The following is a 44069-nucleotide window of genomic DNA, read 5'->3' on the forward strand; positions in this document are numbered from 1 at the left end:
CCACCACCAATGCGCCGGACTTCTTCGAGGAAGACAGCATGCGCTACTTCAAGCAGTTGGAGGAGCAGTTGGACGGCAAGGCCCACCGGCTGCTGAACAATCCCGAGGTCCCTGCTTTCATCCAGGGCGCGAGCAATTTTGCGTACCGCGAGAACTGCCGCTACAGTGTCGAAGGCGTGGTTTGCAAGGTGCCCGAGGGCCACTATTTCATGATGGGGGACAACCGCGACAATTCGCTGGACTCCCGTTACTGGGGCTTCGTGCCGGACGCCAATATCGTGGGCAAGGCCTTTTTTGTCTGGATGAATTTCGGTAATCTCAAGCGCATCGGGCCTTTTCATTGACCGATAGCCCATTTCCATCAACATTGAGAGGGGAGAGCATGCATATCCATCGTTTCGCCAGCCGCTCGCGCCAGCGTGGCCTGTCCTTCATCGGCGTGATCTTCATCGGCCTGATCTGCGTGGCGGCGTTTGCCATCGGCGGGCAGTCGGTCCCGATTTTTCTGGAGTACCAGGCCATCGACAAGGCAGCGAACAAGGCTGCCAGGGAGGAGACTACTGTCGCCGGGATCCGGGGCGCTTTTGATCGTGCGGGTGCCATTGACGACATCAGTTCCATCAAGGGCAAGGACTTGGAAATTTCGAAGCGGGGCGACAAGAATGTGGTCGCCTTCAAGTACTCGCGCGAAATCCCGCTGGCAGGCCCAGCGTTCCTCGTCTACCGCTTCGAGGGACAGACCAAGTAGTGTCCCCCAGTCTCCAAGCGCTGCAGGACCGCCTGCAGCACCCCTTTTCCGACCCCTCGCTGCTGCAACGTGCGATCACGCACCGCAGCTTTTCGGCCGACCACAATGAGCGGTTGGAGTTTCTCGGGGACTCCGTTTTGAACCTGGCGGTGGCCAGCCTGCTGTACCAGCGCCTGGGTTCATTGCCCGAAGGCGATCTCTCGCGGGTGCGGGCCAACCTCGTCAAGCAGGACACGCTGCACCAGCTGGCACTGCGCCTGCGCGTGTCCGAGGTGCTGCGCCTGGGCGAGGGGGAGTCCAAATCCGGCGGACACCAGCGCCCCTCGATCCTTGCCGATGCGCTGGAGGCGCTGATCGGTGCGGTGTACCTCGATGCCGGGTACCTCCAGGCGGAGGCCCTGGTCCACCGCCTGTTCCAGGCCATGGAGATCAACCCGCAGATGCAGGCCGCGTCCAAGGATGCCAAGACCGCGTTGCAGGAGTGGCTCCAGGGCCGCAAAATGAAGCTCCCCCAGTATGCCGTCGTGGCCACCGTGGGGGCGGCGCACCGCCAGACATTCGATGTCGAGTGCGATATTCCCGAACTGGGCCTGACCGAGCGTGGCATCGGCGGCTCCCGCCGTGCCGGCGAGCAGGCCGCTGCGGCCGCCATGCTGGCCACACTGAAAGCAAAGAACCTATGAACGACGCCACCAACGAGCCGGCCGGCGATTCCAGCCAGCCACCGGGCGCCCAGTCGCCCGCCGACCTGGAGGCGATGCTGGCCGGGGCGCGGGTGCCTGCTGCTGCGGTGGAAGGCCAGCGCTGCGGCGTGATCGCCATCGTCGGCAAGCCCAACGTGGGCAAGTCCACGCTGCTCAACGCCCTGGTGGGCCAGAAGATCAGCATCACCTCGCGCAAGGCGCAGACCACGCGCCACCGCATCACGGGCATCCGCACGCGCGAGCAGACCCAGTTCGTCTTCGTCGACACGCCGGGTTTCCAGACCCGCCACGCCACGGCGCTCAACAAGTCGCTCAACAAGACGGTGATGGGCGCGATCGGTGATGTGGACCTGATCCTCTTCGTCGTCGAGGCCGGCAACTTCACGCTGGCCGATGCCAAGGTGCTGTCGCTGTTCAAGCCCGGCATTCCCACCTTGCTGATCGCCAACAAGCTCGACATGGTCAACCGCCGTGCCGAACTGGCCCCCTGGCTCAAAAGCATGCAGGAGCGCCACCCGTTCGCCGAATTCGTGCCCATGTCGGCCAAGAACAAGGGCGACATCGAGCGCCTTTTCGGCATCTGCGCCAAGTACCTGCCCGAGCAGGCCTGGTGGTATGGTGAGGACGAGCTCACCGACCGCAGCGAGAAGTTCCTGGCCAGCGAAACCGTGCGCGAAAAGCTGTTCCGCTTCACCGGCGATGAACTGCCCTACACCTCCACCGTCGTCATCGACAAATTCGAGGAAGAGGCCAGCAAGCAGCACAAGCGTCTCGTGAAGATCGCCGCCACCATCGTGGTCGAGCGCGACAACCACAAGATGATGGTCATCGGCGACAAGGGCGAGCGCCTGAAACGCATCGGCACCGAGGCCCGACAGGAGCTCGAAAAACTCATGGACGCCAAGGTATTCCTCGAGCTCTGGGTCAAGGTGCGCTCCGGCTGGGCCGACGACGAAGCGCGCGTGCGCTCCTTCGGCTACGAGTGAGGATGGCTCCCGCGCTGCTCCGTGCAGAGGCGCCCGAGCGCCTGCGGCGTGGCTGAAAGCCGCCCATGGCCGTTGCCAAACGCATCTCCGATGAGCCCGCGTTCGTGCTGCACAGCTACGACTGGAGCGAGTCGAGCCTGATTCTGGAGGTGTTCTGCCGCCGCCAGGGCCGGGTCGCCCTGGTCGCCAAGGGCGCCAAGAAGCCCACTTCCAACTTCCGGCCGGTACTGCTGCCGCTGCAGCCGCTGTTGCTCACCTACACCCTGTCGGGCGATGGTTCGGCCGACATCCACACCCTCAAGGGGGCCGAGTGGGTCGGTGGGCATGTCATGCCCACGGGTGACGCGCTGCTGTCGGGCATGTACCTCAACGAGCTGCTGCTGCGCCTGCTCGCGCGGGCCGATGCGCACACCGCGCTGTTCGATGCCTATGCCGGGGTGGTGCGCGTGCTCGCCAGCGAGCATGGCGATGCGCTCGAGCCTGTGCTGCGCAGCTTCGAGCTGCTGCTGCTGCGTGAGATCGGCCTGTTGCCCAGCCTGGATGCGCAGACCATGACCCTGGAGCCCTTGCACCCCGGCACACGCTACACGCTGGTGGCCGAAGGGGGCTTGCGTACGGCCTCATCGGGCGACCGTGTCGCGCTGCCCGGCAGCCAGTGGCAGGCCCTGCAGGCAGCACTCGACACCAGCGCATCCAGCTACACGGCCACCTTGCGTGCCTGTGCGCCGGTGGCCGCCGAGCTCAAGCCCCAGCTGCGGGCGCTCTTGCAATACCATTGCGGCAGTCCCACGCTGCGCACCCGCCAGCTCATGATGGATCTGCAGACCCTCTGATCTACGAACCTTCCATGGCACAACTCCCGTCGCATCGCACCGCTTTGTCGGTCAACGTCAACAAGGTCGCCCTGGTGCGCAACACGCGCCACCTGGGCATTCCCAGCGTCACGCGCGCGGCGCAGGTATGCCTGGAGGCCGGTGCCCGGGGCATCACCGTGCATCCCCGCCCGGACGAACGCCATATCCGCAGCCACGACGTGTTCGAGCTGGCCGAGCTCATGAAGGCCTGGCCCGACCGGGAGTACAACATCGAGGGCAACCCCTCGCAGAACCTGATGGACTTCATCCGCCAGGTGCGTCCGCACCAGGCGACCTTCGTGCCCGACAGCGAAGACCAGTTCACCAGCGACCATGGCTGGAGCTTCCCTCAGGATGCCGAGCGCCTGGCGCCGCTGATTGCCGAATGCAGGGCCCTGGGCGTGCGCGTGAGCCTGTTCATGGACCCGACACCCGAGGCCATGGCCGCCGCCAGGGCCGTGGGGGCCGACCGCATCGAGCTCTATACCGAGCCCTATGCCGCCGCCTGGGGTACGCCCGACCAGGCGGCGCAGCTGGAGCGCTACCGCGCCGCCGCCCAGGCGGCCCTGGATGCCGGGTTGGGAGTCAATGCCGGCCACGACCTCAACCGCGACAACCTGACCGCCTTCGTGCGCGGGGTGCCCGGCGTGCTCGAGGTGTCCATCGGCCACGCGCTGATCGCCGACGCGCTGGAACTGGGCTATGCGGCCACCGTGCGGGCCTACAACGCCTGCATAGCGGCTGCCTGAGCACTGCAGCCATGATCTACGGTATCGGCACCGACATCTGCGACGTGCGCCGCATCAAGGCCAGCCTGGAGCGCCATGGCGACCGTTTTGCCGAGAAGGTGCTGTCCGCGGGCGAGCTCGCTACCTGGCGCGCCCGCACCGCCCGCTGGCCGGACCGGGGCCTGCGCTACCTGGCTACCCGCTTTTCTGCCAAGGAGGCATTCAGCAAGGCCATCGGCCTCGGCATGCGCATGCCCATGACCTGGCGCCACTGCGAAGTGGCCAAGCTGCCATCGGGCCAACCCGTGATCGTGCTGCACGGCGCGCTCAAGGAATGGTTCGAGGAGCGCGGCCTGCAGGCCCACCTGAGCGTGACCGACGAAACCGACTACGCGGCCAGCTTCTGCGTGGTCGAAAAAGCGCCTTGATACCTGTGGGGGCGCTTTCCCTGGCGCACCTGCCCATCCCCATTCCTTCTGATTCTCACAAGTCCATGACCGAACACGCACCCGTCATCCTCGATGTGGCCGGCACGTCCCTCAGCGCCGACGACCGCCGCCGCCTGGCCCACCCGCTCACGGGTGGCGTGATCCTGTTCGCCCGCAACTGGGACAACCGCGCCCAGCTGCTGTCCCTGACCAGCGCCATCAAGGCCGTGCGCGACGATCTCCTGATCTGCGTGGACCACGAAGGCGGTCGCGTGCAGCGCTTTCGCACCGATGGGTTCACCCACCTGCCGCCCATGCGCGCCCTGGGCGCGATGTGGATGGACGATGGCAAGGGCGCCAAGGCGGTGCCCGGCAGCGGCGCCCTGCGCGCGACCAATGCCGCGACGGCCGCTGGCTATGTGCTGGGCACCGAGCTGCGCGCCTGCGGTGTGGATTTCTCCTTCACCCCGGTGCTCGATCTCGACTGGCAGGAAGAGCCTGCCGGCTCGCGCAGTGGCGTGATCGGCGACCGCTCCTTCCACCGCGACCCGCGCGTGGTATCCCTGCTGGCCAAGAGCCTCATGCACGGGCTGCTCCAGGCCGGCATGGCCAATTGCGGCAAGCATTTTCCCGGCCATGGCTTCGTCAAGGCCGATTCGCACACCGAGGTGCCGGTGGACACGCGCAGCCTCAAGGCCATCCTGGCCGATGACGCGGCCCCGTACCCCTGGCTCAGCAGCACGCTCACCAGCGTGATGCCGGCCCACGTGATCTACCCCAAGGTGGACAGCCGCCCGGCCGGTTTTTCCAAGCGCTGGCTGCAAGACATCCTGCGCCGCGAGATGCGCTTTGACGGCGCCATCTTCAGCGACGACCTGAGCATGGAGGGCGCCCGCCGCCTGGACGGCCAGCTGGTCAGCTACACCGATGGTGCGTTGGCCGCGCTGGAAGCCGGTTGCGACCTGGTGCTGCTGTGCAACCAGAGCGTGGGCGATGGCAAGGCGGTGGACGAACTGCTCGACGGCTTGGCCGAGGCCCGGGCGAAAGGCCGCTGGCAACCCAATGTGGATAGCGAATCGCGCCGCATCGCCCTGCTGCCCGAAACCCTTCCCCAGGCCTGGGACGACCTGATGTACCAGCCGGCCTACCTGCAGGCACTCGACCTGCTGCCCTGAACTGCGCCGCCGTCCTGGTTCAGGGCGCGGGCGTGGCGGGAGGGGACTCCTGCACCGGTGCGGACGTCGCGGGCGTTGCGGACTCCGCCGCTGCGGGCGGCGGTCCTCTCCAGCGCCGGATCACGCGCTGGAAGATCAGGGCATTGGGTATCTGCAGCCAGGTACCGTCCGGACCTGCATGGAGGTGGTCTTCGAGCGTGGTGTACAGCAGGTTGATGTCCACCACCCGGCCCTTGGCGCCGGGCTTCTCGGCCGTGTCCAGCACCTCGATGTAGTCGCCCACGCGGAACGGCCGCACGGTGAAGATCAGCAGTGCGCAGAACAGGTTGGAGAGCACGCTCCAGGCCGCGAAGAAGGCCACGGCACCCACGGTGGCGAAGCCCGTGAGGGCTGTCCACAGCACGGTGGCCGACACCCCCATGCGCTCGAGTACCAGCAGGAAGGCGCTGGCCACGATGGTCCAGCGGATCAACCCCTTGATCGGCACCAGCAACTCGTCGGGCAACTGGTAGTGGGCGGCGGCACGCGCCACCAGGCGCCTCAGCAGGCGCTGCAGCAGCCAGGCCACGAAAATGATCAGCAGGATCTGCAGGCCGGGCACGATCACCTCGAGCCAGTCCTGCACCCAGTCGGGCAGACGTGTCTTCAAAACATGCAGACCAGTGCTGGCCATGGGAAAAGAGCGCGAGGCCCGGAAACAACAACAGGAAATATCGCCATCAGCTGCGCAACTGCTCCACGGTATCCATCTGCATCTCGAAACTGAAAAAGCGGTTGCGACCCTGGGCCTTGGCCGCGTACAGGGCCTGGTCGGCACGCATGATCATGCTCTCGGCATTGGTGCTGTCATCGGGCACGCAGGTGGTGATGCCGCCCGACAGCGTGAGCGCATCGCCCAGCGGGGAATCCGGGTGTGCGACGCCGCGCACCTTAAGCAACTGGCCCAGCGCGCGTGCAAAAGTCATGGCGCCGGAGCGCGGGGTGTTGGGCAGGATCAGTGCGAATTCCTCGCCACCATAGCGCGATGCGACATCGCGCGGCCGCACGCACACTTCGCGCAGCAGCCGGCCCACCTCCTTGAGGCAGGCATCTCCCTGCACATGCCCGCTGGCGTCGTTGAAGCGCTTGAAATGGTCCAGGTCGCACAGCATCAGCGTCAGTGGCGTGCCATCGCGCCGGGCCGACAGGATCTCGTTGTGCAGCATGCGGTCGAAGCCACGGCGGTTCACCAGGCCGGTCAGCGCGTCCACCTCCACCATCTCGTTGAGGCGCTGGTTGGCCACGTGCAGCTCGGCCGATACCGACACCAGCCGCCGGCGCATGTCCAGCAGGCGCTGCATGGCGCGCAGCTTGGCCATCAGCACGATGGGCCTGACGGGTTTGACCAGGTAGTCGTCGCCCCCCACCTCGATGCCGCGCCATACGTCGAGCTCGTTGTCCAGGCCCGACAGGAAGATGATGGGCGTCCAGTCACCGGCCTCGCTCTCGCGCATCTGCTGCGCCACCCAATAGCCGTCCTTGCCGGGCAACTTGATGTCCAGCAGCACCAGGTCCGGGCGTTGCGCCTTGAACAGGTGCAGCGCCGCCGTGCCCTCGGGGGCCTCGAAGATCTTCGCCACCCCGGCCTGCCGCAACTCGGCCACCAGGGCTGCCCGCACCGAGTTCTGATCCTCGACCACCAGGACCGAGAAGCTGTTGCGGGACGAGGGCCCGGTGGCCGTGGCGGGGTAGGGCGCGCTGCTGGGAGTGAATGGCACGGTGACTCCTTGGTGCGAAGCTCAGGAGATGGGCAGCAGCCAGCCGCTCAGGATTCCCGTCGCAGTGCCGGGAACAGTATCACGTCGCGGATGCTGGGGCTATCCGTCAATAGCATCATCAGGCGGTCGATGCCGATGCCGCAGCCGCCCGTGGGAGGCATGCCGTATTCCAGCGCGCGCACGAAGTCGTGGTCGTAGAACATGGCCTCGTCGTCGCCACTGTCCTTGGCGGCCACCTGGGCGTGAAAGCGCGCGGCCTGGTCCTCGGCATCGTTGAGCTCGCTGAAGCCGTTGCCGAACTCGCGCCCGGTGATGTACAGCTCGAAGCGCTCGGTCACCTCGGGGCGGGTGTCATTGGCACGCGCCAGCGGCGAGATCTCCGTCGGGTGTTCCATGATGAAGGTGGGCAGCCACAGCTTGTCCTCCACCGTCTCCTCGAAGTACAGCACCTGCAGGCTGGCCAGCGAACGCGTGGACAGCTTGTTCTTTTCTTCATTCAGGCCCAGCTTCTTCAGGGCGCTGGTCAGCCAGGCGGCATCGTCCACGTGGGCACCGGCCTCGGTGTACTGGAAGATGGCTTCGCGGATCGTCAGGCGCGCAAACGGCTGCGACAGGTCCACAGCGCGGCCCTGGTAGGTCAGTTGCAGCGAGCCCGTGGCCTTGAGCGCCACCTCGCGGATCAGCGTCTCGGTGAAGTCCATCAGGTCCAGGTAGTTCCAGTACGCCGCGTAGAACTCCATCATGGTGAACTCGGGGTTGTGGCGCACCGAGATGCCTTCGTTGCGGTAGCTGCGGTTGATCTCGAACACGCGCTCGAAACCGCCCACGATCAGGCGCTTGAGGTAAAGCTCCGGCGCGATGCGCAGGTACATCTCCTGCTCGAGCGCGTTGTGGTGCGTCACGAAAGGCTTGGCATTGGCGCCGCCCGGGATCGGGTGCAGCATGGGCGTCTCGACTTCGAGAAAGCCGTGTTCCACCATGAACTCGCGCAGGCCGCTCACGGCCTTGCTGCGCGCGATGAAGCGCTTGCGCGCCTGTTCGTCGGTGATCAGGTCCACATAGCGCTGGCGGTACTTCTGCTCCTGGTCGGCCATGCCGTGGAACTTGTCGGGCAGCGGGCGCAGGCTCTTGGTCAGGAGGCGCAGGCGCGTAACCTTGATCGACAGCTCGCCGGTCTTGGTCTTGAACGTGGTGCCCTCGGCGCCCACGATGTCGCCCAGGTCCCAGTGCTTGAAGGCCGCATAGGCTTCCTCGCCCAGCGCATCGCGGGTCACGTACAGCTGGATCTGGCCGCCGGTGTCGCCCAGCGAGCCGTCCTGCACCGTGGCGAAGCTGGCCTTGCCCATCACGCGCTTGAGCATCATGCGCCCGGCCACGCTCACCGTGGCCGGGTTGGCCTCCAGGGCCTCGGCATCCAGCGGGCCATAGGTGGCGTGCAGCTTGGCCGCCTTGTTGGCCGGCTTGAAGTTGTTGGGGAAGGCCACGCCACCGCCCTGGGCCTGCACTTCGCGCAGGGCGCGGAGCTTCTCACGACGTTCGGCCATGAGCTTGTTGTCGTCCGGGGGCACTGGGGGGGTGTTCTGTTCAGACATAGGTGCGGTCAATGCGGTGCGCGCGTGGCGCGTCGTTGTAGGAAGGCTGCCGGGACGACAGTCCACGGCGGCGAACCTGCCATTTTATCGGCTTGGCGTGCCCGGCACGGTTTTTTGCCCCTGCGGCCGCGGTTTTCCGCCGGTCAGTGCGGCTGGCCGGGGCCGCCGCCCTCGGCGCGGGCAGGCCGCAGCACGGCATCCGCCGTGCGCACGAGGATCACCAGGTCCTGCCACAGGCTGGGGTTTTGCGCATAGCGCGCGGCGTAGTCCAGCTTCACGGGCAGGATGTCTTCCACATAGGTGCGCTCGGGGTCGGCGCTCTGCGCCAGCAGCGCACTCTCGTTGCGAAAGGCGATGGAGGCCAGGTCGGTGATGCCCGGGCGCACGCTGAGCACGATGGCGCTGATCTCGGCCGGGTACATCGCCACGTAGTGCGGCACCTCGGGCCGGGGGCCCACCAGGCTCATGTCGCCCTTGAGCACATTGAGCAGCTGGGGCAGTTCGTCGAGCTTGCTGTGGCGCAGCCAGTGGCCCGCGCGCGTGATGCGCGCGTCCTCGCCAATGGTGATCGCCGGGCCGGTCCTATCGGCCCCGGTGCGCATGGTGCGGAACTTGTAGATGGTGAAATGGCGCCCATGCCGGCCCACCCGCTCCTGGCGGAACAGCGCACCACCGGCCGAATCGAAACGCACCCAGAGCGCGATGGCCAGCAGCACCGGGCCAAGCACCAGCAAGGCGCTGCCCGCAACCACGATGTCCATCAGGCGCTTGAGCATCCTCACCCCAGCAGGGTCTGCAGGGCCGCTATCACACGGTCCTGGTCGGCATCGCCCATCGCGGTGAACAAGGGAATGCTCACCATGGCCTGGTAGGCCGCGTCGGCCTGCGGGAACATCGCAGGCGTGAGCGCATAGCGGTCGCGCCAGTAGGGGTGGCGGTGCAGCGGCACATAGTGCACGCTGGTGCCGATACCGAGGTCCGACAAACCCTGCACCAGTGCATCGCGCGACAGGCGTGCGCCTTGTGTCAGGCGGATCACGTACAGGTGCCAGGCATGCACGTCGCCCGCAGGGGCTTGTGCCGGCAACACCAGGGGCAGGTTTTTCAGGCCGGCGTGGTAGCGCTGTGCCAGGTATTGGCGCCGCTCCACGAAGGCCGGCAGGCGCGCCAGTTGCTGCACCCCCATGGCCGCGGCCACGTCGGTCATGTTGTACTTGAAGCCCGGTGCCACCACCTCGTAGTACCAGGCGGGTGTCTTGGAGGTGAAGCGGTCGAAGGCATCGCGGTTCATGCCGTGCAGGCGCATCACGCGCATGCGCCTGGCCAGGTCCGGGTCGCGCGTCACGGCCATGCCGCCTTCTCCGGTGGTGATGGTCTTATTGGCGTAGAAGCTGAACACCGTGACATCCGAGGCCAGTTGCCCCACCAGCGTGCCCTTCCAGGTCGTGGGCAGGGCATGTGCCGCGTCTTCCACCACCTTGAGGCCGTGTTCCTTCGCAATCGCCAGGATGGCATCCATGTCGCAGGCCAGGCCACCGTAGTGCACCGGCATGATGGCCTTGGTGCGCGGCGTGATGGCGGCGCGCACCCGGGCCGGGTCCATGTTCAGCGTCACCGGGTCCACATCCACCAGCACCGGGTCGGCACCCAGGTAGCGCACCACCTCGGTCGTGGCCGTGAAGGTCAGCGTGGGCGCGATCACCTCGTCGCCCGGGCCGGTGCCCAAGGCTTCCAGGGCCAGGTGCAGGCCGGCCGTGGCCGAGTTCACGGCCAGGCTGTCCACGCCGCCGCCGAGGTAGTCGGTGAAGGCCTGCTCGAAGGTCCTGGTCTGCGGCCCTGTGGTGACCCAGCCCGAGCGCATGGCCTCGGCAACCGCATTCACCTCGGCATCACCGATGTCGGGGCGGGCGAAAGGGAGGAAGGGCAGGGCGGCAGTGTCAGCGTTCGGCATGGTTGGATGGCAAAGGTTTGGCGGGGACAGTGCCACGGCCGATGGCGTGGTATTCCAGCCCCGCGGCATGCAGCTCGGCGGGCTCGAAAAGGTTGCGGCCATCGAACACCGCGCGTTCGCGCAGCGTGGCGGCCAGGTGGGCAAAATCCGGGCTGCGGAACTCCTTCCATTCGGTGGCGATGACGAGCGCGTCCGCGCCCACCAGCGCCGCGTCGGCCTGCTCCGCAAAGGACAGGCCGGCGCGCGGGCCCAGGGCCTGGCGCGCCTGGTCCATGGCCTGGGGGTCGTAGGCAACGACCTCGGCGCCCAGGGCCAGCAGTCGGTCGATGATGGCCAGGCTCGGCGCCTCGCGCATGTCGTCGGTGCCGGGCTTGAAGGCCAGGCCCCAGAGCGCAAAGCGCCGGCCCGCGAGGTCGGCGCCGAAGCGCGCAACGATCTTGTCGGTCAGCACCTGTTTCTGGCGGTCATTCACGGCTTTCACGGCGGGCAGGATGTGGAACTCCTGCCCCGCATCCTGCGCGGTCCGGATGAGCGCGCGCACATCCTTGGGAAAGCACGATCCGCCATAGCCCGTGCCCGCGTAGAGAAAATGCGTGCCGATGCGCGGGTCCATGCCGATGCCGGTGCGCACGTTCTCGATGTCGGCCCCGAGCTTCTCGGCCAGCAGCGCCAGCTCGTTCATGAAGCTGATGCGCGTGGCCAGCATGGCGTTGGCCGCGTACTTGGTGAATTCGGCGCTGCGCACGTCCATCACCACCAGGCGGTCGCGGTTGCGCATGAAGGGCGCGTACACGGCGCGCATGAGCTCGGTGGCGCGTTCGTCCGCGCTGCCCACGATCACGCGGTCGGGCCGCATGAAATCCTGCACCGCGCTGCCTTCCTTGAGGAACTCAGGGTTGGATACCACGGCAAAGTCGGCAGGCAGGCCGCGGCCCGCCAGCACACCGGCCACGGCCTCGCGCACCCGGTCGGCCGTGCCCACAGGCACCGTGCTCTTGTTGACGATGAGCTTGTAGCCTGCCATGCGCTCGGCGATCGAGCGCGCCGCCGCCAGCACGTGCTGCAGGTCGGCCGAGCCGTCCTCGCTCGGTGGCGTGCCCACGGCAATGAACTGCAGCATGCCGTGTGCCACAGCACGGTCGATGTCGGTGGTGAACTCCAGGCGGCCGCTGCGCGCGTTGCGCAGCACCACGTCGAGCAGGCCGGGTTCGTGGATGGGCAACTGCCCCTGGTTCAGCGCGGCGATCCGGCGCGCATCCAGGTCCAGGCACACCACGTGGTTGCCCATCTCCGAGAGGCAGGCCCCGGTGACAAGGCCCACATAGCCGGTGCCGATGACGGTGATTTTCATGGAACGTGATTCAGTGCGGTGCGAAGCAGAGGGTCAGGCCGGCTTGGCCAGCCAGGTCAACCGGTGGGTGCGCAGCGGGTACAGCAGCGCCGATGCCGGCGCGAGCCAGGCCGCAGGCAGCCGGCGTGCAATGGGCGGGGCCAGCGTGGTCCGCCGCGACTGCACCTGCGCGTGGGGAAACAGGCGGCGCAGCTCGGCCAGGGGCACGCCGCGCACATCGGGATTGCGGGGATTGTCCACGATGAAGTCATAGACCAGTACGCCGCCGCCCGGCGCCACCCAGCGCCACAGGGTCTCTGCCATGTGCTTGCGGAAGGCCGGGTCCAGCAGCGAGCTGAACAGGGTGAAGGCCAGCACGGCATGCTGGCTGTCCTCGGCCACGGGGGCCAGCGTGGCATCGCCCTCGGTGATGCGCACGGCACCCGGCAGAGCGGCCCGCGCCTGCGCGGCACGCTCGGTGATCAGCTCCAGCCCCTGCAGGCGTGCCGGGCTGGCACCCAGGCGCAGCAGGTCCTGCAGGTTGCCGCCCGCGCCGCAGCCGACCTCGGTGATGGCCAGGTCCGAGAGGCTGGTCCAGCCATGGGCGTGCCACAGCCGTACCAGGGCGCGCAGGCGCTCCTGCTGCGCCTGCAGGGCCGAGGCGCTGGCCATCAGTTGGTAGCGCAGGGCATCCTGTGCGGCATCGCGGCGCGCATAGCGCGCCTGCACGGCCTGGGGTTCGGCGGGGTTGCTCATCGCGTGATCCGGGCAAATTGGGCCGAGGGCGGGCGCGCGCGCAGCACATCCCACAGGCCGCGCCAGGTGCCCAGGCCATAGGCCACGTGGTAGGCAGCGATCACCACCGGCAGCTGCGCCAGCAATTGCCAGCGGCCTGCACTGCGTGCAGCCGACACCGAGGCCAGGGCCACATAGGCTGCATACAGCGCCACCAATGCGGCCAGCGGCAGCGCGGTCCAGGGCAGGCACAGCGCGAACAGGCCGAGCGCGGCCACGAAGGCGGCGGGTACCAGCTGCCGCACCGAACCGGCCTGTCCGTGCTTGCGCACCACGAAGGGGCGCCAGTAGCCGTACTGCCGCTGCTGCGCGAACAAATGGTGCAGCGAATTGCGCGGGTGGTAGAGCGAATGGATCAGCGGGCTCTGCCAGATGCGCCCGCCCGCCAGGCGCAGGCGCAGGTTGTGCTCGTCGTCCTGGTTGCGCACCAGGGCCTCGTCGAAGCCGCCGATGCGCTCGAACACGGCGCGCGGCCAGCAGCCCAGGTAGACCGTGTCCACCTCGCCGTCAAACCCGGTGTCGCGCGAGCGTGCGCCACCCACCACCCAGCGGCACTGGAAGGCGGCGGCCACGGCTTGGCCCATGGGCCCCGTGCCCTCGGCCACCCAGGGGCCGCCCACATTGTCGGCGCCGGTGCGTTGCAAGGTCTCGATGCAGCGCGCCACATAGTCGGGCGCGAAGCGGGTGTGGATGTCCAGCCGCACGATGACTTCGCCCCGCGCGCGTGCAATGCAGGCGTTGAGCCCGGTGGAGACGATGCGCCCGGGGTTGTCCACCCACTGCAGCCTGTCATCCTGCGCGCTGCGCGCAACCAGCAACTCGCGCGTACCGTCATCGCTGCAGCCATCGGCCACCAGCACTTCCATCTGCCAGCCGGGCGGCAGCACCTGCGCCAGCGCGCTGTCGCAGAAGGCGGCGATGTGCGCCGCCTCGTTGCGGCAGGGCGCGATCACGCTGACCCATGCCAGGGTGTCCTGGGTCTGGCTCATGGCGTGCCCATTCGTTCTCGGTAAAGTCGGTCCATCGTATCCATCTGTACGGCACGGTCGCCGTCGCGCGCAATGCGCTGCGTGTTCTCCTGGCCGTGGCGCTGCGCCCCGCCATCGTCGGCAACCAGCGCCTCCAGGCAGCGGGCCAGGGTGGCCGCATCGCGCGGTGGCACCAGCACGCTGGCATCGAGCCAGGCGCGGTTGGCGTCCAGGTCGCTGGCCACCACGGCCAGGCCGCAGGCCATGCTTTCGAGCACCGAGACCGAGGTCGCGTCGCTCGTGGGCACCGAGACGGAGATCTTGCACTGCGCCAGCACCCGCGCCATGCCCGCATCGTCCAGCCGGCCGTGAAAGACCACCTGCTGCTCCAGCCCCCTGGCGCTCACCAGCGCGCGCAGCGCGGCTTCCATCGATCCGCCGCCCAGCAGGTGCAGTTGCACCCCCGCTTCGGGATGGCGCGCCACCAGGGCGGCCACCGCCTCGACGATGGTGTCGATGTTGTAGTTGGGTTCCCAGGAGCGCAGGCTCACGAGCTGCAGCCCGGTCTTGCCGGCCCAGGGCACCGGCGCAAAGCGCGCAAGGTCCACGCCCCAGTGGATCTCCTGCACAGGGCAGGCCGGGCCGTAGGCCTGGGCCGCGTCGATCAGGCTCTGCGAGTCACCCGTGATCAGGTCGGCCCGGCGCAGGCTCCAGCCCGTGAGCCAGCGCATCAGCGCGCTCTTGTGCGGCGTCACCAGCAGGTCGCTGCCCCAGGCCGTCATCACCAGCGGGTGGCGGCCACAGCGGGCCGCCAGGTAGCCGTAGGAGGTGATGTAGTGCGCGTGCACGATGTCGGGCGCCAGCGCCTGCACGTAGCGGCGTGCCTGCCCCACGCGCAGCAGCCAGTCGGTCGAGCGGCGCACGGGCGCCAGCACCTTCTGCTCCACCCCCTCGATAGGCTCCGGGCGGGCCGTGACCAGCGACACCCGGTAGCCGCGCGCGCGCATCTCCGCCGCCCAGCGCCGGATGTGCGGGCTGTTGGCATCGCCCAGCAGGCACAGGTGCTTCTGTGCCTCAGCCATGGGGTTGCTCCGGCCCGGCGGTGGGCAGTTCTCCCGCCCAGGCCTGGTAATGCTGTGCCCATTCGGGGTACTGCGCCAGCAGGGCCGCATCGGCCGTGCGCACGTCGCCCACCTGGCGTGCCGGCGCGCCGGCCATCACGGCAAATGCCGGTACTTCGCCGCGCACCTGCGAGTAGGCGCAGATCAGCGCCCCGCGGCCGATGCGCGTGCCGGCCTCGACCAGGCTGTGCGGCCCGACGAAGGTGTAGGCGCCGATGTGCACGGAAGCCTTCACGTAGCCGGGCACTTCACCGCCCGCATGGGTCGCATAGCCGCGCCCGAGCAGCCGGATGGAGCGGTGCGAGCTGTGGGTGACGATGCTCACGAAGTTGGTGATCTGCACACCCTCGTCGATCGTGAGACCCGCGGTGGCGTCGAGAAAATTGAACTGGCCGATGAACACGTGGTCCGCGAGCGTGAGGCCCGGCTCCCCCTCGATGCAGGTGCTGGGCGCGATGCGCGTGTGCGCCAGCAGCACGCCGCCCGGCGTGCGCTCGCCGAACACCATGCGGTACATCAGCGCCTGCCAGATCCGGCGCCGTGCGCGGTTAAGCCAGGCTTTCATCGGGGATGTTTTTCCAGTGGGCAAGGGTGAGGAAGTAGTAGGCGAAGTAGGGCAGCATGGAGGCCGACAGGCCCCAGGCCGCACCTTCCAGGCCGCCCAGGGCCAAGCCGGCCAGCAGCCCGGCAAAGAAGGCCAATTGTCCCACCAGTGCCAGGCGCAGCGCCCAGGCCTGCGCGCGCCAGGCCAGTGTGGTCACCGACAGCGGCGAGGCGATGAAGTGCAGGGCGATGTAGGGCGCGATCGCGCGCACCAGCGGGCCCGCCTCGCTCCACTGCGCGCCGAACGCGGTGGTGAACAGCCAGGGTCCCCAGAGCATCAGCACGGCTGCCATCGGCAGGGCGATGGTGGCCAGCGCCAACATGCTCTTGCGCACCAGGGCACGGGCCTCGCCCGCCGTGCGGGCCTGCAGTAATTGCGGGTACAGCGCCTGCGAGAGCGCGCCGCCGAGCAAGGTGGCCGGTGCCTTGAGGTAGCGCAGCGACAGCGCCCACAGGCCCGCTGCCGCACCCCCCGCCCAGGCCGCCACGGCGATCAGTGTCAGCGTGTCCTGCAGCGCACCCATGAAGGCATGCGGCGTGTTGAGCAGCGGAAAGTCGCGGTGGCGCGCCGCCATGGCGCGCAGCGATGCCCGCGGTGCACGCCACAGCACGGCCCAGCCCCCGGCAGGAGCCGGCCTGGCCAGGGTAACTGCAGCCACCAGCCCTGCGGCCACGGCACCGGTCAGCAGACCTGCCGTGCCCACCTTGAGCAGGCCCAGCGCCAGCTGCAGCAAGGCGCCGCCGCCATGCTGCACCAGGCGCGCGATGGACAACAGGCCAAAGCGCTGCGAGCGCGTGGCCCACAGCGTGAGCCACTGCGTGGCCGCGATGGACAGCACGGCCAGGGGCAGGGCCCAGGCCAGCGGCATGCCCTGCAGCACGGCGATGACCCCGCCGGCCACCAGCGTGCCGGTCGTGGCCAGCAGCAGCAGGCGCGCGCACAGCGCCATCAGCTCGGCCGCACCCGGTTCGGTCTTTTCCAGCGGCAGCGCGAACTCGTAGCGCGCGCAGCCGACCACCGCCACATTGGTCGCCAGGGCCCACAGCAACGCGAACTGACCGAATTCGGCGGGGGTGTACAGGCGCGTGATGGCCGGCCCCAGCAGCAGCGGCAGCGCATGGGCCACCACACTGCCGGTCAGCAAGGTCGCCGTGGCACGCAGCAGGGTGGAACTCACTTCAGTGATCCATGGCGCTGCGCGCCACCTGCAGCCCACGAAGCCGGCACGCACAAGGCCACTGCTCCCGTTCAAGGGCCGCCCCGCCACACCGGGGGCGTCCCCCTTCCGGATTGCGAAGCATACTGAGAGAGGGGGACGGCGCGAAGCGACTCAGGGGGTGCTTCATGTCAGGCCTGTAGTGGCTCCTGGTGGAAGCCGGGCACCAGTTCGTGCAGCAGGGCCATCATGGTCGCGCCATCGCCCTGGTGGATGGCTTCCTCCAGGGCCTGCAGGCGGCCCTGCAATGCGTCCCAGGCGAGGTGTTCCTCGTGCGCACGCAGAATGCGCGAGTGCGGCGTGGGCTGTGCGCCATCGCCGATCAGCAGTTCCTCGTAGAGCTTTTCCCCGGGGCGCAGGCCGGTGAAGACGATCTCGATGTCGCCCTCGGGGTGCTCCGGGGCGCGCACGCTCAGGCCCGACAGCGCAACCATGCGCTGCGCCAGGTCCAGGATGCGGATGGGCTCGCCCATGTCGAGCACGAAGACCTCGCCGCCCTGGGCCATGGCACCGGCCTGCAGCACCAGCTGCGCGGCTTCAGGGATGGTCATGAAATAGCGGGTCACGTCCGGGTGCGTCACCGTGACCGGGCCGCCCGCGGCGATCTGGCTGCGGAACAGCGGGATCACGCTGCCACTGGAACCCAGCACGTTGCCAAAGCGCACCATGGAGAAATGGCGGCGCGCAGCACCGCCCTCGGTCGGGGGCTGGTTGCCGGTGCAGGACGCCACCGCTTGCAGCACCAGCTCGGCCACGCGCTTGCTGGCCCCCATCACATTGGTGGGGCGAACGGCCTTGTCGGTGGAGACCAGCACGAAATTTTCCACCCCGCTGGCCATGGCCGCACGCACCATGTGCAGCGTGCCGAAGACATTGTTGCGGATGCCTTCGCCCGCGTTGGCTTCCACCATGGGCACATGCTTGTAGGCGGCGGCATGGTAAATGGTGCGCGGGCGGTGCGCCTGGCACAGGTCGAGCATGTGCTGCGCGTGGCTCACGCTGGCCAGCAGCGGCACCAGCTCGCAGGCCATGGCTTCCTGCTGCACGATGGACTGCAGTTCCTGGTGGATGCTGTAGAGCGCGAACTCGCTGTGGTCCAGCAACAGCAGGCGTGCCGCGCCCTGGCGCGCGATCTGGCGGCACAGCTCGCTGCCGATGCTGCCGCCCGCGCCCGTGACCATCACCACCTGGCCACGGATATGGCGGCCCAGCAGTGCGGGGTCGGGGGCCACCGGGTCGCGGCCCAGCAGGTCCTCGAGCTCCAGGTCCTGGAAGTCGGTCACCGTCACGCGCCCGCTGGCCAGGTCCGTGAGGCCCGGGATGGTGCGTATGCGCACGGGCAGCTCGCGCAGGTTCTCGATGATCTGGTGGCGGCGCTGGCGTGGCACGCTGGGCAGCGCCAGCAGCACATCGGTGATGCCAAAGCGCTTGACCACCTCGGCCAGGGCGATGGGTGCATACACGCGCACGCCATTGATGCTGCGGCCCACCTTGGCGTGGTCGTCGTCGGCAAAGGCCTCGAGCACGTAATTGCGCGCGCTCACCAGGCCGGCGGCTGTCTGGGCGCCGGCCGAGCCGGCCCCATAGATCAGCAGGCGGTGCGGCGCCCGGGTGTTCTGCCCGGCCAGCCACAGCCAGCCCAGCGAACGGCTGGCGCCCACCAGCAGCAGAAAGATCACCGGCTGCAGGATGCCCACGCTGCGCGGAATGCCGGTCCACTGCCCGACCAGCAAAATGGCGAACAGCAGCGCACCGTAGATGGCCACGGCCTTGCCCGTGGTGATGAGCGCCGCGATGCCGGTGTAGCGGAAGATGGCCCGGTACAGTCCCAGGTTCACGAAGATGGGAAAGGCCAGCGCAGGCGCCAGCACATAGGCCAGCCACTGCATGCCCTCGTTGGGCCAGTGCAGGGTATCGAGGCGCAGCGTGAAGGCCAGCCACATGGCGAACAGGCCCATGCCGATGTCCAGCGCCACCACCACCAGCCGCTTGACCGGGCGGGGCCACTCCAGAACATTGCTCAGCACGTGCCTGCCGCCTGGCTGCTAGCCCTGCGGGTCGTCATTGCGCGATGCCCGTGCGCTCCAGCACGTCGCCCACGAGTTCCAGCCGCACGAGGGGGTTGTCGAGCTCCATCAGCCGCTGCTTGAGCTCCAGCGGCACGGGCAGCAACTCGCACCAGCGGTTGGCCACCCAGCCGCAGTCGTCGAGTTGGGCAGCGGTGGGCACCAGGGCCGCGGGGCTGTCCGGATCGCGCTGCTGCAGGGTGTTGAGCACCTGCGCCAGGGCCTGCGACGCCTTGCGCAGGTCATCGGGCACGGGCACGGCCAGATCGGGGTCGAGGTGCGTCACATCGGCGATCCACAGCCCGTGGACCAGGTGGCTGCGTTGCACGATGCGAAAACGCTGGCTGCCGCGGCACTGCAGGGTGATGAGCCCGGCCTGCGGCGTCTCCAGCTGCTCGATGACGGCAAGGGTGCCGATTTCGCTGAACTGCTCCTCGGGCGCGCCCGCCTGGCGCACCTCATGGCCCTGCGTGAGCGACACCACGCCGAAGGGGGCACCCATCTGGTGGCATTTGCGCACCATGTCCAGGTAACGTACCTCGAACACGCGCAGCGCCAGCAGCCCCTCGGGAAAGAGCACGGAGCCCAGGGGAAAAAGGGGCAGGGATGACAGGGAAAGGGGTTGTGTCATAAAGCAAGTTCTTCGCCCGCTATCATCCCATGGCGCGGGCTGCTTTCGCACCGCCCGCTTTCCTTTTTGCCCCTCCCCCATGTTCTTCCAGATCGCTTCGTTCCTGCTTGATGTCGTCGGTGGCCTGCTCACGGGCGCCTGTCTGCTGCGCCTGTACATGCAGTGGCAGCGCGTGCCGTTCGGCAACCCCATCGGCGGGCTGGTCTTTGCGCTCACTGACTGGGTCATCCTGCCCTTGCGCAAGCTGATCCCGCCCGTGGGCAGGTGGGACCTTTCCAGCCTGGTGGCGGCAATCCTGTTCCAGGTGCTGCAGTACGTGCTGCTGCTGGTGCTCATCGGCCAGACTGCCGCCTGGGCCTGGTTGCCCTGGCTGGTGCTGTTCGGCCTGGCCAAGGTGGCCGTGTCGGGGCTCATGGGCCTGCTCATCGTGCATGCCGTGATGTCCTGGATCGCTGCCCGCTCCCCGCTGTCCGATGTGGTGTGGCGCCTGTGCGCGCCCGTGTTGCGGCCGTTCCAGAAGGTGATCCCCTTGCTGGGCGGGGTGGATCTGTCCCCCCTGGTGGTGCTGGTGCTGCTGCAGGTGCTGATGATCGTCTTGGGCCACCTGCAGGCCGGTGTCATGCGCTGAAGCCCCGGGCCCCAAGCAAAAGCGCCTGTCGGAGACAGGCGCTTTTTTGATGGGCCAGCGTTCGTTCAGAGCACGGCGTCGGCTGGCAGGCGCTGCAGCATGGCCAGGCTGCTGGCCACGGTGTTGCGCAGTTCGCGGCGATCGCAGATGAAGTCCACGGCACCCTTGGTCTGCAGGAATTCGGCGCGCTGGAAGCCCTCGGGCAGGGTCACGCGCACCGTGGATTCGATCACGCGCGGGCCGGCAAAGCCGATCAGTGCCTTGGGCTCGGCGATCACGATGTCGCCCACGAAAGCGAAGCCGGCGCTCACACCGCCCATGGTCGGGTCGGTCAGCACGCTGATATAGGGCAGGCCCTTCTTGGCCAGGCGGGTCAGCGCGGCATTGGTCTTGGCCATCTGCATCAGCGACAGCAGGCCTTCCTGCATGCGAGCGCCGCCGGTGGCGGTAAAGCAGATGAACGGCACCTTCTGCTCGATCGCAGTTTCCACGCCGCGCACGAAGCGCTCGCCGACCACGGAGCCCATGGAGCCGCCCATGAAGTCGAATTCGAAGCAGGCCACCACCACGTTGATGCTCTTGACCGCACCGCCCATGACGATGAGGGCATCGGTCTCACCGGTGTTCTCCAGCGCTTCCTTGAGGCGTTCGGGGTACTTGCGGCTGTCCTTGAACTTCAGCGCATCCACGGGCAGCACTTCCTGGCCGATCTCGTAGCGGCCCTCGGGGTCCAGGAAGGCGTCCAGGCGGGCCCGCGCACCGATGCGGTGGTGGTGGCTGCAGTGCGGGCAGACGTTCTGGTTGTGCTCCAGGTCGGACTTGTAGAGCACCGTTTCGCAGCTCGGGCACTTGATCCACAAGCCTTCGGGCACCTGGCGGCGCTCGGTCGGGTCGGTTTGCTGGATTTTGGCGGGCAGGAGTTTTTCGAGCCAGGACATGGTGTTTTCCTCGTCAATGACAGGGGTTCAGCGCATTTCGCCGGTTTTCCGGGCCTGGGGCCAGGAGGCGATGGACAAAACCCTGTGTGAAACCGTAATGGGCGCCCCCCGGGTGGGTGGGCGCCAAGGGGCACATTATGCGTCGAGTGCCTTGCGGATCCCGCGCAGGAAGTCCACGGTGATCGCCACGACCTTCTCGTGCGGCTGGTCCTCAATCAGCTGGATGATGCGCGTGCCGATCACCACGGCGTCGGCCACCTTGCCGATCGCCTGGGCGGTGGCGGCGTCGCGGATACCGAAGCCCACGCCCACGGGGATCTGCACATGCTGGCGGATGCGCGGCAGCATCTGCTCCACGGCAGCCGTGTCCAGCGCTCCCGATCCGGTCACGCCCTTGAGCGACACGTAGTACACATAGCCGCTGGCCACGCGTGCCACCTGGGCCATGCGCTCGTCCGTGCTGGTGGGGGCCAGAAGGAAGATCAGGTCCATGCCGTGCGCGCGCAGGCTGGCGGCAAAGGCCTCGCATTCCTCGGGCGGGTAGTCCACCACGAGCACGCCGTCCACGCCGGCTGCGGCCGCATCGCGCACGAAGGCGCCCGCGCCGTGCACCTGGTCATAGCGCTCCACGGGGTTGGCATAGCCCATGAGCACCACCGGGGTGGTGGTGTTGCGCTTTCTGAAATCGCGCACGTGGTCGAGCACCTGGGCCATGCCGATACCCAGGGCCAGGGCCTTTTCGCCCGCCTTCTGGATCACCGGGCCGTCGGCCATGGGGTCGGAAAAGGGCACGCCCAGCTCGATCACGTCGGCACCCGCCTCCACCATGCCGTGCATGAGGGCGGGGGTGATGTCGGCGAACGGGAAACCGGCGGTGACGTAGGGCACGAGGGCCTTGCGGCCCTGCGCCTTCAATTGGTCGAAAGTGGTGCTGATACGGTTCATGGCTTGGCCTCTGCGCCTTTCACGGTCAGTCCGCGCATGGAGGGGCGGTCGTAGAAATCTTCGCCCGACAGGTCGGCCACGGTGCCGATGTCCTTGTCGCCGCGGCCCGACAGATTGACCAGGATGGACTGGTCCGGGCGCATGGTCTTGGCGAGCTTCATGGCATAGGCCACGGCGTGGCTCGATTCGAGCGCCGGGATGATGCCCTCGGCGCGGCACAGGTGGTGGAAGGCCGCGAGGGCCTCCTGGTCGGTGATGCCGACGTATTCGGCACGGCCGATCTCCTGCAGCCAGGCGTGCTCGGGGCCCACGCCCGGGTAGTCCAGGCCCGCGCTGATGCTGTGCGTCTCGGTGATCTGGCCGTTGGCGTCCTGCAGGATGAAGGTGCGGTTGCCGTGCAGCACGCCCGAGCTGCCGCGCTGCAGCGACGCCGAGTGCTTGCCGCTATCGAGGCCCTCGCCGGCCGCTTCCACGCCGATCAGGCGCGTCTTCTCGAACGGGATGTAGGGGTAAAAGATGCCCATGGCATTGCTGCCGCCGCCCACGCAGGCCACCACGGCATCGGGCTGCTGGCCCTGCACCTTGTTCTCGGCCAGCATCGGGGGCATCTGCTCCACGCATTCGGTGCCGATCACGCTCTGGAAGTCGCGCACCATCATCGGGTAGGGGTGCGGGCCCGCCACCGTGCCAATGATGTAGAAGGTGTTGTCCACATTGGCCACCCAGTCGCGCATGGCTTCGTTGAGCGCGTCCTTCAAGGTCTTGCTGCCCGACTCGACGGGCACCACGGTGGCACCCAGCAGCTTCATGCGATAGACGTTGGGGCTCTGGCGCTTGACGTCCTCGGAGCCCATGTAGACCACGCATTCGAGGCCGTAGCGCGCGCAGATGGTGGCCGTGGCCACGCCGTGCTGGCCGGCACCGGTCTCGGCGATGATGCGCGGCTTGCCCATGCGGCGCGCCAGCATGGCCTGGCCGATCACGTTGTTGATCTTGTGGGCGCCGGTGTGGTTGAGGTCCTCGCGCTTGAGGTAGATCTGCGCGCCGCCGAGTTCGCGGCTGGTGCGCGCGGCATGGTAGACGGGCGAGGGCCGGCCCACGAAGTGCTTGAGCTCGTACTCGAATTCGGCGAGGAACTCGGGGTCGTGCTGGTAGCGCGCATAGGCCTCGCGCAGTTCGTTGATGGCGTGGGTCAGCGTTTCGCTGACGAAGCTGCCGCCATAGGAGCCGAAGTGGCCTGAGGGATCAGGTTGCTGATAGGAATTCATGGGGGTTCTTTGCAAGTTGTGCATCGGCCGCACGCACGGCGGCAACGAAGCGTTGGATCTTGTCGGCGTCCTTGGTGCCCCGCAGGGGCTTGCCATCGGGCCCGAGGGCCTCGACGCCGGAACTGACATCAACCGCCAGCGTGGTGCAACGCGGGCGCACTTGCAAAATGCCATCGGTCACGTTTGCAGGCGTGAGTCCACCAGACAAAACGAGGTGAGAGCCGACGCTTGGTGGAAGGAGTGACCAATTGAATGCCTTGCCGCCGCCGCCGTACCCCTCGACATGGGCGTCGAGCAGGATGGCTTGGGCGTTTGAAAAATCGTGTGCGTATTTTACGAGGTCGAATTGTGCCGCATCCGGGCCCAGGGGTATACGGGCCGCGCGCAGGTAAGGCCGCGCACCGTTTCCGGAGGCCGTCTGGCATTGCTCAGGCGTTTCGTCTCCATGGAATTGCACGGTGGCGCCGGCAATCTGTGCGGTGGCGGCCATCACCTCCTCTGCGCTGGCGTTCACGAACAGCAGCACCGGGGTGACGAAGGGCGGCAGGCGCCGTGCCAGTTCGGCAGCGCGCGTTGCCGTGACGGCGCGCGCACTCTGGGCGAACAGCACGAAGCCGATGGCATCGGCGCCCGCCGCAACGGCGGCGTCCACGTCCTGCTCGCGTGTCAGTCCGCAGATCTTGATGCGGGTGCGAGCGGCGGGGTGGGGGGCGGCTTGGGAGGGCGAGGAGGTGCTCATGGGAGCCAATCATACGCAGCCGTGCGCTGGGGCAGGCCCCACGCGGCGTCGTAGACCGGTCCCTGGAAGTACAGCCCGTCGGGCGAGAAGGTGGGCGCTGCGGCATCGCGCGAGCGTGCCTGCAGCACCTGCTCGATCCACCCGGGTGGCTGGTCGCCCCGGCCGATGGCCACCAGGCAGCCCATGAGGTTGCGGATCATGTGGTGCAAAAAGGCATTCGCCTCGAACTCGAAACGCCAGTAGCAGGGGCTCCAGCCGAGCTCGGGATGGGGTTCGCCCAGCCCGCGGCGCGAGATGTCGATGCGCGACAGCGTCTTGACCGGCGACTTGGCCTGGCAGGCCGAAGCGCGGAACGAGGTGAAGTCGTGCTCGCCCAGCAGATGGTCGGCCGCCTGGCGCATGGCCGCATGGTCCAGGGGGTGGTAGACCCAGCCCACGCGCCCGGCATCCACGCTCGGGCGAACAGGCGATTGCAGCAGCACGTAGGCATAGCGGCGCGCCACCGCGCTGCCGCGCGAGTGGAAGTCGTCGGGCACATGGCTGGCCCATTGCACCGCGATGTCGGGGGGCAGGAAGGTATTGGTGCCGCGCACCCAGGACGAGGGCGGGCGGTTCAAGGGGGTGTCGAAATGCACCACCTGCATCAGGCCGTGCACCCCCGCATCCGTGCGGCCGGCGCACAGCGTGCCCACGCGGTGCGTGGCAAAGCGCGCCAGGGCCGCTTCCAGCTTGTCCTGGATGGTGTTGCCGGACAGCTGGCTCTGCCAGCCGCTGTAGGGCTGGCCGTTGTAACTGACACCCAGGGCCACCCTCATGGGCGGGCCTGGGGGAGGGGGCGAAACAGAGGTCCCGGTGTGGGCTGCATCAGCCCAGTTCGACCAGCATGCGCTGGGCGCGGGTCCTGAGGGCGCCGCTCGATTCGGCCACGACCTCCTCGATCAGCGTGCGCGCACCATCGGTGTCGCCGATGGCGTTGAACTCTTCGGCCAGTGCCAGCTTGGTGGCCAGCGGGTCGTCCTGGGCAGCGGCCGATCCGTCGTCTTCCGGCGAGATGGGCACGGCTGCCGTGGGGATTTCCGCTTCGCGCGACGCCGGGGCCGCCATGGGCTTGGAGGGCGCCGTCAGGTCCAGCGACAGTTCGCCCAGGTCGAAGTCCATGGGGCTGGAGTCCTGGGCGTCGGCCAGTGGCATGGGGCCGGTGGGCGCCATCGTCAGCTCGTCGTTGGGTGCGGCCGCACGGGCTGCCGGTGCGGGGGCCGGTGCGTTCCAGGCGGCATCGGCCGTCAGGTCGGGCAAGTCGAAGTCGTCGTTGGACAGCACGGGCTCCATGCGCTGGGGCTCGCGCGGTGCCGGCGCCGCCACGGCGGCGCCTGCTGCTGCTGCGGCCGCCGCAAAGCCGCCGGGGGGCGCGGGCGGTGCGTCGGTCAGTGCGTCGTCGGGCAGATCGAGGTCGAGGTCCAGGTCCAGGTCGGGTGGCAGGGCTGCCGATGCCACAGGGGCGCCCGAGAAGGTGCTCACGAAGGCACCAGGAATCGAGGGGTTCTCGTCTTCCGGCTGGCCGGGGCGACCGCCTGGCTGGTACAGCGGGTTTTCGGGTTCGATACCGCGGCCCAGGTCGACGATGCGCGCCCAGTCGGGGCCTTCGCCCTGCGTCAGCTTGAAGACTTCGCCGGCCACGGACTCCAGGGCCTTGCGGTCCTGGCGCTTGGCATAGATCTCGGCCAGCTTCACGTGCACGGACACGCGGGCCGGGTTGTGGCGCACGGCTTCCTTGAGGATCTCCTCGGCCTGCAGGTCACGGCCGTAGGCCAGGTACACGTCGGCTTCGGCCACGGGGTCGACATCACCGCCGGCATCGAGCTGGCTGGGCGAGTAGGCCATGGACGAGCCGGTGGTCATCTCGCTGTTGGCGGTGTCCACGCGCTGGCCGCCACTGGCGCCGAAGAACGAATCGGGCTGGATGCGGCTTTCCAGGAAGGAGCTGTCCACGCCCGCATTGTTGCGGCGACGCTGGATCACGCGGTAGGCGCCATAGCCCAGCAGCAGGGCCAGCAGGCCGCCACCGGCCAGGGGGATCAGCGGGTCGTCCAGCAGGCCGTCGAGGAAACCGGGCTCTGCCACCGGTGTCGGAGGTGGCAGCACGACGGGCTTGGAAGCCGGGGCGGCGGGCGGCGTGGCCGCAGCGGCGTCCGATGCGGGGGCAGCGCTGGCCTCGGCCGATGCGCCGCTGGTGGGTTCGGAGGCTGCCGTGGCCGGTGGGGCTTCAGGCGCGGCCGGCGTGGCAGGCACGCCGGGCACGGCCACCTGGGCCGGGGTGCTGGCTGCAGGCGCAGCGGGAGCGGCGGCAGGTGCTGCCGGCGTGGCTGGCGTCGAGGGGGCTGCGGCCGATGCGGCGCCCAGCTTGTTCAGATCGCTGATGTTCTTGGACAGTTCGGCCATGCGGGCCGATGCGTCGCTGGCCTGCTTGTCCTTGGCCAACTGGTCTTCGGCGGCCTTCTGGCCCTTGACCGAACCCTTGGACAGCGTGAGCTTGTCGGGGGCTGTGGTGGCGGGCTTGCTGTCTTCCACACGGGTCTGCACCGAGCCCTTGGCCGAGCGTTCGGCCGATGCCACGGTGGTGGAGGGGGCGGATTCGGCCAGCTTGCGGCGGAAGGCGCCGAAGTCACGGCTCTGCGCGGCCAGGATCTGGCGGGCTTCGGGCGCAGGCGTGGCCTGGGCCGTGGCCTGGTCGGGTATCTGCAGCACCGCGCCGGCCTTGATGCGGTTGATGTTGCCGCCGATGAATGCGTCCGGATTGGCACGCTGCATGGCCACCAGCATCTGGTCGAGCGAGACGCCGCCCTGGCGGTTGGCATTGGCGATGCGGCTGGCCGTGTCGCCGGCCTGCACGGTCACGCCGCCTTCGGCGGGCGTGGCGCGGGGGGCTGCGGGTGCGCGGGGCGCAGCGGCAGGTGCCGATGCCGCGGACGACGGGCGACCGGCCACGGCGGGCGGGACGTCCGCACGCGCGGCCGGGGCCGTGGTCTGCGGGGCGGCCGTCACCGTTGGCGCCGGACGGCGCATCGCTGGCGGGTCGAACAGCATCGTGTAGCTGCGCACCAGGCGGCCCGAGCCCCAGGAGGCATCGAGCACCAGGTCGACGAAGGGGTCGTTCACCGGGCGGTCGCTGGACAGGCGCAGCACGGCCGAGCCATCGGCACGGCGTTGCAGTTGCACCTGCAGGTTGTTCATGGTGGGCGAGTACTCCATGCCCTGGGCGCGAAACACCTCGGGCGTGGCCGTGCTGGCCTTCAGGGTTTCCGCCTCCGCAGGGGTGATCTGCGGCAGATCGATCTCGGCGCGCAGGGGTTCGCCCAGGGCGGATTGCACGGTGATACGGCCCAGCGCGAGCGCGGACGCATCGGTGGCGTAGAGCCCGGCAGTTGCCACGGCCGCAGCCGCCAGCACAGAAAATTTCCAACGATGCATGTTTGCCATCAACTGATTGGGTTGTGCGGCTCGGTCGAGCGGTGCTGTTTTTCTCATGGTCTGGTCCCGCCCCGGCGCGTGAAAATATGTAAAAAGCACCATAGCATCAATGTTTTGCACTGACAAGCTGAGGTGGCGCAGAAGCTTTGCCCCCGGTGGTCATGCCCCAACTTGGGGCATGCAGATGTTGCCAATTGCCAACGTCACGTAACCGGGTGTGTCAAGGGTCAGGGCGCAAAAAAGCGCGCGCAACAGGCATTGCGCGCGCTGGGGGCCTGGGCTCCTGGAGCCCGGGCAAGGGGATTTTAGGCGGCCAGCAGGATGCGCAGCATGCGGCGCAGCGGCTCGGCTGCGCCCCACAGCAACTGGTCGCCGATGGTGAAGGCGCCCACGTACTCGGGGCCCATGGCCAGCTTGCGCACGCGGCCCACGGGAATGGTCATGGTGCCGGTCACGGCCACCGGCGTCAGGTCCTTGATCGTCGCTTCACGCGTGTTGGGCACCACCTTCACCCACTCGTTGTCGGCGGCGATCATGGCTTCCAGGTCAGCCACGGGCACGTCCTTCTTGAGCTTGAAGGTCAGCGCCTGGCTGTGGCAGCGCATGGCGCCCACGCGCACGCAGAAGCCGTCCACGGGGATGGCGCTGGAACCGAAGCCCTCGCCCTGGCCCAGGATCTTGTTGGTCTCGGCCATGCCCTTCCATTCTTCCTTGGACATGCCGTTGCCCAGGTCCTTGTCGATCCAGGGGATCAGCGAGCCACCCAGCGGCACGCCGAAGTTGGCCGTCTCGGCGCCGGACAGGGCGCGCTGCTTGGCGATGACCTTGCGGTCGATTTCCAGGATGGCGCTCTTGGGGTCGTCCAGCAGGGACTTCACCTCGGCGTTCAGCGTGCCGTACTGCGTGAGCAGTTCGCGCATGTGCTGGGCGCCGCCGCCGCTGGCGGCCTGGTAGGTCTGGGTGCTCATCCACTCGACGAGGCCGGCCTTGTACAGCGCGCCCACGCCCATCAGCATGCAGCTCACGGTGCAGTTGCCGCCGACCCAGTTCTTGCCGCCCTTGGACAGCGCATCCTGGATGACGGGCAGGTTCACGGGGTCGAGGATGATGACGGCATCCTTTTCCATGCGCAGCGTGGAGGCCGCGTCGATCCAGTGGCCGTTCCAGCCGGCGGCGCGCAGCTTGGGGAAGACTTCGGAGGTGTACTCACCGCCCTGGGCGGTGATGATGATCTCGCAGCGCTTCAGGGCGTCGATGTTGAACGCATCCTGCAGCGTGGTCTCGTTCTTGGCCACTGCAGGGGCCTTGCCGCCGGCATTCGAGGTGGAGAAGAACAATGGCTCGATCAGGTCGAAGTCATTCTCTTCGGCCATGCGATCCATCAACACCGAGCCGACCATGCCGCGCCAGCCGACCAAACCTACCAACTTGCTCATTTCAACGCCCCTTTTACAGATTAACAAACAGTGCCAGACCGGACTGCTCGCCTGGCTCGTCAGGCCAGGAAGGGCGCACGACGAACCAGGCTGAGTCAGCCCTTAATGGTCGTGGTTTTGGTGATGGTTGCGCGCGCAGCCACACCGGCCGTGGCGGCGGGTGCAATGTTCAGGGCGAACGTGTGGGCGGCAAACATAAGCGGATATTGTAGCGGATGCGGGATTGAACCGTCCATCACGAAATGGCCCGGCGTCCCCTGGTCGGCAAGAGGCGTGCCACCCGGAAGAATTTTTTCTCAAGCAAAGGCAGCAATGCAGCAGGTGATCATTGTCGGTTCGGGCCAACTGGCCCGGGAACTCGTGGACTCGTTGGATGCGGGAGAGGGGTGCGCGGTCGTGCGCTGGCCGGTGGCGCCTGGCACGGCGCCATCCATCGTGGTCCATGCCGGCTCCGGGAGGGAGCTCGCCGCCGTCGGGGCATTTTGCGAGGCATCGGGCAGCCCCCTGGTGGAGCTGGCCACCGGGTCGGTGCTGGAACAGGGCAGCCACGGCTTTCCGGTGGTGGTGTGCCCCAACACCAACATCCTGATGCTCAAGTTCATGGGCATGCTGGAACGCAGCGGGCATCTGTTCCATGGGCACCGCATCGCGCTCGCCGAGAGTCCCACCAGGCACAGAAAACCTCTGTTCCCGGCACGGCGGTAGGCATGGCGCATGCACTGGGCCTGGCGGCGGGCGACATCCGGTCCGTGCGTTCCGCCGAGGTCCAGTCCCGTGACCTGCACATTCCCAAGGAGCATCTGGGGCGCCATGCCTACCACCGGATCGACATCGGGGATGGGCTGTGCAGCCTGACGCTGGAAACCCGCGTCTATGGCGATGCGCCCTATGCCGACGGCGTGGCGCGTATCGTTGCCGCCGTGCGCGCCCACCCCCTGGACAACCGGATCTATTCCGTCATGGAGTTCGTGCACAGCGGCTGGCTGTAGGCGTCTGCAGGCCCCGGGGCCAAAAAAAGCGCCGGGGTCGCCGGCGCTTGGGGTGGGGAGGCGAGGGCCCGGGGTCAGGCGGCCAGCGCCTTCACCACGGCATCGCCCATCTGGGCCGTGCCGACCTTGGTCGTGCCTTCGCTCCAGATGTCGGGCGTGCGCAGGCCCTGGGCCAGCACCTTCTGCACGGCCGCCTCGATGCGCTGGGCAGAGGCTTCCTGGTTCAGCGAGAAGCGCAGCATCATCGCCGCCGAAAGGATGGTGGCCAGCGGGTTGGCCACGCCCTTGCCGGCGATGTCGGGCGCGCTGCCGTGGCTGGGCTCGTACAGGCCCTGGTTGCTGCTGTTCAGCGAGGCCGAGGGCAGCATGCCGATCGAGCCGGTGAGCATGGACGCCTCGTCCGAGAGGATGTCGCCGAACATGTTGCCGGTGACCACCACGTCGAATTTCTTGGGCGCGCGCACCAGCTGCATGGCGGCGTTGTCCACGTACATATGGTCGAGTTCCACGTCGGGGTATTCCTTGCCGACTTCGGTCACGATGTCCTTCCAGAACTGGAAGGTCTCGAGCACGTTGGCCTTGTCCACGCTGGTCACGCGCTTGCTGCGCTTGCGTGCGGCCTGGAAGGCCACGTGCGCGATGCGCTCGACCTCGGGGCGGCTGTAGCGCATGGTGTCGAAGGCCTCTTCGGCGCCGGGGAAGTGGCCATCGGTGGCGATGCGGCGGCCACGCGGCTGGCCGAAGTAGATGTCGCCCGTGAGCTCGCGGATGATGAGGATGTCGAGGCCGGAGATCAGCTCGGGCTTGAGGCTCGATGCCCCCACCAGCTGCTCATAGCAGATCGCGGGGCGGAAGTTGGCGAACAGGCCCAGGTTCTTGCGCAGGCCCAGGATGGCCTGCTCGGGGCGCAGGGGGCGGTCGAGCTTGTCGTACTTCCAGTCGCCCACGGCGCCGAACAGCACAGCATCGGCGTCCTTGGCCAGCTTGAGTGTGGCCTCGGGCAGGGGGTGGCCGTGCGCCTCGTAGGCGGCGCCGCCGACCAGGGCCGACTCCATCTCGAACTTCAGGTCCAGCACTTCGAGGACCTTGACGGCCTCCGCAACGATTTCGGTGCCGATGCCGTCTCCCGGCAGAACTGCGATTTTCATGAACGACTTCTTTGTAAAGGAATGGCCGCGTGACCTGGCAGGCCTGCCAGGCAGCGTCGGCCACAAGTGATGAACCGGGTGTGGAGGACCTGGGGTCAGGAGACCATGCTGTGCGCCAGCCAGGGCTTGGTGGCCAGGCGCTGGGCTTCGAAGGCGCGGATCTTGTCGGACTGGCGCAGGGTCAGGCCGATGTCGTCGAAGCCGTTGAGCAGGCAGTACTTGCGAAACGCCTGCACCTCGAACGGGATTTCCTCGCCCTGCGGGCGCACGACGACCTGGCGCTCCAGGTCGACGGTGAGCTGGTAGCCGGGGAAGGCCGCGACTTCATCGAACAGCTGGGCCACGGTGGCTTCGGGCAGCACGATGGGCAGGAGGCCGTTCTTGAAGCAGTTGTTGAAGAAGATGTCGGCGAAGCTCGGTGCGATCACGGTGCGAAAGCCGAACTGGTCCAGCGCCCAGGGGGCGTGCTCGCGGCTCGATCCACAGCCGAAGTTCTTGCGTGCGATGAGCACGCTGGCACCCTGGTAGCGCGGCTGGTTGAGCACGAAGTCGGGGTTGGGCTTGCGGCTGGCGGGGTCCTGGCCGGGCTCGCCATGGTCCAGGTAGCGCCATTCGTCGAACAGGTTCACGCCAAAACCGGTCTTCTTGATCGACTTGAGGAACTGCTTGGGGATGATGGCGTCGGTGTCGACGTTCTCGCGGTCCATCGGGGCCACGAGGCCCTTGTGCACGGTGAATTTCTGCATGGTGGGTTGCCTTACTTGTTGGCGGCGCGCTCAAGGGCGCCGCCGGCCCGCTGGACGTCCTGGCCCACGCCCTTGACGGTGTTGCAGCCGGCCAGCAGGAAAGCCAGCGAAAGGGCGATGAAAGTGGCGGTCTTTTTCATGACGGGACTCCTTCGGTCGATGGGTGGAAAGGCCAACGGGCGTTGGATCAATGGAGGGGTGAAAGGGTTCAGGAGAACTGGCGGATGTCCACGAAGTGGCCGTGCACGGCAGCGGCTGCGGCCATGGCGGGGCTCACCAGGTGGGTGCGGCCGCCAGCGCCCTGGCGGCCTTCGAAGTTGCGGTTGCTGGTACTGGCGCAGCGCTCGCCCGGCTCCAGGCGGTCGGCGTTCATGGCCAGGCACATGGAGCAGCCGGGCTCGCGCCACTCGAAGCCCGCGGCCTTGAAGATCTCGTGCAGGCCTTCGCGCTCGGCCTGCTCCTTGACCAGACCCGAGCCGGGTACCACCAGGGCCAGCTTCACGTTGCTGGCCACCTTGCGGCCCAGGTTCTTGACCACGGCTGCGGCCTCGCGCATGTCCTCGATGCGGCTGTTGGTGCACGAACCGATGAACACCTTGTCGATGGTGATGTCGTTGATCGGCTTGCCGGGCGTGAGGCCCATGTAGGTCAGCGCGCGCTCGATGGCGCTGCGCTTGTTGGCGTCCTTTTCCTTGTCAGGATCGGGCACGTGGGCGTCGATGCCCAGCACCATCTCGGGCGAGGTGCCCCAGGTGACCTGCGGCAGGATGTCGGCCGCGTCGAGCTTCACCACGGTGTCGAAGTGCGCATCGGCGTCGGAGTGCAGCGTTTTCCAGTAGGCGGCGGCCTGGTCCCATTCCACGCCCGTGGGCGACAGGGGGCGGCCACGCACGTACTCGATGGTCTTGTCGTCCACGGCCACCAGGCCGGCGCGTGCGCCGCCTTCGATGGCCATGTTGCACACGGTCATGCGGCCTTCCATGGACAGGCCGCGGATGACCGAGCCTGCGAACTCGATGGTGTAGCCCGTGCCGCCGGCCGTGCCGATCTTGCCGATGATGGCCAGCACGACGTCCTTGGCGGTGACGCCCTTGGCCAGCTGGCCGTCCACCTGCACCAGCATGTTCTTGGCCTTCTTGGCCAGCAGGGTCTGGGTGGCCATCACGTGCTCGACTTCGGAGGTGCCGATGCCGTGCGCCAGCGCGCCGAAGGCGCCGTGCGTGCTGGTGTGGCTGTCGCCGCAGACCACCGTCATGCCGGGCAGGGTGGCGCCGTTCTCGGGCCCGATCACGTGGACGATGCCCTGGCGCTTGTGCATGAACGGGAAGAAGGCCGCAGGGTGGATCTGCGCCATGTTGTCGTTCAGCGTGGTGATCTGCTCCTTGCTGATCGGGTCGGTGATGCCGTCATAGCCCGCTTCCCAGCCCGTGGTGGGCGTGTTGTGGTCGGCGGTGGCGACGATCGAGCTGGTGCGCCACACCTTGCGGCCGGCCTCGCGCAGGCCTTCGAAGGCCTGGGGGCTGGTGACTTCGTGCACCAGGTGCCGGTCGATGTAGAGGATGGAGGTGCCGTCCTCTTCGGTATGGACGACGTGCTCGTCCCAGATCTTGTCGTACAGGGTGCGTCCCATGGTGCGTCTCTTTCAGGTGGGTAATGTGATTTTAGTGGGGCCCGCCCTGCAGGGCGGGGGTGGCGGCGGGCAGGGATGCATGCGCGGGTGCCGCCGCCGGCTGCAGCGGTGCCAGGTGCTCCACCAGCAGCCGCGCGGTCACGGGCAGGGCGTCGAAATCGCGCGCCACCACGCGCAGCTCGCGGTGGGCCCAGGCCTCGGCCAGCGGTATGGCGCGCAGGTGGCCCACGCCGCGCATGAGCTCGAAGGCGCGGTCGGGCAGCAGGCCCACGCCGAGGCCGTTGTCGATCATGCGGCACATGGCGTCGAGCCCCGTGACCTGGATGCGCTGGCGCAGCGGGCGCCCGGCGGCGGCCGCTGCGGCACGCATGGCCAGGCTGATGCTGCTGTTGGCGTGCAGGCCGACGATGTCCCAGTCCAGCACCTCCTCGAAGCCGATGGCGCTGTGCTGTGCCAGGGCATGCGCCTCGGGCACCACGAGCACCAGGTGGTCGGCGCGGTAGGGGCGGCTTTGCAGTTCGTTGCCGCCGGTGCCCGTGGCCATGCCGACGTTGCAGATGCCCAGGTCGGCCGCGCCCTCGTGCACGGCATTGAGCACGTCGCTGCTCAGGTGCTCCTGCAGGTCGATCTTGATCTGGCTGTGCTCGCGCGCAAAGGCGCCCAGGTCCTCCGGCAGGAACTGGAAGATGGCCGAGATGTTGGCATGCATGCGCACGTGGCCGCGCACGCCGTCGGCGTATTCGCTGAGCTCGCCCTGCATGCGCTCCAGGCCGAAGAGCACCGTGCGAGCATGGTGCAGCAGGCTCTCGCCGGCCGGCGTGAGCGTCACGCCGCGGCTGTGGCGGTAGAGCAGGGCCGTGTCCACGGCGGTTTCCAGGTCCGACAGGCGCTTGCTGACGGCCGAGGCCGCGATGAATTCGCGCTCCGCCGCGCGGCCGATGCTGCCGAGCTCGCACACCGCCACGAACAGCTGCAGCGAAGTGAGGTCAATGCGGCGCGCAAAACTGCGCTCGGAGCTTTTCATCGGGTCTCTGGGGGTGTTCTGTGCTTCTCGTTTGGAGAAGGCGTTTGGGTATTTTCCTGTAAAAATGAAGCAGCCGCCATCGCGAACCGCGATGTCGTCCATCGCGCATGCGGCCTTCTCGGCGCGCGCGGGCATGAAAAAACCGCACGGGCCTGGCGGCGCCGTGCGGTGGTGGGACAGGGCTGGGGCTCAGCTGAAGAAGTTCTTCAGCCGGTCCGTCCAGCTCTCGCCGCTGGGTGAGTGGCGGGCACCGCCCTTTTTCAGCGAGTCTTCCAGCTCGCGCAGCAGCTTGCGCTGGTGCTCGGTGAGCTTGACCGGGGTCTCGACCGCGATGTGGCAGTACAGGTCGCCGGGGTAGCTGGCGCGCACGCCCTTGATGCCCTTGCCGCGCAGGCGGAACTGCTTTCCGGCCTGGGTGCCTTCGGGGATGTCGATGGCCGCCTTGCCTGCCAGCGTCGGCACCTCGATCTCGCCGCCCAGTGCGGCCGTGATGAAGCTCACGGGCACCTGGCAGTGCAGGTCGTCGCCATCGCGCTCGAAGATGTCGTGCTTCTTCAGGCGGATCTCGATGTACAGGTCGCCCGGCGGGCCGCCGTTGGTGCCCGGCTCGCCGTTGCCGGTGCTGCGGATGCGCATGCCGTCGTCGATGCCCGAGGGAATCTTCACTTCCAGCGTCTTTTGCTTCTTGAGCTTGCCCTGGCCGTGGCAGGTGGTGCAGGGCTCGGGAATGATCTTGCCCGTGCCGCGGCAGTGCGGGCAGGTCTGCTGCACGCTGAAGAAGCCCTGGCGCATCTGCACCGTGCCGGTGCCCGTGCAGGTGGCGCAGGTTTTGGCGCTGGTGCCGGGCTTGGCGCCGCTGCCGTGGCAGGTGTCGCAGCTCTCCCACGAGGGGATGCGGATCTGCGCATCCTTGCCGCGGGCGGCTTCCTCCAGGGTGATCTCCATGGCGTAGCTCAGGTCGCTGCCCCGGTACACCTGGCGGCCACCGGCGCCGCGCCCGCGCCCGCCCTGCTGGCCGAACATGTCGCCGAAGATGTCGCCGAATGCCTCGGCAAAGCCGCCGAAGCCTTCCGCCCCTGCGCCGCCGGGGCCGCGCATGTTGGGGTCCACCCCGGCATGGCCGTACTGGTCGTAGGCGGCCCGCTTTTGCGGGTCGGAGAGCATCTCGTAGGCCTCCTTGGCCTCCTTGAACTTCTCTTCGGCAGGCTTGGAGGCATCACCCTGGTTGCGATCGGGGTGGTGCTTCATCGCCAGCTTGCGATAGGCCTTCTTGATCTCTTCATCCGAGGCGTTCTTGGGAACGCCCAGGATTTCGTAAAAGTCGCGTTTGGACATGGTCTTTCTGAGCCCGGTTGGAGCAGGAACGCCGCGCAAGCCCCCTTGTCAGGAAACTCGCGCGGCGGCTCGGGTCAAACGGGGCGTGTTCAGCCCTTCTTGACTTCCTTCACCTCGGCATCGACCACGTTGTCGTCGTCGGGCTTGCTGCTGGAGGAGGACGATGCCTGCTGGCCACCCGAGGCGTCACCCGCACCGGCGCCGGCTGCCGCCTGTGCGGCTTGCGCGTCGGCGTACATCTTCTCGCCCAGCTTCTGGCTGGCGGCCATCAGGGCCGTAGTCTTTTCCTCGATGGCGGCCTTGTCCTCGCCCTTGAGCACGTCTTCCAGGGCCTTTGCAGCCGAGGTGATGGCTTCCTTCTCGGCGGCGTCGAGCTTGTCGCCATGCTCGGCCAGGCTCTTGTTCACGCTGTGCACGGCGGCTTCGCCCTGGTTGCGCGCCTGGATCAGCTCCAGCTTCTTCTTGTCGTCGGCCGCATTCAGCTCGGCGTCCTTCACCATCTTCTGGATTTCTTCTTCCGACAGGCCGGAGCTGGCCTTGATGGTGATCTTGTTTTCCTTGCCCGTGCCCTTGTCCTTGGCGCCCACGTGCAGGATGCCGTTGGCGTCGATGTCGAACGACACCTCGATCTGCGGCGTGCCGCGCGATGCCGGTGGAATGCCTTCCAGGTTGAACTCACCCAGGAGCTTGTTGCCCGAGGCCATCTCGCGCTCGCCCTGGAACACCTTGATCGTCACGGCCGGCTGGTTGTCGTCGGCGGTCGAGAAGGTCTGTGCGAACTTCGTCGGGATCGTGGTGTTCTTGGTGATCATCTTGGTCATGACGCCGCCCAGGGTCTCGATGCCCAGGGACAGGGGGGTCACGTCCAGCAGCAGTACGTCCTTGCGGTCGCCCGAGAGCACCTGGCCCTGGATGGCGGCACCCACGGCCACGGCTTCGTCAGGGTTCACGTCCTTGCGCGGTTCCTTGCCGAAGAATTCCTTGACCTTCTCCTGCACCTTGGGCATGCGGGTCATGCCGCCCACCAGGATCACGTCATGGATGTCCGACACCGACACGCCGGCGTCCTTGATGGCCGTGCGGCAGGGGGCGATGGTGCGCTCGATCAGCTCTTCCACCAGGGCTTCCAGCTTGGCGCGGGTCAGCTTGATGTTCAGGTGCTTGGGGCCGGAGGCGTCTGCCGTGATGTAGGGCAGATTGATGTCGGTCGCGGCCGAGTTGGACAGCTCGATCTTGGACTTCTCGGCGGCTTCCTTCAGGCGCTGCAGGGCCAGCACGTCCTTGGACAGGTCCACGCCCTGTTCCTTCTTGAACTCGCTGATGATGTAGTCGATGATGCGCTGGTCGAAGTCTTCGCCGCCCAGGAAGGTGTCGCCGTTGGTCGACAGCACTTCGAACTGCTTTTCGCCGTCGACGTCGGCGATCTCGATGATGGACACGTCGAACGTGCCGCCGCCCAGGTCATACACAGCGATCTTGCGGTCGCCCTTTTCCTGCTTGTCCAGGCCGAAGGCCAGGGCTGCGGCGGTGGGTTCGTTGATGATGCGCTTGACATCCAGGCCGGCGATGCGGCCGGCGTCCTTGGTGGCCTGGCGCTGGGCGTCGTTGAAGTACGCGGGCACGGTGATGACGGCTTCCGTCACGGGCTCGCCCAGGTAGTCCTCGGCCGTCTTCTTCATCTTGCGCAGGATGTCGGCGGACACCTGCTGTGCCGACAGCTTGTTGCCGCGCACTTCGATCCATGCGTCGCCGTTGTCGGCGGCCACGATCTTGTAGGGCATCAGGTCGATGTCCTTTTGGACTTCCTTCTCGGTGAACTTGCGGCCGATCAGGCGCTTCACGGCGTACAGCGTGTTGCGCGGGTTGGTCACGGCCTGGCGCTTGGCCGAGGCGCCGACGAGGATCTCGCCGTCTTCCTGGTAGGCCACGATGGAAGGCGTGGTGCGGGCGCCTTCGCTGTTTTCGATCACGCGGGTCGTGTTGCCCTCCATGATGGAAACGCAGCTGTTCGTGGTGCCCAGGTCAATACCGATGATTCTTCCCATGATGTTCTTCTCCGCGATGTTTGAGTGATTTGGATAACTGGTAACTTGTGGATAACTTGGCCGGCTTCAAGCCGTTATCCACCAAATTTATTTATTTCGGGGCAGTGACGGTCACCAGCGCCGGGCGCAGCACGCGGTCGGCGATCTTGTAGCCCTTTTGCAGCACGGCCACCACGGTGTTGGGTTCCTGGTCGGCAGGCGCCACGCTGATGGCCTGGTGCTGGTGGGGGTCGAACTTCTCGCCGGCAGGCGGGTTGATGGCCAGCACCTTGTTGCGCTCCAGCGCCGAAGTCAGCTGGCGCAGGGTGGCGTCGGCGCCTTCGCGCAGCTGCTGGGGCGTGGCTTCCTTGATGCCCAGGGCGGCATCCAGGCTGTCGGCCACAGGCAGCAGGCTCTCGGCAAAGCTCTCGATGCCGAACTTGCGGGCCTTGGTGACTTCGTCCTCGGCGCGGCGGCGGGCGTTCTCGGCCTCGGCCTTGGCGCGCAGGAACTGGTCGGCCAGCTCGGCGCTCTTGGCCTTGAGCTCGGCCAGCTCGCCTTGCAGGCGCGACAGCTCGTCAGAGGCATTGGCGGCCATGGCAGCTTCAATTTCTTCGGGGGAGGCGTCTTGGGAGGTGATTGGCTGGCTGTTGTCGGACATGTCAGGGTCTTCGTAAATAAAACAGTACGCGCACAAGGTTGGGCGTGTGTGTGGTATTTCAAGTTATTGCGCAATGCCGGGGGCATTGGCGGCGTCGGGCCGGGCGGATGGACCGTCTTGGAGCAGGGGTGAGTGTACAAGGTGAAAGATGCGGGCTATAATCTACGGCTTTGCCCTTGCCACACCGCTTCTAGACGCAGCGGGTGGTTTCACCCAAAAGGAGTCTGCATGCGTCATTACGAAATCATTTTGTTGATCCACCCGGATCAAAGCGAACAAGTTCCAGCCATGCTGGAGCGCTACAAGGGCATGATCACCGCTGGCGGTGGCAAGGTGCACCGCGTGGAAGACTGGGGCCGCCGTCAACTGGCGTACCTGATCAACAAGCTGGCCAAGGCCCACTACCTGTGCGTGAACATCGAAGCCGACCAGGCCGTGATGGCTGAACTGGAGCACGCCTTCAAGTTCAACGACGCCGTGCTGCGCCACCTGACGGTTCAGAAGAAGAAGGCCGACACGGGCCCATCTTCGATGATGAAGACCGTCGAGCGCGAAGAAGCCCGCAAGGCCAGCCAGGCGGAATACGCCGCTGCCGGCGAGCGCTGATCGTCCACCGCCCTTTCGGGAGTGGAGAACCGCGTCGTCTTGACGGCCTGTATCGCCGAGGCTGAGGCCCTGCGCTACACCCCCGCCGGTTTGCCCGCCATTGCCCTTCGGCTCGAACACGAGTCCAGGCAAAACGAGGCAGGCGAGCCGCGGGATGTCAAGGCAGCCATGAAGGCGGTCGCATTCGGTGCGATGGCTGAGCGGCTTGCGAGGCAGCAGATTGGGAGTCGATGGACTTTTAGCGGCTTTCTCGCCACGCCGCGCAATGGCAGGAACGCTGTGCTCCACATCCAGGATATTCAACAAAATTAATTTTCAAGGGGTCCGCAATGGCCACGTTCAAGAAGTTCAACAAAGACAAGCGCCCAAAGCGCAATACCCAGTCCCTGCTGTTCAAGCGCAAGCGCTTTTGCCGCTTCACGGTGACCGGTGTTGAAGAAATCGACTACAAGGATGTCGACACGCTGCGCGATTTCATCGCCGAAAACGGCAAGATCATCCCCGCGCGCCTGACCGGCACGCGCGCCATCTTCCAGCGCCAGCTGAACACCGCCATCAAGCGCGCCCGCTTCCTGGCCCTGGTGCCTTACAGCGACCAGCACAAGATCTAAGGAGCACAACCCATGCAAATCATTCTGCTCGACAAGGTTGTGAACCTCGGCAACCTGGGCGAAATCGTCAAGGTCAAGGACGGCTACGCACGCAACTTCCTGATCCCTTCGGGCCGCGCACGCCGCGCCACCGAATCGGCCAAGGCCGAGTTCGAAGCCAAGCGCGCCGAACTGGAAAAGGCTGCTGCCGCCAAGCTGGCACAAGCCCAGGCTGAAGGCGAAAAGCTGGCCGGCACCACGGTCAAGCTGACGCAAAAGGCTGGCGTGGACGGCCGTCTGTTTGGTTCCGTGACCAACCAGGACATCGCCGAAGAACTGAACAAGCAAGGCTACAAGGTCGCCAAGGCCCAGGTTCGCCTGCCCAACGGCCCGATCAAGGTCGTCAGCGAAACCACTGTCAGCGTGGCCCTGCACACCGACGTGGTGGTGGACGTCACCGTGTCGGTCTACGGCGAAACCGCCTGATCGCCCGCACGTAGTAATCTGCGTGACTTGCCGCGAAAGCCGCCCTCGGGCGGCTTTTGTCTTTGCGACTCCGCCATTTGTACAGGATTGCCCACCGGTAATCCACAGATTGCCCCAAGGCTTATCCCCGGATGCCAGGTATTGCTGGTGAGGGGGTGCGCTCCATCAGGTCCCTGCCCGGAGAAATTCCATGTCCGCTGCTGTCTTTCCCCCGCTCGACGAACAGGGTTTCGTGCCGCCTTCCGGTTCCAGCGAGGACCAGGAGATCGCCAAGCTGCGCACGCCTCCGCACTCCATCGAGGCCGAGTCCAGCGTACTGGGAGGCCTGCTGCTGGACAACAATGCCTGGGACCGCGTGGGCGACCTGTTGGTGGAGAGCCACTTCTACCGGCACGAGCACCAGATGATCTACTCTGCCATCGGTGCGCTGATCAACGGCAGCAAGCCGGCCGACGTGATCACCGTGTTCGAGCACCTGAAGAACCTGGGCAAGGCCCAGGAGATGGGTGGGCTGGCCTACCTGAACAACCTGGCGCAGTACGTTCCGAGCGCGAGCAACATCCGCCGCTATGCGGAAATCGTGCGTGAGCGCGCCATCCTGCGCAAGCTGGTCACGGCCAGTGACGAGATCTCCACCAACGCCTTCAACCCCCAGGGCAAGACCGTGGAGCGCATCCTGGACGAGGCCGAAGCCAAGATCTTCGCCATCGGGGAGGAGGGCTCGCGTACCAAGCAGGGCTTCCAGTCGCTCGACAACCTGGTGATCGACCTGCTCGACAAGGTGCAGGAGATGGCCGACAACCCGGTGGACGTGACCGGCGTGCCCACCGGCTTTGCCGACCTGGACCGCATGACCTCGGGCCTGCAGGCCGGCGACATGGTGGTGCTGGCGGCGCGCCCCTCCATGGGCAAGACCTCGTTCGCGGTGAACATCGCCGAGCACGTGGCGCTCAACGAAGGCCTGCCGGTCGCCATCTTCTCGATGGAAATGGGTGCCGCCCAACTGGCCGTGCGTATCGTGGGCTCCATCGGCCGCGTGAACCAGGGCAACCTGCGCACCGGCAAGCTCACCGACGACGAATGGCCGCGCCTGACCGAGGCCATCGAGCGGCTGCGCACCGTGTCGCTGCACATCGATGAAACCCCGGGTCTGACGCCTGGCGAGCTGCGCGCCAACGCGCGCCGCCTGGCGCGCCAGTGCGGCAAGCTCGGCCTGATCGTGGTCGACTACCTGCAGCTCATGAGCGGCTCGGGCGCCGGCAGCGCCGACAACCGGGCCACCGAGCTGGGCGAAATCTCCCGGGGCCTGAAGATGCTGGCCAAGGAGCTGCAGTGCCCGGTGATCGCGCTGTCGCAGCTCAACCGCTCGGTGGAGCAGCGCACCGACAAGCGCCCCATGATGTCCGACCTGCGCGAATCGGGCGCCATCGAGCAGGACGCGGACATCATCATGTTCATCTACCGAGACGACTACTACAACAAGGACAGCAAGGAGCCCAACGTGGCCGAGGTCATCATCGGCAAGCAGCGTAACGGTCCCACCGGCACCGTGAAGCTGTTCTTCCAGAAGAACCAGACCCGCTTTGAAAACCTCGCCATGGGCAGCGGTGGTGATGACTATTGAGTGCTGCACATCCATGTGGCCATGAAAAAGGCCCCTGCCGATGGCAGGGGCCTTTTGTTTGGTGCGGGCTGTGGCGCCTGCCTTGCAGGCGCGTTCTCAGAGCACTTCGCTGGCAAAGTCCGCCAGGCGTGAGCGCTCACCCCGCGCCAGGGTGATGTGGCCGCTGTGCGGCCAGCCCTTGAAGCGGTCCACCGCATAGGTCAAGCCCGAGGAGCCTTCGGTCAGGTAAGGCGTGTCGATCTGCGCCAGGTTGCCCATGCAGATGATCTTGGTGCCCGGGCCTGCGCGGGTGATCAGCGTCTTCATCTGCTTGGGCGTCAGGTTCTGCGCCTCGTCGATGATCACGTACTTATTCAGGAAGGTGCGCCCGCGCATGAAGTTCATGCTCTTGATCTTGATGCGGCTGCGGATCAGCTCGTTGGTGGCGGCGCGCCCCCACTCGCCGGCATTGCCGCCGTCGCCCTTGGCCAGGAACTCCAGGTTGTCGTCGAGCGCGCCCATCCAGGGGCCCATCTTCTCTTCTTCGGTGCCGGGCAGGAAGCCGATGTCCTCGCCCACGCTCACTGTGGCCCGGGTCATGATGATCTCGGTGTAGCGGCGGTCATCCAGCACCTGGGTCAGGCCGGCGGCCAGGGCCAGCAGGGTCTTGCCGGTGCCGGCCGTGCCGGTCAGCGTCACGAAGTCGATCTCGGGGTCCATGAGCAGGTTCATGGCGTAGTTTTGCTCGCGGTTGCGCGTGGTCACGCCCCACACCGCATGCTTGGCCGAGCCATAGTCCTTGAGGGTCTGCAGCACGGCCGTCTTTTCGCGGATCTCGCTCACGCGTGCGAACAGGCTGGGCTCGCCGGGGGCCTCGAAGTACGCGAACTGGTTGATCATCAGTTGCGGCACGATGGGGCCGCCGATGCGGTAGTAAGTGTGCACTCCGCTCTGCCAGCTTTCCACGTTCTTGCCGCTCTTGACCCAGAAGTCCGGCGGCAGGGCCAGCACGCCCGAGTACAGCAGGTCGCCGTCTTCCAGCGTCTTGTCGTTCTGGTAGTCCTCGGCGTTCAGCCCCAGGGCGCGCGCCTTGACGCGCATGTTGATGTCCTTGGAGACCAGCACCACCTCGCGCGGGGCGTGCTGCTTGCGCAGCGCCTCCACCACGCCCAGGATCTGGTTGTCCGCCTTGCCCGGGGGCAGGCTGGTGGGCAGGCTGTAGTCCAGGGGGGCGGTCTGGAAGAACAGGTGACCGCCCGCGGCGCGCTGGCCCGTGGAGTCGAGCTTGAGGCCGTGGGCGATGTCGGCGCCGTGCACGCCGGCCAGCGCATCCAGTGTGCGGCTGGTCTGGCGGCCGTTGCGGGCCACTTCGGTCATGCCCTTCTTGTGGCCGTCGAGCTCCTCCAGCACGATCATGGGCAGGAAGATGTCGTGCTCTTCGAAGCGGAACAGGCTGGTCGGGTCGTGCAGCAGCACATTGGTGTCCAGCACGAACAGCTTGGACGGGCCGCTCGGGCGTGCGCGCTTGGCGGCGCTGCCGCTGGTGCGGCTGGCCGGCGCTGGCGCGGCCGGCGTGGCGGTGGCGGCCGTGCGGCTGCTCTTTTTGGTCGTGCCGCGTGCCGTGGCGGGTGCGACGGCTGGAGTGGCTGCGGGCTCGGCCCGACTGCGTGCCGTGCTGGACACTGTCGGTGCCACGGCGGGTGCGGCAGCCGTCGGCGCTGGCACGGCCTGCAGCGCGGCGCGGCCGGAGGCCTTGCGTGCGGTGGCGCGCGGCGCGGGGGTGGCCGGGGCTTCCGTGTCCACAGGCTGCGCCGCGGCGGCGCGGCCGGGGCGGGCCACCACGTCATAGGCGTCGGGGGAGAGCAGGGCGGCGCGGCGGCTGGGGGCGGGGGGGAGGGGCATGGTGTGCGGGGCCTTGGTCTGTGGTGGGATCAGAAAGCAAAAAGCCGCCTGGAGGCCAAGGCGGCTTTGTCGGGGAGGGCGGTCGTTGCGGAATCCGGAAGCATTGGCCCCATTATGCCCATTCCCGGTGGCACATCGGCGCCCGGTGGGCGGGGCTGCTGCGGGCCGGCCCTGTCTCTTCTCCACATCTGACGCTGCCGACGAGGAGCGTGTAGTGTAGATCTCGGTGGTCGCCGTATCATTCAAAAA

General features: G+C 67.2%; 43 protein-coding genes and 1 pseudogene (1 of these 44 running past the window's edge). 15 read left to right on the forward strand and 29 right to left on the reverse strand.

Translation table 11 applies throughout. From position 1 onward, the window contains the following. The 8 genes from lepB to nagZ all read left to right on the forward strand — a co-directional run. Positions 1-344, forward strand: the final stretch of a protein-coding gene (lepB, locus tag AC07PA_RS05095; RefSeq protein ID WP_494604598.1) for a signal peptidase I. The gene continues 631 nt to the left of window position 1, outside the view; only the last 344 of its 975 coding nucleotides appear in the window; its start codon lies off the left edge, out of view; the stop codon is at positions 342-344. 38 nt (positions 345-382) lie between these two features. Further along, positions 383-748, forward strand: a complete 366-nt coding sequence (locus AC07PA_RS05100; protein ID WP_494604600.1) for a DUF4845 domain-containing protein — start codon at positions 383-385, stop codon at positions 746-748. Continuing rightward, positions 748-1431: a ribonuclease III gene (gene rnc, locus AC07PA_RS05105; RefSeq protein ID WP_108016326.1), complete on the forward strand. Its 684-nt coding sequence runs from the start codon at positions 748-750 to the stop codon at positions 1429-1431. The genes AC07PA_RS05100 and rnc overlap by 1 nt, the downstream gene beginning before the upstream one ends. Further along, positions 1428-2438, forward strand: coding sequence for a GTPase Era (gene era / locus AC07PA_RS05110; protein WP_007857071.1), 1011 nt, complete (start codon positions 1428-1430; stop codon positions 2436-2438). The genes rnc and era overlap by 4 nt, the downstream gene beginning before the upstream one ends. Before the next feature lie 65 nt (positions 2439-2503). Beyond that, positions 2504-3271: a DNA repair protein RecO gene (gene recO, locus AC07PA_RS05115; protein WP_494604603.1), complete on the forward strand. Its 768-nt coding sequence runs from the start codon at positions 2504-2506 to the stop codon at positions 3269-3271. 14 nt (positions 3272-3285) lie between these two features. After that, entirely contained in the window at positions 3286-4041 is a 756-nt protein-coding gene (locus AC07PA_RS05120; protein ID WP_494604605.1) for a pyridoxine 5'-phosphate synthase, read from the forward strand. A gap of 11 nt (positions 4042-4052) precedes the next feature. Beyond that, entirely contained in the window at positions 4053-4448 is a 396-nt protein-coding gene (gene acpS, locus AC07PA_RS05125; RefSeq protein ID WP_007857074.1) for a holo-ACP synthase, read from the forward strand. Between the two features lie 65 nt (positions 4449-4513). Beyond that, entirely contained in the window at positions 4514-5623 is a 1110-nt protein-coding gene (gene nagZ / locus AC07PA_RS05130; protein WP_494604607.1) for a beta-N-acetylhexosaminidase, read from the forward strand. Positions 5624-5642: 19 nt separating this feature from the next. Here the strand turns inward: nagZ and AC07PA_RS05135 are convergent, their stop codons facing one another. The 13 genes from AC07PA_RS05135 to AC07PA_RS05195 form a co-directional block, all read right to left on the reverse strand. After that, positions 5643-6296, reverse strand: a complete 654-nt coding sequence (locus AC07PA_RS05135; RefSeq protein WP_494604609.1) for a mechanosensitive ion channel family protein — start codon at positions 6294-6296, stop codon at positions 5643-5645. Between the two features lie 46 nt (positions 6297-6342). Next, positions 6343-7380 carry a GGDEF domain-containing response regulator gene (locus AC07PA_RS05140; RefSeq protein ID WP_494604611.1) on the reverse strand — a complete coding sequence of 346 codons (1038 nt, stop codon included), beginning with the start codon at positions 7378-7380 and terminating at the stop codon, positions 6343-6345. 47 nt (positions 7381-7427) lie between these two features. Continuing rightward, a complete protein-coding gene (gene lysS, locus AC07PA_RS05145) occupies positions 7428-8972 on the reverse strand; it encodes a lysine--tRNA ligase (RefSeq protein WP_494604613.1) in 1545 nt (514 codons plus the stop codon). 143 nt (positions 8973-9115) lie between these two features. Then, positions 9116-9748, reverse strand: a complete 633-nt coding sequence (locus AC07PA_RS05150; RefSeq protein WP_007857080.1) for a sugar transferase — start codon at positions 9746-9748, stop codon at positions 9116-9118. 2 nt (positions 9749-9750) lie between these two features. After that, positions 9751-10923: a DegT/DnrJ/EryC1/StrS family aminotransferase gene (locus AC07PA_RS05155; protein ID WP_494604615.1), complete on the reverse strand. Its 1173-nt coding sequence runs from the start codon at positions 10921-10923 to the stop codon at positions 9751-9753. Continuing rightward, positions 10910-12274 (reverse strand): UDP-glucose dehydrogenase family protein, encoded by a 1365-nt coding sequence (locus AC07PA_RS05160; protein ID WP_494604617.1) that lies wholly within the window; start codon positions 12272-12274, stop codon positions 10910-10912. Before AC07PA_RS05160 ends, AC07PA_RS05155 begins: the two co-directional genes overlap by 14 nt. A gap of 33 nt (positions 12275-12307) precedes the next feature. After that, entirely contained in the window at positions 12308-13009 is a 702-nt protein-coding gene (locus AC07PA_RS05165; RefSeq protein WP_494604619.1) for a class I SAM-dependent methyltransferase, read from the reverse strand. Continuing rightward, a complete protein-coding gene (locus AC07PA_RS05170) occupies positions 13006-14037 on the reverse strand; it encodes a glycosyltransferase family 2 protein (RefSeq protein WP_494604620.1) in 1032 nt (343 codons plus the stop codon). The genes AC07PA_RS05165 and AC07PA_RS05170 overlap by 4 nt, the downstream gene beginning before the upstream one ends. Beyond that, on the reverse strand, positions 14034-15098 hold the full coding sequence (locus tag AC07PA_RS05175; RefSeq protein ID WP_494604622.1) for a glycosyltransferase: 1065 nt from the start codon (positions 15096-15098) through the stop codon (positions 14034-14036). The genes AC07PA_RS05170 and AC07PA_RS05175 overlap by 4 nt, the downstream gene beginning before the upstream one ends. Further along, the gene (locus tag AC07PA_RS05180) at positions 15091-15702 is read right to left on the reverse strand and encodes an acyltransferase (protein ID WP_007857088.1); all 612 of its coding nucleotides are present in this window, start codon (positions 15700-15702) and stop codon (positions 15091-15093) included. Before AC07PA_RS05180 ends, AC07PA_RS05175 begins: the two co-directional genes overlap by 8 nt. Continuing rightward, entirely contained in the window at positions 15686-16918 is a 1233-nt protein-coding gene (locus tag AC07PA_RS05185) for a lipopolysaccharide biosynthesis protein (RefSeq protein WP_494604625.1), read from the reverse strand. Before AC07PA_RS05185 ends, AC07PA_RS05180 begins: the two co-directional genes overlap by 17 nt. Positions 16919-17088: 170 nt before the next feature. Further along, positions 17089-18984 carry a polysaccharide biosynthesis protein gene (locus AC07PA_RS05190; RefSeq protein ID WP_494604627.1) on the reverse strand — a complete coding sequence of 632 codons (1896 nt, stop codon included), beginning with the start codon at positions 18982-18984 and terminating at the stop codon, positions 17089-17091. Positions 18985-19018: 34 nt separating this feature from the next. After that, positions 19019-19654, reverse strand: a complete 636-nt coding sequence (locus tag AC07PA_RS05195) for an LON peptidase substrate-binding domain-containing protein (protein WP_007857091.1) — start codon at positions 19652-19654, stop codon at positions 19019-19021. Between the two features lie 79 nt (positions 19655-19733). Here AC07PA_RS05195 and AC07PA_RS05200 point away from each other — a divergent pair, with 79 nt between their 5' ends. After that, a complete protein-coding gene (locus AC07PA_RS05200) occupies positions 19734-20282 on the forward strand; it encodes a YggT family protein (RefSeq protein ID WP_145696876.1) in 549 nt (182 codons plus the stop codon). 65 nt (positions 20283-20347) lie between these two features. On the opposite strand, the gene accD is transcribed toward AC07PA_RS05200, so the two are convergent. From accD to asd, 7 genes are all read right to left on the reverse strand, one after another. After that, on the reverse strand, positions 20348-21220 hold the full coding sequence (gene accD, locus AC07PA_RS05205; protein WP_007857093.1) for an acetyl-CoA carboxylase, carboxyltransferase subunit beta: 873 nt from the start codon (positions 21218-21220) through the stop codon (positions 20348-20350). A 135-nt stretch (positions 21221-21355) separates the two neighbouring features. Continuing rightward, entirely contained in the window at positions 21356-22165 is an 810-nt protein-coding gene (gene trpA, locus AC07PA_RS05210) for a tryptophan synthase subunit alpha (RefSeq protein WP_007857094.1), read from the reverse strand. Continuing rightward, positions 22162-23433 (reverse strand): tryptophan synthase subunit beta, encoded by a 1272-nt coding sequence (gene trpB / locus AC07PA_RS05215; protein ID WP_007857095.1) that lies wholly within the window; start codon positions 23431-23433, stop codon positions 22162-22164. The genes trpA and trpB overlap by 4 nt, the downstream gene beginning before the upstream one ends. Beyond that, positions 23411-24172, reverse strand: coding sequence for a phosphoribosylanthranilate isomerase (locus AC07PA_RS05220; protein WP_007857096.1), 762 nt, complete (start codon positions 24170-24172; stop codon positions 23411-23413). The genes trpB and AC07PA_RS05220 overlap by 23 nt, the downstream gene beginning before the upstream one ends. After that, positions 24169-24987 carry a tRNA pseudouridine(38-40) synthase TruA gene (gene truA / locus AC07PA_RS05225; protein ID WP_007857097.1) on the reverse strand — a complete coding sequence of 273 codons (819 nt, stop codon included), beginning with the start codon at positions 24985-24987 and terminating at the stop codon, positions 24169-24171. Before truA ends, AC07PA_RS05220 begins: the two co-directional genes overlap by 4 nt. Positions 24988-25036: 49 nt before the next feature. Continuing rightward, complete coding sequence (locus tag AC07PA_RS05230) at positions 25037-27640, reverse strand: motility hub landmark protein FimV (protein ID WP_494604631.1); 2604 nt, start codon at positions 27638-27640, stop codon at positions 25037-25039. 305 nt (positions 27641-27945) lie between these two features. After that, a complete protein-coding gene (gene asd, locus AC07PA_RS05235) occupies positions 27946-29076 on the reverse strand; it encodes an aspartate-semialdehyde dehydrogenase (protein ID WP_494604633.1) in 1131 nt (376 codons plus the stop codon). Positions 29077-29388: 312 nt separating this feature from the next. On the opposite strand from asd, the pseudogene AC07PA_RS05240 reads away from it, so the two are divergent. Next, positions 29389-30065, forward strand: a pseudogene (locus AC07PA_RS05240) (dihydrodipicolinate reductase). A gap of 74 nt (positions 30066-30139) precedes the next feature. On the opposite strand, the gene leuB reads toward AC07PA_RS05240, so the two are convergent. From leuB to grpE, 8 genes are all read right to left on the reverse strand, one after another. Beyond that, complete coding sequence (gene leuB, locus AC07PA_RS05245) at positions 30140-31213, reverse strand: 3-isopropylmalate dehydrogenase (protein WP_007850103.1); 1074 nt, start codon at positions 31211-31213, stop codon at positions 30140-30142. A gap of 95 nt (positions 31214-31308) precedes the next feature. Beyond that, positions 31309-31959, reverse strand: coding sequence for a 3-isopropylmalate dehydratase small subunit (gene leuD, locus AC07PA_RS05250; RefSeq protein ID WP_007850100.1), 651 nt, complete (start codon positions 31957-31959; stop codon positions 31309-31311). 11 nt (positions 31960-31970) lie between these two features. Then, positions 31971-32099, reverse strand: a complete 129-nt coding sequence (locus AC07PA_RS05255) for an entericidin A/B family lipoprotein (RefSeq protein ID WP_007850089.1) — start codon at positions 32097-32099, stop codon at positions 31971-31973. A 68-nt stretch (positions 32100-32167) separates the two neighbouring features. Next, positions 32168-33589 (reverse strand): 3-isopropylmalate dehydratase large subunit, encoded by a 1422-nt coding sequence (leuC, locus tag AC07PA_RS05260; protein WP_494604636.1) that lies wholly within the window; start codon positions 33587-33589, stop codon positions 32168-32170. Positions 33590-33620: 31 nt separating this feature from the next. Continuing rightward, complete coding sequence (locus AC07PA_RS05265; RefSeq protein ID WP_494604638.1) at positions 33621-34613, reverse strand: LysR family transcriptional regulator; 993 nt, start codon at positions 34611-34613, stop codon at positions 33621-33623. Positions 34614-34802: 189 nt separating this feature from the next. Further along, positions 34803-35948, reverse strand: a complete 1146-nt coding sequence (gene dnaJ / locus AC07PA_RS05270; protein WP_007850081.1) for a molecular chaperone DnaJ — start codon at positions 35946-35948, stop codon at positions 34803-34805. Between the two features lie 89 nt (positions 35949-36037). Further along, complete coding sequence (gene dnaK, locus AC07PA_RS05275; protein ID WP_007850078.1) at positions 36038-37993, reverse strand: molecular chaperone DnaK; 1956 nt, start codon at positions 37991-37993, stop codon at positions 36038-36040. A 91-nt stretch (positions 37994-38084) separates the two neighbouring features. Next, a complete protein-coding gene (gene grpE, locus AC07PA_RS05280) occupies positions 38085-38633 on the reverse strand; it encodes a nucleotide exchange factor GrpE (protein WP_494604641.1) in 549 nt (182 codons plus the stop codon). Between the two features lie 228 nt (positions 38634-38861). Between grpE and rpsF the strand changes: the two genes are divergently transcribed. From rpsF to dnaB, 5 genes are all read left to right on the forward strand, one after another. Then, complete coding sequence (gene rpsF, locus AC07PA_RS05285) at positions 38862-39239, forward strand: 30S ribosomal protein S6 (protein ID WP_057202142.1); 378 nt, start codon at positions 38862-38864, stop codon at positions 39237-39239. A gap of 21 nt (positions 39240-39260) precedes the next feature. Further along, positions 39261-39551 (forward strand): primosomal replication protein N, encoded by a 291-nt coding sequence (gene priB / locus AC07PA_RS05290; protein WP_035202281.1) that lies wholly within the window; start codon positions 39261-39263, stop codon positions 39549-39551. Positions 39552-39568: 17 nt separating this feature from the next. Then, positions 39569-39850, forward strand: a complete 282-nt coding sequence (gene rpsR, locus AC07PA_RS05295) for a 30S ribosomal protein S18 (protein ID WP_005795932.1) — start codon at positions 39569-39571, stop codon at positions 39848-39850. Positions 39851-39862: 12 nt separating this feature from the next. Beyond that, positions 39863-40315 (forward strand): 50S ribosomal protein L9, encoded by a 453-nt coding sequence (gene rplI, locus AC07PA_RS05300; protein ID WP_007850065.1) that lies wholly within the window; start codon positions 39863-39865, stop codon positions 40313-40315. Between the two features lie 190 nt (positions 40316-40505). Beyond that, positions 40506-41939 carry a replicative DNA helicase gene (gene dnaB / locus AC07PA_RS05305; protein ID WP_145696884.1) on the forward strand — a complete coding sequence of 478 codons (1434 nt, stop codon included), beginning with the start codon at positions 40506-40508 and terminating at the stop codon, positions 41937-41939. Positions 41940-42035: 96 nt separating this feature from the next. Here the strand turns inward: dnaB and AC07PA_RS05310 are convergent, their stop codons facing one another. Then, positions 42036-43820, reverse strand: coding sequence for a PhoH family protein (locus AC07PA_RS05310; protein ID WP_494604644.1), 1785 nt, complete (start codon positions 43818-43820; stop codon positions 42036-42038). Positions 43821-44069 lie beyond the last annotated feature (249 nt).

Source organism: Acidovorax sp. GW821-FHT09B03 (assembly GCF_059418305.1).

Excerpts from the sequence above, each read along its gene's own strand:
- trpB (WP_007857095.1), bottom strand. The coding sequence starts at position 23,433 with ATGAATTCCTATCAGCAACCTGATCCCTCAGGCCACTTCGGCTCCTAT.
- AC07PA_RS05220 (WP_007857096.1), bottom strand. The coding sequence starts at position 24,172 with ATGAGCACCTCCTCGCCCTCCCAAGCCGCCCCCCACCCCGCCGCTCGC.
- rplI (WP_007850065.1), top strand. The coding sequence starts at position 39,863 with ATGCAAATCATTCTGCTCGACAAGGTTGTGAACCTCGGCAACCTGGGC.
- AC07PA_RS05165 (WP_494604619.1), bottom strand. The coding sequence starts at position 13,009 with ATGAGCAACCCCGCCGAACCCCAGGCCGTGCAGGCGCGCTATGCGCGC.
- AC07PA_RS05195 (WP_007857091.1), bottom strand. The coding sequence starts at position 19,654 with ATGACACAACCCCTTTCCCTGTCATCCCTGCCCCTTTTTCCCCTGGGC.
- AC07PA_RS05255 (WP_007850089.1), bottom strand. The coding sequence starts at position 32,099 with ATGAAAAAGACCGCCACTTTCATCGCCCTTTCGCTGGCTTTCCTGCTG.
- AC07PA_RS05310 (WP_494604644.1), bottom strand. The coding sequence starts at position 43,820 with ATGCCCCTCCCCCCCGCCCCCAGCCGCCGCGCCGCCCTGCTCTCCCCC.
- leuB (WP_007850103.1), bottom strand. The coding sequence starts at position 31,213 with ATGAAAATCGCAGTTCTGCCGGGAGACGGCATCGGCACCGAAATCGTT.
- AC07PA_RS05100 (WP_494604600.1), top strand. The coding sequence starts at position 383 with ATGCATATCCATCGTTTCGCCAGCCGCTCGCGCCAGCGTGGCCTGTCC.
- AC07PA_RS05120 (WP_494604605.1), top strand. The coding sequence starts at position 3,286 with ATGGCACAACTCCCGTCGCATCGCACCGCTTTGTCGGTCAACGTCAAC.
- AC07PA_RS05160 (WP_494604617.1), bottom strand. The coding sequence starts at position 12,274 with ATGAAAATCACCGTCATCGGCACCGGCTATGTGGGCCTTGTCACCGGG.
- AC07PA_RS05175 (WP_494604622.1), bottom strand. The coding sequence starts at position 15,098 with ATGGCTGAGGCACAGAAGCACCTGTGCCTGCTGGGCGATGCCAACAGC.
- rpsR (WP_005795932.1), top strand. The coding sequence starts at position 39,569 with ATGGCCACGTTCAAGAAGTTCAACAAAGACAAGCGCCCAAAGCGCAAT.
- AC07PA_RS05230 (WP_494604631.1), bottom strand. The coding sequence starts at position 27,640 with ATGCATCGTTGGAAATTTTCTGTGCTGGCGGCTGCGGCCGTGGCAACT.
- nagZ (WP_494604607.1), top strand. The coding sequence starts at position 4,514 with ATGACCGAACACGCACCCGTCATCCTCGATGTGGCCGGCACGTCCCTC.
- asd (WP_494604633.1), bottom strand. The coding sequence starts at position 29,076 with ATGAGCAAGTTGGTAGGTTTGGTCGGCTGGCGCGGCATGGTCGGCTCG.
- truA (WP_007857097.1), bottom strand. The coding sequence starts at position 24,987 with ATGAGGGTGGCCCTGGGTGTCAGTTACAACGGCCAGCCCTACAGCGGC.
- rpsF (WP_057202142.1), top strand. The coding sequence starts at position 38,862 with ATGCGTCATTACGAAATCATTTTGTTGATCCACCCGGATCAAAGCGAA.
- accD (WP_007857093.1), bottom strand. The coding sequence starts at position 21,220 with ATGTCCTGGCTCGAAAAACTCCTGCCCGCCAAAATCCAGCAAACCGAC.
- leuC (WP_494604636.1), bottom strand. The coding sequence starts at position 33,589 with ATGGGACGCACCCTGTACGACAAGATCTGGGACGAGCACGTCGTCCAT.
- dnaB (WP_145696884.1), top strand. The coding sequence starts at position 40,506 with ATGTCCGCTGCTGTCTTTCCCCCGCTCGACGAACAGGGTTTCGTGCCG.
- acpS (WP_007857074.1), top strand. The coding sequence starts at position 4,053 with ATGATCTACGGTATCGGCACCGACATCTGCGACGTGCGCCGCATCAAG.
- recO (WP_494604603.1), top strand. The coding sequence starts at position 2,504 with ATGGCCGTTGCCAAACGCATCTCCGATGAGCCCGCGTTCGTGCTGCAC.
- dnaK (WP_007850078.1), bottom strand. The coding sequence starts at position 37,993 with ATGGGAAGAATCATCGGTATTGACCTGGGCACCACGAACAGCTGCGTT.
- AC07PA_RS05170 (WP_494604620.1), bottom strand. The coding sequence starts at position 14,037 with ATGAGCCAGACCCAGGACACCCTGGCATGGGTCAGCGTGATCGCGCCC.
- grpE (WP_494604641.1), bottom strand. The coding sequence starts at position 38,633 with ATGTCCGACAACAGCCAGCCAATCACCTCCCAAGACGCCTCCCCCGAA.
- era (WP_007857071.1), top strand. The coding sequence starts at position 1,428 with ATGAACGACGCCACCAACGAGCCGGCCGGCGATTCCAGCCAGCCACCG.
- lysS (WP_494604613.1), bottom strand. The coding sequence starts at position 8,972 with ATGTCTGAACAGAACACCCCCCCAGTGCCCCCGGACGACAACAAGCTC.
- AC07PA_RS05135 (WP_494604609.1), bottom strand. The coding sequence starts at position 6,296 with ATGGCCAGCACTGGTCTGCATGTTTTGAAGACACGTCTGCCCGACTGG.
- AC07PA_RS05155 (WP_494604615.1), bottom strand. The coding sequence starts at position 10,923 with ATGCCGAACGCTGACACTGCCGCCCTGCCCTTCCTCCCTTTCGCCCGC.
- leuD (WP_007850100.1), bottom strand. The coding sequence starts at position 31,959 with ATGCAGAAATTCACCGTGCACAAGGGCCTCGTGGCCCCGATGGACCGC.
- AC07PA_RS05150 (WP_007857080.1), bottom strand. The coding sequence starts at position 9,748 with ATGCTCAAGCGCCTGATGGACATCGTGGTTGCGGGCAGCGCCTTGCTG.
- trpA (WP_007857094.1), bottom strand. The coding sequence starts at position 22,165 with ATGAACCGTATCAGCACCACTTTCGACCAATTGAAGGCGCAGGGCCGC.
- AC07PA_RS05180 (WP_007857088.1), bottom strand. The coding sequence starts at position 15,702 with ATGAAAGCCTGGCTTAACCGCGCACGGCGCCGGATCTGGCAGGCGCTG.
- dnaJ (WP_007850081.1), bottom strand. The coding sequence starts at position 35,948 with ATGTCCAAACGCGACTTTTACGAAATCCTGGGCGTTCCCAAGAACGCC.
- AC07PA_RS05265 (WP_494604638.1), bottom strand. The coding sequence starts at position 34,613 with ATGAAAAGCTCCGAGCGCAGTTTTGCGCGCCGCATTGACCTCACTTCG.
- AC07PA_RS05200 (WP_145696876.1), top strand. The coding sequence starts at position 19,734 with ATGTTCTTCCAGATCGCTTCGTTCCTGCTTGATGTCGTCGGTGGCCTG.